Below are 57671 nucleotides of genomic sequence, written 5' to 3' on the forward strand. Positions count from 1 at the left end.
TCTGCGGCAGTACACGGCACGCCCACCGCAGGACCATGATCCACTACAGCAGCGCCAGGGGACCCATCGACCCAGCCCCGAATTAACCACCAAGATCCCTGTGGGGCTCGAAAAGTCATCGGCGCAGGTCAAGCGGCGTACCGGTACTCGTTGATAGCGCCGGCGACCGGGTGTGGACCCTGAGCGCCGGCTCCCTCCTGAGTGCCCTGGACACCAAGCGCACCCTGAAGGAGCTCCGCTGTTACCTTGCACAGGCGTCCTCGCAGCCGCTGCCGCAAACCGTCGTCACCCTGCTGGACGACACCGAACGCCGCCTCGGCAAGGTCCGCGACACCGGCCCGGTCCACCTCATCGAGTGCGCCGATGAAGCCCTGGCTGCTCTCCTTGCGGGCGACCGCCGCCTGCGCGCCCTCTATACCCGCCTCGGTGAGCGGCAGCTGGCCGTCCCCGCTGAAAAGCTCCCCGCGTTCCGCAAAGCCCTGCTCGCCCAGGGCTACCCACTGGGGCTACCCACTGGCCTGACCCGGACGGATCCGCTCCGGCTCAGGGCAAGGGGGAGCGCCAGAACCTGATCGGGGCGCGGCGGACGCCACGGCCAGACCCGGTGCGACAGCTTTGGAACCTCACAGACCGTTCATGGGTTGTGGAACCCCGCACGTTGGTGCTGCTGGGGTCAGGTGCTGGATGCCTCGAAGGTCTCGATCGTGCAGCGTGCTGCTCCGCTGCGTTCGATCCTGGCGTCGCTGGTGATCAGCGGAACACCGAAGCTCTCGGCGAGGGCTACGTAATGCGCGTCGTAGACGGAGAGGTTGTTCGACAGCTCGCGTACGCGCTGCCACAGGACCAGCGTTGGGTGCAGGTCGAGAGCGAGGGCCTGGTAGTCGGTGATCGCCTTCAGCGCCTCCTTTTCCGTGATCTTGGGCTTGCCCCCTCGCCGGCCGCGGGCCAACCCGAAGGCGGCCGAGGTGATTTCGTAGTCCAGCAGGCCCGGCGCTGCGAGAGTATCGGCGCGGCCCACCCGCTCACGGATCGCGGTTCCGGTCTTGCCGTGGTCGAGGAGGAAGTGGACAAGGCTGGAGCAGTCAATGACGATCAACGTCGGTCCCGCCCGTCCTCGATGGCGTCGAGGATGTCGGTCGTATCGAGCTCGGTGCGGGTTTCACGCTCCAGACGTGTGGCCATCTCCGCGAGGGTGGGCTTAACAGCTTCCCGGGAGAGAAGCTCCAGGGCGTATGCCTGGAGCGACTTGCCCGCCTGTGCGGCGCGGACCTTCAGGGCGTTGAGTGTGTCGTCCGGGACATCCCGGATCGTGATCGCGGTCATGCCTTCATTTTAGCAGCAACGCAGGCGATATGCAGTCATCGGGATTCTGTCCGGGACCGGCTACGTCGAAGAGGCTTCGTGAGAAGCCATTCTCTAGGAGTCGACGACCACTCGCAGGAGGGTCTGTTGGAGACCAACAACCCTGATGAGTTAGCCTTCTGACGCTCCCGGTGGCCAGCCGGTGGCCGGACGCCTTTGGACGACGTAATACGAGGCAGTACAGGTCAACCAGTCGCATGTGCTCTGATCAGGCAGAACAGCACAGGAGGGCACCAGTGGGCACCACGCAACGCGAACACTCACGGTCTCGTAATGCGTAGGTCTCGGGTTCGGATCCCGAAGGCGGCTCCCCAAAGGCCCAGGTCAAACCCCAGTTGACCTGCTGGCAAGATCATTGTCTGGTCCGGGATGCTGGGCGCCTGTCGCCGAAGGCCCAGGAAGCTCTGCAGATGCGGGCCACGGCAGCACTTCGCGCCGGCCGGGACCGGCTCAACTCAAGAAGAAAGAAACGCACCCGATTTCCTATTCGGCGCTGATTTCGTACCCCTGTGAGGGGCGGCTTACAGGCGCACGATGACGAGTGCTGTGTCGTCGCGGCCTCCGATGCTGAGTCCGAGGCGGGCGAGCAGGCTGTCGGCGAGTTGCTCCGGATCCGGCTCGGTCAGAGACGCCAGGGTGCTGGTGAGGCGGGCCAAGCCGGTGTCGATGTCCTCGCCTCGGCGCTCGATCAGCCCGTCGGTGTAGAGGATGAGGGTGTCACCCGGGGTGTAGGGCAGGGCCGCCTGGGGGCCCGGTACGGGGTCGGGGCGGACGCCCAGGGGTGGGTCGGTGGCCTGGTCGAGGAGGTCGAAGCTGCCGTCGGGATGTAGGAGGACGGGTGGCGGGTGGCCGGCGCTGCTGTAGACGATCAGACGGCTGCGGGTGTCGACCAGCACGTTGGCAGCCGTGGTAGACAGTGCTCCGTCGACGGAGCGGGCGTACAGCCCGAGGATGTCCATTCCCTCGGCGGGGCCGTGAGCGATGCGGTTGACGGCGTTGAGGGCGGTGCGCAAGGTGCCCATGACGACGGCGGCCTCCAGCCCGTGGCCGACCACGTCGCCGACGGAGACCGCGAACCGGTCCGGGTGCACATTGACGACGTCGTACCAGTCGCCGCACACGTTCAGCGATCCGACGGCGGGCAGGTAGCGCACCGCGATATTGGGATGCCGTGCCAGGTCGGGAGAGGTCAGGAGGCCTTTCTGAAGCGTGACGGCCACCTGGCGCTCACGGGCGTGAGCCTTCCGCAACTGCGCGTTCACATACTGCACCTGCTGCGCGCGGGCATACAGTTCGCCCTGCAGCGGCTCCTCGCACGTGCAGGGCACCCCGTTCGCTGCTTCCCCCTCGCCATGGGAGCGGACGAACTGGGTCACGTCCTCGTAGCGGACCATGATCCATGCCACGGCCCCGTCCGGCCCGAGGACTGGGATGATCAGCGGCGACCACCAGCGCTCGTCGAAGACGCCCGGCTGAGCAAAGGGAGCGATGTCGTAGCGCACCAGCGCGAGAGCTTCCGCCTTTCCGGTCTCCAAAACTCGTTTCAGCGCGGTGAGGAGATCCCCACCCCTGCTGGCTGCCGGAGCGGCCAGGTTCTCCGGGAAGGCGTCGAGGAAGGACCACCCGACAAGATCGTGACGGGGGCGTCCCACGACCTCCACAGCCGCCGGATTGGCATCCGCGATCATCAGATCGGGATCGAGCACCACGTACGGTGGCGCGGCAGCGAACAACGCAGCGTAATCGATCGCCCGTATCAATGCCCTACTTCTCCCTCGTACGTAAAGTGAAAGACTCAATCAAACTAGTGGAATCGCCCCAATAAGGGAACATTTGTGAGATTTTCACGCTGCCTACTTTGGCGGCGTAGGCATGAACCAGCGAGGACCTTGCGTTCGACACTGCTGGCGACGACGGAGGTTTCCGAGACCCCGGCACGTGATCGGACGATGCGCGTGTCCAGCCCATCAGGGTCTGTCGGCGACGGCTCAATTTGGGTTCTGGCACACTTTCCGTGCTGGCGCAACGGAGCGTTACCACCCGCCATCTGGAGCAGATGTCACACGGCGGGAATGCGAGGTTCTGTGCGTATGATGCCCGCTGATGATCATGGAGCCCGTGACGCTCTGTGCCCTGGCACGGAAAGTGTGCCAGAACCTCAATTTGGGGCCGGCCTGGACGGTTCAATCGTGAGCCATCGTGCGCTCTTGTTGGTTGGCGTCAACCGTTGACAGAGTCTCAGGAAGATCAGGTAGAGCGTGCGCAACGCCATGCAGCCCGAGACTGCCATGATCGCCCGGAACTGCAAAGTGCCTGATCAGAGGCTACACGTGAGTTCTGGCACCCTACAGGGGCGACGGCGACGGGCATCCCGGGTCGCAGGAGTTCAGCTTCGCTCGATCGTGAGGTCGAGGAAGTGGGCGGAGCAGGAGATGCAGGGGTCGTAGTTGCGGATGGCCCTTTCGCAAAGGTCGGCCAGCCGGCCATCGGTGGCCTCCCCGGTGCTCAGCCGCTCCTGAACGATGCGCCGCAGGTCTTCTTCGATCGCGCCCTGGTTCTGCGCCGTCGGCGGGACGAGGCTCGCGTCGGTAAGTGTCCCGTTCGGGTCATGGTGTAGCGGTGGTAGAGCAGGCCGTGGTGCCTCGGTGGCTCCGTGACCGGTACCGGGGCGTGGGGGCACGTCGAGGTAGGGGCGGGAGGGCGGCTGGTAGGCGTCGATGATGCGCAGCGCTTCGTCGACGGCGTAGAGCACCTCGACGGCGCGGACGACGATGCTGCGGTACGGGTTGCGGCACCACGCGCCCGCCCCCGGGTCGCCGAGTCCGGCGTCCCGGGCGGCTTGCAGGGCGATCGGGGACAGCCATCGTCCGCTGATCGCGTAACGGGCGAGCGAGCCGGTCAGGTGACGGCGCCCGTCCAGGAGGGAGTGCAGCGCGGTGGAGTGCGGCACTTGAGTCTCGATGACATGGGCATCGAACTCCCGGACGCCGAAGGTGCGGGTGGGCAGTGGCCGGTCGCTGTCGGCGGGCAATCCGGCTGCGCTAGGGACTGTCCGGCCGATCTAGCTAGGGAGTGGGCAGCGCCGCCCCTCGCCACCCCGCTCGACGGCTATCCCGTGAACAGGCGGGCCAGTACGGAGGGTGGCAGAGCGAGGCTCCGGTGTCGGTGATCATGCTCGCTCGAACATGCGAGGCCATCGCGGGCACGCCGATGGGCGGGCGGGGTCGGCTGCTCGACACCCTGTTCCTATATCGTGCGCCGATATCGGAATCCGTAATGGCTGCGGGCCGTGGTCGAGGAGCGAGCGATGGGTGCGTCGGCGGCATCTGCCGAAGCGGGAGAGCTGAAGCGGCACCTGGGCGTGTTCGACGCCGTGGTGATCGGGCTCGGGTCGATGATCGGCGCGGGGATCTTCGCCGCGCTCGCCCCGGCCGCCGGCGCGGCGGGGTCGGGGCTGCTGCTGGGCCTGGCGCTGGCCGCGGTGGTGGCCTACTGCAACGCCACCTCCTCCGCCCGCCTGGCCACGCGCTACCCGCAGTCCGGCGGCACGTACGTCTACGGCCGCGAGCGACTGGGCGACTTCTGGGGCTACCTGGCCGGCTGGGGCTTCGTGGTCGGCAAGACCGCCTCCTGCGCGGCGATGGCCCTCACCGTGGGCTCGTACGTGTGGCCCGGCCAGGCGCACGCCGTGGCGGTCGCCGCGGTGGTGGCGCTGACCGCGGTGAACTACGTCGGCGTGCAGAAGTCCGCATGGCTGACACGCGGGATCGTCGCGGTCGTCCTGGCAGTGCTCGCCGCCGTGGTCACCGCCTGCCTGACCGGCGGCACGGCGCAGGCCGCGCGGCTGGACGTCGGGACGGACGCCACCTTCGGCGGCGTGCTCCAGGCGGCCGGGCTGCTGTTCTTCGCGTTCGCCGGCTACGCCCGCATCGCCACCCTCGGCGAGGAGGTCCGCGACCCGAAGCGGACCATCCCCCGCGCGATCCCCCTCGCGCTCGGCATCACGCTGGTCGTCTACGCGGCCGTCGCCGTCGCCGTGCTCGCGGTGCTCGGGCCGGACCGGCTCGCCCACACCGCGGCCCCGCTCGCCGAGGCCGTGCGCGCCGCCGGTGTCCCGGGCCTGGCGCCAGTGGTGCGCATCGGGGCGGCCGTCGCAGCGATCGGGTCACTGCTTGCCCTGATCCTCGGGGTCTCGCGCACCACCCTCGCGATGGCCCGCGACCGGCACCTGCCGCACGCGCTGGCCGCCGTCCACCCGCGGTTCCAGGTGCCGCACCGCGCCGAACTCGCGGTCGGCGTGGTGGTCGCCGTCCTGGCCGCCACCACAGACGTGCGCGGCGCGATCGGCTTCTCCTCTTTCGGCGTGCTCGCCTACTACGCCATTGCCAACGCCTCCGCCTGGACTCTCACCCCCGCCGAGGGCCGCCCCGCACGGATCGTGCCGGTCGTCGGCACGGCCGGCTGCCTGGCCCTGGCCTTCGCCCTGCCGCTGGCCTCGGTCCTGTGGGGGGCCGCGGTGATTGTGGCCGGTGCCGCCGCCTACGGCTTGCGCAGGACTCTCACTCGCGCCTGACCGGGGCGGACTCTCCCGCTACGGGCGGCGCTGGCCGGGGACCGGCGGGCAGCAGTTTGCGGGCCAGTGCCCACCGGTCCCCGGTCGGCGCCGCCTGCCCGCCTCGGTCGCCCGGTCCGCGCGGCGTCGACTACCGGCTCGCCCCAACCCCTCCGGCGTGTACGGGAGGCCTGCACGGCGGCAGCACCTCACCCGTGCGTGTGAACAACCCGGCTCGGCGCTGTTCCAAGCCACAGCGACGCCGGAGGATATCGGCATCCGATAACCATCCCAGCGAGGCCCCCGGCATGACACCGTCCCGCAGCTGGCTGTCCCGAGCGATCCACACCGGCGCACCGGGTGCGGTGATGTGGATTCGCTTCTACGTGGGGGCGGTCTTCCTGTGCGAGGGCATCTTGAAGTTCCTGCGCCCCGTCGCGCTGGGGACCGGCCGGTTCGGCAAGGCAGGCATTCCCGCGCCCGACTTCTTCGCCACTCTCGACGGGATCTTCGAGATCGGCTGCGGGGTCCTGATCTTGGTGGGCCTGTTCACCCGACTGGCCGCACTGCTCATGGTGGTCGACATGATCGGTGCCCTGGCGATCACCAAACTGCCGATCCTGTGGGGCCACGCACCGTTGTTCAAGGGCGAGAGCGGCTGGTGGGACTTCGCCCACGAGTCCCGCCTCGACCTCGCCCAGCTCTGCGGCAGCGTCTTCCTACTGCTGGTGGGCGCAGGCCACTACTCCGTGGACGCCCGCCTGCAGCGCACCATCGCCGCCGACGCCGCACCCCGCTGACCCGCCGCGCTACCGCCCGGCCCACCGATGGCCTCCTCGGTCCCCCGGGGGAGCGCCCCCGGAGCGCTCGTGCTACCCACAAAAGCGAACGGACCTCACCGGCCACTGCCGGTGCCGGGCGATCTCCAGGAGGCCCCCGATGGCCGACCGCACCCTTCCGCGCCGGCGGCGCACCGCTCTGGCCGCCGCCACCCTCGCCACGAGCATTCCCCTCACTCTCGGCACGACGCCGACACGGGCTCCCGCACCGGCCACGGCGTCCACTCCCGCGCCGGGCATCGACTGGAACGCCGTGGGTCGCGCCATCGGCCGGCCGCTGAAAACCGAGGCCAGCGGCGTGCACACCGCCGAGTGGCTGCGCACGGACCTGCATGTGGTCAACGCCGGGGTCACCGAGAACCCCGGCATGGAGCTGAACGCCGAGGCGTCCTTCCACCAGACCATCAACGGCCGAGCGGTCATGATCGGCGAGGTCACCCTCACCGATACCGAAGTGGACAAGGTCGCCGACCGCCTACAGCAAGGCGGCGTGGAGATCACCGCGCTCCACAAGCACATCCAGGCCGAGACCCCGCGCCTGTGGTGGATGCACTACTGGGCCCTGGGCGACCCCGTCTCCATCGCGCGCACCGTGTACGCCGCCCTCGCCCAGACCCGCATCCCCCTCAACCAGAAGCAGGAGAAGGAACCGCCGATCGCGCTGCCTACGGGCGCGCTGAACCGCATCATCGGCGCCCAGGGCGACAACGAGAACGGCGTGCTGCAGTACCACATCCCCGTCTCCCAGCACGTCACCGACACCCGCGCCCACCTCATGCTGCCGTACCTGATGGAGGCGTCCACCCTGCTGATGTTCCAGCCGCTCGGCGGCGGACGCGCCGCGATCAACGGGGACTTCACCATGACCGCCGACCAGGTCAACCCGGTGATCAAGGCCCTGCGCTCGCACGGCCTGACCATCATCGAGCTGCACAACCACATGCTCTACGAACACCCCCGCCTGTTCTACCTGCACTTCTGGAAGACCGGGCAGGCCACCGCACTGGCCCGCGCCCTGCGCGCCGGCCTGGACCAAGTCCACGCCCCGCGGCACTGAAGCCCCCTGCCGACCCTCCGTCAGACCTGTCGGCCAAGAACCTCACGGGCCAGCTCCGCGGGCGCCCGCCGGTCCTCGGCCAGCGCCGCCCTCCCGGCCTCGGTGGCCCGATACGCCCGACGGGTGCGGCCGCTGGGCGTCGAGACGACCGGCACCGGCGCCTCCGGGCATCTGGACGTATCCGAACGACGGCGGGGCTGGTGGGTCTGACGAGCGCCATCGGTCCGGGGGCGACCGATTCGTACGCGGCGTCGGGTGTGGCGCTGCCGATCGCGCACTTCGCGCCCATGGTGGTGGATGCGGCCCAGAAACGGTCGCAGTCATCAATGAGTGGCTGCACTCGGCACTGACAAATCAGGATGCTTCCTGCAACGACCAGCGGTTCGGCAACAGCCGCTTGCGAGCCGGACCTGCGGTGCCCGTTGCGGCCTCCAAGCCTGAAGTTTAAGGCGGTCGGCCATGCCGCCTCCTACGCCATGCATGCGGGGGGCTGGATTTGGCGCGGCATCGTCCCCTGGCGGAAAGTCATCTCCCGACCTGCAAGGACGGGTTGGCCGAGAGTGCGAATACGTGCTGCGGCGCAGCCACGGCGAGCCCTGCCGCCACGCCCCACCGTCTGCCTCCCCCGTCCGCTCGGTGTCCGCGAGCTTTACGGCATGACCAGATCCGTCAAGCCGAGCGCTCCCCCGGCGCACGGCAGGTGGCCGAAGGTGCGCGGCAGGCCGCCGCGCTCGGCGGGCCGCTCCACGCGCGGCTGGGGCGGGACAAAAGCCGCAGGTCGTCACATAGCGGTGGGTGCGGGCCAACAGGCCCTGGGACTTCGTACGTTGGCGCGCACCGGCGCGCCCTGGTCGTCGGCACCCGGGCGTCCGAAGGACCGTGGAGAAACCTTTGCGCAATGACACCTGGACAGCCCGTGCAAGCAGTTAAACACTCAATGACTACATCATCCTGTATGCAATTTGGTGATCTCTGACATGGGATCTGGCCGGATCTCTCAACGCCGACGCATGACGCCTCACTGGGCGCAAGCCTCGGCGTAGGGACCTGACACACGGCGCCGCCTGCCAACCCACGACAACAGGCGACGCAGGAACGGAAAGAATCGCGAGGAGCACGTCGATATGGCACAAACAACGCCAAGGACGACACAACTGGGCTACCAGGAGATCGTCAACGACACCGGGCGGGTCTTCCGCGTCGGAGAGACCGACAAGCAGCTCCTGGGATACCCGAGGTGGGTTGTCATCATGGCGGCCTGGGTGGTCATGTGTCTGTCCGGACTGGTGGAGTACACGTGGGGCGCACTGAACGGTTCGCTCGCCTCGGCACACCACTGGGGAACAGCGCCGGTCTTCTGGCTCTTCTCCTTCTTCGTGGCCTTCGAATCGGTCGTCCAGATCGGATCGGGCTTCCTGCGTAACAACGGCTACCTCCCGGTGAGGTGGGCGGTGATCGTCGGCGGCGTGATCTGCGGAATCCTCGCCTACGGAATCACCGCCTACTCGACGAGCATCTGGGAGGCGTATCTGGGCTACGCCGTCTTCGGCGGCATCGGCTCCGGGATGTGCTACTCGAGCGCTATCAACATCGTCGCCAAGTGGTACCCGGACAAGAAGGGCTGGCGGACCGGGTTCGTCAACGGCGGCTGGGCCTATGGTTCGGTCCCCTTCATCCTCGCCATCGGCGGCTTTGCCAGCGCCGGCGGAGGCAGCTCCCTCTCCTCGACGGCTACCAGGAACTTCATCCTGGCGCAGGGTGTCATCATGACCGTCGGGATCTTCCTCACTGGTCTGCTCATGAAAGACCCGCCGAAGAACTGGTGGCCTTCGGACGTCAATCCGCTCGAGTGGACGAAGAACAAGCGCACTGCCCGCGATCTGCACAGCAACCCGCCTGCGTTCAGCCACTACACGCTGCGTCAGATGTGGTACACGCCCCAGGCCAAGTGGCTCGGCGTCCAGTACGCCCTCTACATCGGCTGCTCATTGTTCGGTGTGGCGTATTACTACGAATTCGCTCAGCAGATGCAGCTGGGCGCGGTCGCGGCGGTGGGGGGCGCAGCCGGATTCGCGCTGGCCGACGGCGCGGCCCGGCCTTTCTACGGGCTGCTGTCGGAGTACATCGGGCGAAGGCGCACCATGGCCTACGCCTACTCGGGCAACGTGGTTTTCCAGTTGCTGACCCTGTGGGCGGGTCTCGCGCACCAGCCTGTTCTCTTCGCGATATGCGCGGTCATCTCCGGAGGCCTGGCGGGCGCGAACTTCCCGATGACCGCGGCCGCTGTCGCGGACTACTACGGGGAGAACAACAACGCCGTCAACTACGGCTCGATCTACGCCTGGAAGACGCTAGGCGGAAGCTTTGCCGGCGGCCTGGCGGCGCTCGTCATGACCGGCACGCTCTACGGCAATGCGCAGTTCCACTGGGAACGAGGCTTCTTCTTCGGAGCGACTCTCGGGGCGCTCGGGGCACTCGTCGTCTATTTCAAGTGCAAACCGCCGACGCGCGAGCAGTGGCAGACGGCCCTTGCCAAGGCGGAAGCGGCAGAAGCGCGCAACGTTCCGATCGGGTCGGCCGTGGTGTAAACGCGCCGTTCCGATCGGGAGGCCCTGTGTGACACGTCGGTCGCGAGCCCTGTAGCCGACGGGCGGCGGGTTCCGCCACCCAGTGGAAGCCGCGGACCGACTCGGGCAGGAGGGACGTCCCGGAGCGCCTTTTTCGGAGCGTCGCCCTGCAACGTATGGCCGATCCCAGCGGCGTCGACCTCGACGCGACGATCACCACCGCGAGAGCCATGGTCCGCGCGGCTGCTCCCTGCCCCCTGAGCAATCGCGCGGACCACGGGGGCGCCGAATCAGTGGCGCCCGCCTTCCTTCGCCCCCTGCCCCCTGCCCCTGCTCCCCCTTGCGCAGCGCAGCGGGGCAGGGGGCGAAGCGATCGGGCACAAACGAGATCCTTGAAAATGATCATCTTCATGACCTTGCTCGTGCCGCCGTAGAGGCCACCCGGAACATGGCCCGGCGTGCAGACGCACGATCGGATCCCCCGCATGGATCCGCAAGCGCCGCAGCAGCTCGCGGCGACCGTAGCAGCACTCCGCTCGGCGACGCTGGGCATGTCACCGGCCGCGGCACGCAGATTCGCGGTCGGCTACGTCTCGGTGCTGGTTGTCCAGCTCTCGATTACCCACCCGGAGCTGGCGCAACTGGTCTCGGACAACACCGGTTTCAACGCCCTGATGTGCGCCGCCGCGGCGGGAAAGGCGACCGGGAAGGTCTGGGACCGGCTGCAGACCACCGGCGACACAGACCCGCCCGAGCAGTGAACAAGCTCAAGCGGCTGCCAGCGCACACCCGCGACATGAGCCCGCATCTCCAACCCGCCGGACCGGCCGGATCAGCGGCAGCCCCCGTCGTCTACCGGCGCGGTAACAGCGGACCCGCGAGCCGGCCTGCGGCAGTCACAGCGGAAAGAACGCGACCCGCACCGGCCCGCTGTGACGGCGGGCCGGGTAGCCGACGCATCGCGGGCGGTCGGCGCGACTACGGGCGGCACCGAGCTTGAGCCCGTCCTTCTGCTTGCGCCCGCTCTGGGAGAGTACCGTGACCTCGCTGGGAGGACTATGCGGGAAAGGCGGTGCTCCGGCTTGTCCGCTCCCAGGCGTCCAGCTCCGAGCGCAGGTCCTGCTCGACGCTGCGGAAGCCGTCGACGGCGTCGTCCCCGAGTAGCAGCATGAACGGCGGTTCGGGCGTTTCGACGGCCTCAATGATGACCTGGGCCGCCTTCGCGGGGTCACCCGGCTGGGTGCCGTGAGTGGCGTCGTTCTCCTTGCGGCGCTTCCCGGCAGTCTCGGCGTAGTCGGCGATCGTGTCCGGTGACTGCTGGAGCGAGCGCCCGGCGAAGTCGGTACGGAAGCCGCCGGGCTCCACGACCATCGCTGTGATGCCCAGCGGGGCGACCTCCTTGCGCAGCGACGCGGACAGCGCCTCAAGTGCCGCCTTCGTGGCGGAGTAGTACCCGGACCCGGGCGGGGAGATGCGGGCACCGATCGAGGAGATGCTGACGATGACGCCGCTCTGCCGGGCGCGCATGCCGGGAAGTACGGCCTTGATCATGTCAACGGCGCCGAAGAAGTTGGTGGCGAACAACTGCTGCACGTCCGCCTCCCGGCCTTCCTCGACGGCGGCGCGGTAACCGTAGCCGGCGTTGTTCACCAACACGTCGACCGAGCCGAAACGCTCCTCGGCCCGCTTGACCGTCCCGGTGACCTGCTCGGGGTCGGCCACGTCGAGCGGGAGAGCGAGCGCGGTGGCGGGGTAGGCATCCGCGAGGTCCTGGACGTGCGCGGCGTCCCGGGCGGTGATCACGGCGTGGTGGCCGCGTTCGAGTACGACCTGCGCGAGGGCGCGGCCGAGGCCGGTCGAGCAGCCGGTGATGAGCCAGGTGGACATGGTGGTGGAACCTTTCTTGGGGGTACATGGGCAGCCGGGGAGGAGATGGATCCGATGGAGGGTGCGGTTCAGCCGTGGCCCGGCAGGGGACGGCCGGCGGCAGGCTTCTGCTCCTCCTGGGAGGTGAGCAGGTCGAGCAGGACCATCGCGTCGTGGTCGGGGGAGCCGGGTTCTGCGTAGTAGGCGAGGAGGCGGTGACCGGGGGTGCCGTCGAGCTGCATCGACTGGTAGCCGAGGGTCAGGTCGCCGACGTCGGGGTGGTGGAAGGACTTGGTGTCGCTCCGGTGCCCTTTGACGTCGTAGCGCTCCCACATGCGGGCGAAGTCCGGGCTCTTGAGCAGCAGTTCGCCGACGAGCTGGGCCAGGTCGGGGGCGTCTGGGTCGGTGCCGGCCAGTGCCCGCAGCCGGGCGACGCAGCCGCGGATCTGGTTTTCCCAGTTGCCGAACACGTCGCGGGCGGCGGGGTGGAGGAAGAGGAATCGGGCGAGGTTGCGCTGCCGGGCAGGCCAGCTCTCGATGCCTGCGTACAGGCGCAGTCCGCCGGGGTTGGCGGCGAGCAGGTCGAAGGTGCGGCTGACGACATACGCGGGGGTGGGCCGCAGGCTGTCCAGCAGTAGTTTGACGCCAGGCCGCACGGTGCGGCTGGGCGCGGGGGGTGGTTCGGGGGCGTGCCGTGCGGCGAGCGTGGCGAGTTGCCGCAGGTGCTCGTGCTCGTCTGCTTCCAGCAGCAGGGCGCAGGCGAGGGAATCGACGACGGCCGAGCTGGGGCGGGTCTCCTTGCCGCGTTCCAGGCGAGCGTAGTAGTCGATGCTGACCCCGGCGAGGGTGGCCAGCTCCTCGCGGCGCAGCCCAGGTGTCCGTCGCAGCCCCGGGCCGGTGGTGAGGCCGACCTGCTCGGGGGTGACCTCGGCGCGGCGGGCCCGCAGGAACCGCCCCAGTTCGGTGCCGCCGCTGGCGCTGTGCTGCTCACTGGTCATCCTCTCAGTGTCACAAACTCCCTGACCTGGGCGGGAGACGTTTGGGGGGCCCTGTTACTCCCTGGAACGCCGCTGCCTGGCAGAACCCGCCCTGGCACCAGAGGCCTCCAGCGGAGACGGTGAGAGGTACCGGGGACGTGCCCTGAACCTCTCCTCGGTGTGCAGGGAGGTGGTCTCGGCTGAACGGCCGGTCGGAGAATCGGTAGGTTCACGACAATAATCGCGTCCATCGGTTAGATCGGGAACACCCTGCGTGAGCGGGGGTCCCTGAAAGCACGGCCCCCGCAGCCCGTCCTCACTCACGCGGAAGGATCCTGGTGACCCCGCCTCCCGGCCCGTCCCCACTCGTGTTCGGTACCGAGGCGACGAAGCACTCGCAGCCCGGAAATGCTCGACTTCTGCGCCGAACACGGCATCGGCGCGACCATCGAGACCATCCGGGCCGACCAGATCAACGAAGCCTACGAACGCGTCCACGCCTTCGACGTCCACTACCGTTTCGTCATCGACAAATCCACGCTGACCTGACCCCGTCCGACATGGACAGCCAGCACCGCGGCCCCACCGCTCCACGGGGCCACCGAGAGAGGAACGACCACCACATGCGCACCACCACACTGGGCACCAAAGGACCCGAGGTCGGTGTCATCGGCCTGGGCTGCATGGGCATGACCTTCGCCTACGACACCGCTACCCCCCGCGACGAGGCCACCTCGATCTCCGTCATCCACCAGGCCCTTGACCACGGTTCGACGCTGATCGACACAGCCGACGTCTACGGCCCGTTCACCAACGAGGAACTGGTCGGCCGGGCCCTGGTCGGCAGCCACCGGGACCGCGCGGTACTGGCCACCAAGGTCGGCCTCTACGTATCCGACCCCACCGGCGGCCCCCAGAGCTCCCCGCTCATCGCCAACAACGGCCGCCCCGACCACGTCCGCGCCGCCATCGATGACAGCCTGCGCCGCCTGGGCACCGACCACGTCGACCTCTACCAGCTCCACCGCGTCGACCCCGAGGTCCCCATTGAGGAGACCTTCGGCGCGATGGCCGAAGCTGTCACCGCCGGAAAAGCCCGGCACCTGGGCCTGTCCGAGGTCACCGTCGAGCAGATCAAGCGCGCTCAAGCCGTGCACCCGGTGACCTCCGTCCAGTCCGAGTTCTCCCTATGGACCCGCGACGTCCAGGCCGAGGTCCTGCCCTACTGCCAGGACCAAGGCATCGCCCTCCTGCCGTTCTCCCCGCTGGGACGCGGCTTCCTCGCCGGCCGTTTCTCCTCTTTCGACGACCTCCCCCAGGACGACTTCCGTCGACGCAACCCTCGCTTCCAGCAGGACGCCCTGCGCGTCAACCTCGCCATCGTCGACCGCGTCCGCGCCGTCGCCGAACGAGCCGCTGTCACCCCGGCACAGGTCGCCCTGGCCTGGGTCGTCGCCCAAGGCCCGTGGGTCGTACCCATCCCCGGGACCAAGACCCCGAAGTACCTGCTCGACAACGCCGGCGCGGGCGACGTGCAGCTCAGCGAGCAGGACCTGACCGACCTCGACGCCCTGCCCGCGCCGGAGGGCGGACGCTACTGAGTCCACTGCGGCCCGCCGATCGGCAGTTCCGGCAAGTTCCGCAGGCTGGCGACATAGCGGACGGGGCAGAACATCTGTAGATTCGCCGCCCCTGGGTGCACAGCATCTGGATGCTGTCGGTTGGCAACCCGCCCCGCCGGGCACGGGGCCCAAGAGGCGCTGCGTGTGAGCGGGGACAGTGAGAGGCACGGCATCCGCCCCTACTGGATTTGGCTGCGACCGGACGTTCTGAAAGAGCAGGGGAGCGCAAGGGGAGCGCGGACTCCTTTGGACTTGCCGACACGACGCAATACGAACGAGCATTACTCATGCCCTCTGGTGTCGGGTTGACCATCAGGCGAGCACCGCCTCTACGGCGGGGCGGATGACGGAGAGAGCGCCCAGCTCGCGGGCAGTGTACTGGAGTTCGCTGACCCAGCCGCGTCCGTCGCGGCGCAGGTAGCGGCCGAGTGCGGACAGTGCGAGGGTTTCACCGGGTCCTCCGCAGTCCGGCTGACCCGCCGCCGCCCCTTCTCCACGCTCACCGACCGGACATACACTCCCGAACGAGCCCAGCTCTCCAAGGGCCGCCGTACCGCGCCGCGCACGAGGTGTGCGACGCGCCGGTCCTTATACATCGCGGGCGATGGCGATGAAGCGTTCGAGTTCGCCGGGGATGTCGGGACCGGTGGGCTGGTAGACGATTTCGGTGATGCCGTCTCGGGCGTAGGCACTGAGCTTGTCGCGGATGCGGTCGGGGGTGCCGGTGACGGTGGTGGAGGTGATCGCCTGCCAGCTTCCCGCGTTCCAGGCGACGTTGTCGGCCGCGTTGAGGCCGGTGAGGTGCTGGTCATGTACGGCCAAGTGGCGTTCGGAGCGGGGGTGGGCGGTGATGGCGCCGAGCCAGGCTTGTCCGCCGGGCAGGGTGGTGGGGTCGCCGCCGAATTCGTAGGCGGCGTGGTAGGCCAGAGCGTTGCCGGGGCCGGCGGCTGCTCGGACGCGGGGGGAGTCGAGTCGTTCGTCCTGGCCCAGGACGGTGGCGTGGATGCCCAGCGCGGCCCAGGGGAATTCGTGGGCGTGGGCGGTTTCGCCGTTGACACTGAAGAGGCCGTCAGCGATCTCGCGGGTCGCAGCGAGACCTTTGGGGCCGAGCGCGGATACCAGCACCGGAATGTCGATGGGTCGCTGCGGTGCGTTCGTGCCCGGATGCATCATGCGCATGGGGGCGCCGTCCCATTCCACGGTGTCGCCGCGCAGCAGACCGCGTACCGTCCGGACGTACGTGCTGAGGTAGGACCAGGTGGCCGGGGGTGCGCCGAGGGCGCGCGTGCCGTTGAAGCCGGTGCCGAAGGCGAGGGCCACTCGGCCGGGTGCGAGGGCGGCGAGGGTGGCGGCGCCGGAGGCGTTGACCATCGGATGGCGCAGTGTCGGGACGAGGACACCGGGGGCGAGGCCGATAGCGATGGGTGCGTTCGGCGGCCAGCGCCAGCATCGCCCAGACGTCGGGGCTTTGGGCGGGTGTGTCATGGAGCCAGGCGCGGTAGTAGCCCAACTGCTCAGCGACGGCGATGTGTTCGGGCGAGTGCAGGGATGTAGCGAATTGACAGGAGATGTCCATCGGTCAGGCTCCTTGGAAAGGAAGGAAATTCCACCTCCCAGGCTCATGCCTGGGGCTCTGAGCTGAGGGGGGTGATCAAGCGGCACGTGCAGCGTTAGCGGGTGGTGAGCACCAGCCGGAAGCAGCTCTATGCCCGCAGGTGGTCACGACGGGCCCGCGAACTAATCGACACTGTCAGATGCGCCGTTGCGGTATTAGACTTGCGCTCTGCCGCCATCAACGAACAGTTCGATTCCCGTGACGAAGCTGGAGTCATCTGAGGCCAGAAAAAGCGCCGCCTTGGCGACTTCATCGGGCTCCCCCATGCGGCCCATCGGAATGGTGGACGCAATCTTCGCGATGGCGTCTTGAGGTTGCGTCGCCACAAGTGGCGTTTCGACCGGGCCAGGGCTGAGGACGTTGGACCGGATACGGCGATCCTTCAGCTCTACCGTCCACCCTCGAACGAAATTTCGGATGGCAGCCTTGCTCGCGCCGTAGACCGAGAACCCGGGGGTTCCCTTGACGCTCGCAACGGAGCCCGTGAGAATGATGGAGGCGCCGTCATTCAGTAGCGGTAGAGCCTTTTGTACCGTGAAGAGCGTCCCCTTCACGTTGATGTTGAAAATTTTGTCGAAATGTTCTTCCGTGACGCCCTCCAGCGAAGCGAACTCGCCTAGACCGGCGTTGGCGAAAACGATATCGATTCTCCCCTTTGTCTTGACGGTCTCGTAGAGGCGGTCAAGGTCTGCCAGTTCGGCGACGTCACCCTGAATGCCGGATACGTTGCCGCCGATTGCCTTCACGGCTTCATCGAGTTCTTTCTGGCGGCGGCCCGTGATGAAGACATAGGCGCCCTCTCTGACGAAGAGCTTTGCTGTGGACAGCCCGATCCCAGTGGTGCCGCCGGTGATGACCGCTACTTTTCCCTGCAACTTGCCCATAGTCACTACTCCCGACATTGGCAAATACGGTTGGTTGGACGGCCCGGGTTCATCCCGGATGCCGCAAACATCTCAGTTCGGAAAGGTAAGGTCGAGCCGACATACCCACGCCCAATGGCGAATTAAATCGCCAAGCGGCGGTCCTGTTCCTTCAGGCCCACGTCACGACCCGTATGCCGTCGCTCCACCGCTGCGGGTAGGGGTCGGACCGGGGCGCGGTTCTTAGAGGCCGCGCGAATAGGTGGGGCGGCGTCGCGTGCCGATGGGCGGCGCCTGGCGGCGTTGTCGTCGGTCGATGACGTCCCCCAGCCTGGCGGCTGGGTGGGGGTCCTCCCCCTGGCTTCGCCGGGGGCACCCCCACCGGCCGAAGGCTGGTGGGGGTCCTCCCCCAGCCTGGCGGCTGGGAGGTGCCCCCACCGGACGGAGTCTGGGGGAGAGTGCCCCCACCGCCTTGCCAGACTTGCCCCTCGCCCCGCTCCTTCACCCACCCCACCTATTCGCGCGGCCTCTTACTTGGTTGCCAGTCCGTTTCCCCGGCCCGCCCTCCGAGTGAAGTCGCTCCTACCCGCACTCCGTACTCCCGCCCGAGATCGCCGCCATCGAGCAAGAGCGGTGCGGGCCGTACCGCGACGCCGGCCTGTGCGCCAGCTGCGGACTGCGCGGCCGCGTCCAGCACCGCTGCGCCGCCGCACCAAGCCCAGCCTCGTCGCCGACCAGCGTGAAGCTCGACCACCCCGCCCAGCCCAAGATCCCGCCCCACCCCGGCGCCGCCCCTTCTCCCGTCGCACGGCAGCGGTGGAGGCCGCCGCGGGTCAGGACGTCTGGTGGTGGGCGAGCATGGCGTGCGGGTCCTCTTCGCCGATGCGGGTCGGGTCGGGGTGGATCAGCGCGGCGGTCAGGCGTGGGACGGCGTGCAGCAGGGCGTGCTCGGCGTCCACGGCGACCTGGTGGGCGGCCCACAGGCTTAGCGAGCCGTCGACGGTGATGGTGGCCTCGGCCCGCAGCTGGTGCCCGATCCACCGCATCCGCACCTCACCGACCCGCTTCACGCCGTTCACGTTGCGTAGCGTCGTTTCGGCGGTGTCGATCAGGGCGGGGTCGACGGAGTCCATCAGGCGCCGGAAGACCTCCTTGGCCGCGTCCTTGAGGACCAGGAGGATCGCGAAGGTGATCAGCAGTCCGACAATCGGGTCCGCGAGTTTCCAACCCAGGGCGGCCCCGCCCGCGCCCAGCAGGACCGCGAGCGAGGTGAAGCCGTCGGTGCGGGCGTGCACGCCGTCGGCGACCAGCGCTGCCGAACCGATCTTCCGGCCGGTGCGGATACGGTAGCGGGCCACCCACTCGTTGCCGATGAACCCGATGACCGCGGCCGCCGCGACCCAGGGCAGGTGGGTGATCGTCTGCGGGTTCAGCAGCCGGTCGATCGCGGTGTACGCGGCGAGCGCCGAGGACGCGGTGATGGTGATCAGGATCGCAATACCGGCCAGGTCTTCGGCGCGTCCGAAGCCGTAGGTGAACCGGCGGGTCGCCGCCCGCCGCCCGAGGACGAAGGCGATCCCCAGCGGCACGGCGGTCAGCGCGTCCGCGCCGTTGTGGATCGTGTCGCCCAGCAGCGCCACCGACCCCGACAGGGCGAAAACCAGGGCCTGGAGCACGGTCGTGACGCCGAGGATGGCCAGCGAGATCCACAGCGTGCGCATGCCCTCGGCCGAGGCTTCCATCGTGGTGTCGACCTTGTCCGCCGCCTCATGACTGTGCGGCTTGACCAGGTGCGCCACCTGGTGCTTCATGCGCGCCCACCGGCCCGGCCCATGCGCGTGATCGTGATGCTCGTGGTCATGGCCGTGCCCGTGGTCGTGCTGGTGATCGCCTTGGGTGTGATCCCTGTGCGCGCGGCCTGCAGGATCGTGCCGGTGGGCCCCCCTCCCCGTGGCCGTGTCCGGCGTGCTCGCCGTGCTGGTGGGGGTGCTCTGATCGCTCACGACAGGTCACACCTTCCGGAACGGGGGCCTTGGGCAGCGGGCCGGGTGGACACCGCCCGTTCATTGAACCATTATGTGCGTATGAGCGCACGCATGCACCTATCAGGTGCGCAGAGTACGCAACAGCGAGATGATGGCGAACGCCTCGCCGTGGCCGCGGAGGTCCTCGGGCTGCTCGCCGACCGCACCCGCCTGGCCCTCCTGCAACGCCTCGCCGAGGGCGAGGCGGACGTGACCACCCTCACCGAGGCGTGCGGCGCGGCCCGCCCGTCGGTCAGCCAGCACCTCAGCCGGCTGCGCCTGGCCGGACTGGTCACGACCCACAAGGAAGGCCGCCGGGTGGTCTACGCCCTGCGCCACGGACACCTGCGCCGGCTCGTCGAGGAAGCCCTCAGCGTCGCCGACCACCAGCTCGGCATGCTGCCGCCCCACGACTGACACTTTTCGCTTCTGCTGTCCGCGCAGGGCATACCCGTCGCGAAGATCGCCGAGGTGACGCTCAGCAGCGCGGACCGAGTCCGGGACGTGATCCACGGCTTCAACGCCGACGGCTTCGAGTCGCTCTACCCGAAGTATCAGGGCGGACGGCCGAGGACCTTCACTCTGCCCGAGCGGCGCGAGATCAAGAAGATCGCCAAATCCAAGCCGTGGATAGCCTGTTCGCCCAACGCCCGGCGTACGCGTGCCACGAGATCCATGAACGTAGAACGCCTCGGCCCCCTCCTTCTTGACCACGGCGTACCTCCCGCCCACATCGCGGCCAACGCCTCTCGGTTCGACTCTTGGTGGGGAGAGGACTCCGCCAGACATCAGCACCTCATCGACTACTTCGCCACCTTCTCAACCCGCGTTCCCGCCCTCGCCTCGGTCGCCACCGCGGGTAGGGCTCAGCAGGAGGAGCTACTTTGGGAGGCAGAACTTAAGGAGCGCGCTGCGCGGGTGCGGGGGCAGCAAGCGAGGCTGGCAGATGATCGCAGCCCTCTGGTCCGGAACTAAGCAGAGTGGCTGGAGTCATGTTCGGTAGCCGCGTGTTCCCGAGCTGGCATGGCCATGGGCGCCGGGGCTGCGCGCTGTTCGACCACGGCCCAACTGGTCCACGCTAGTGCCCCGCGTCAGACATCTCATCGGAGGAGGCGGGGAAGGCCGGCATTCTCATCGGTCGGCACTGCCGGGCGGTACGACCCATTCGGTGGGCTGGCCCGTCAGGGAGCCGATCATGTCGAAGTCGCCGTCGTAGTGGAGGACCGTCCGCCGGTGTAGCTCTGCCGTGGCGGCAATCAGCAGGTCGGGAAGAGACAGGGCGCGGTGGAAGCCTGCGTTGAGTGCGTGGCGCTGGATCTCGAGAGCGCGGGTGAAGGTGTCATCGTCGGTGCGGAGGTAGTCGAAGGCGTGGAGCCAGGTGCTGATCCGTGTTGCCTCGGAGCTGTCCCGTGCGGACTGGATCATCTCGTACTCGGTGGGTTGGCACACGGCGAGGAGATAGCGCTCGTGGAGGGGCTTGAGCACTTCCTTGACGCTCGGTTTCGTCCACCGGGCGAGGGCAGACTTGTCGATCAGGTAGTGGTCCTGCATCAGGCGGCCCGGCCTCCGTTGCGGTCGCCGTCGTGCTTGAGGGAGCCGTCGGCGTTGCGGGGGCCGGTGTTCTCGACGATCTCGCTGAAGTCGAGTTCGCCGGCATCCATGGCGTCGAAGAACTCCTGCCGCAGGTGCCTCTTGACGGCGTCTTCCATGGCGAGGCGCACAGCCTTGGCCTTCGTTTTGGTGCCGAAAATGCGCATGGCCTCGGCAACCATGTCCTCGTCGAGATCGATGACGGTTCTGGCCATGTGGATGGTCCCTTCGCGGATACTCCTGTCAGTAAAACGATACCATTTGTCAGCCAGAGTCGATATCGTTTCGAGGGTGGAGTCTCGTCGTGGATGGAGGCTGGGGAGTCCAGTGGTAAAGGGTCGCGCGGTCGTTCCTTGTGGGAACTGGACAGCCGTCCTCATCCCGGGCTCCGCCCCTACCAAGGGCCACCAACCAGCTCACCACCATCCGGTGACGCTGCGGTGACCAGGTCGGCAGGTCGACCTTCTTGCAGAGCCGCTCGACATGGTCGGAAAAGCATGCGCGGGTGGTGGACGGTGCCGTCGTGAGCACCGCAACGCGAACGGATCACCGCAACGGGAATTCGCGTGGGACCGCTGCCGCCGCGGTCCGGCGTTTCGGCGGTATGATGACTGGTATGGCAACGAAGAAGTACACGGTGACGCTGCCCGAGGAGCTGGCGGAGGAGATCCGCGCGGAGGTGGGTTCTGGAGGCTTTAGCCGGTACGTCACGCAGGCCATAGAGCGCCAGCGCGAGCGGGATCACCTGCATGAGTTCGTCGGGTGGTGGGAGGCCGAGCATGGGGAGGTCACTGACGAGGAACTGGCGCGCGCGGAGGCGGAGCGCCTGTCGCTCCAGCGGCAGTACGCGGAACGCAAGGCCCGTTCCGTGTCGGACCGCAGGGCGAGTTGATGTCCGAGCTCGTCTATCTCCTCGACAGTGAGGGTCTCTCCCAGGCGGTCCTCGGCCACCGTGCGATGGGTGCGCGTCTCAAGGACGCGGATCGCTCGGGGGTTCGGGTGGTGACCACGTCTATGACACTCATCGAGGCCTATCACAAGCGCGTCAAGCAGGCCGCGTGGAAGTGGACCCTCTCCAAGATCGCCGTCGAGCCGGTCACCCAGGAGGTTGCGGGCGAGGCGATCAGCCTGCTGGAGACCGCCGGGTTGCACGGACACAAGTATGCGATCGACGCCGCACTCGCCGCTGTAGCCCTGCGTCAGCGCGGCGATGTCACGGTCTTCACCTCCGACGCGGAGGACATGAGGCTGCTCTGTGGAGACCGTGTCGTCATCCAGGGCATCTGAGGGACAGGCGTCGATCAGGAGACCGGATCGCCCCGGACCTCGCTGTGCGAACCGTCCATGGACGACGGTGGGTGGCGGTACTGTCACGGGCTGGGCATCGCTCGGGCGCGCCGGTGATCGGGTGTCTGGACCTGGGACCGGGCGAGGTGCACCTCGTGCTCGCTGTCCCCCTCGATCCGACGGCCGTGGACTGAACTGATGCAGGCCGAGCCGATCCGCCCGAGCCGCGGAGCGATGCGTGAGCGGACCAGTCCCGCACGGCCTACCGGGTCGGAACCCCTTGAGGGACTCGGACCATCAGCTTTGCCTCCCGGCCGGCGGCCGGGAACGGCGATGCCCCGCCGACCACGGTGGTCGGCGGGGCATCGCCGTTGTGGCGTCGGTATGCGTCAGCTGATGTAGCCGGCCACGTCCGCGATCACGTTGGTGGTGCTGCTGGTGTAGAAGTCGACCTTGCCGTCGGAGCCGACCGGCACGATCACCTGGTTGGAGATGGTCTTGCCCTTCACCCAATTCAGGTTGGAGGCCGTCGGACGGCTGCCGCCGTCGGCCCAGGCGGTGAGGTAGCCACTGCCAGTGGTGCCGGTGACGGTGACGGTCAGTACGACTGCCTTGACGCCGGTCGGAATGCCGTCGGCACCGGAGATCTGCAGAGCCAGCGTCTTGCCCGAGCCCAGCGCGGCCGTCTTACGGGTGTCCAGCAGGCGCAGCGGGGTGACCGTGTCGAAGGTCGAGCCACTGGTGGAGAAGTAGCCGGAGACGTCGGCGATCACGTGGCTGGTGCCGTGGACGTAGATGCTGACGTTGCCGTCGCTGCCGATCGGTACGACCACCAGGTTGGGGATGGTGGTTCCGGTGGCCGACCAGTTGACGTTGGAGGCGGTCGGGCGGGTGGCGCCTTCGGGGTAGGCCTCCAGGTAGCCGCCGCCGACGGTCTGGGTTGCCGTCAGGTTGAGCACCACGGAGGTGGCGCCGGTCGGCACGCCTCCATGGCCGCGGACCTTGAGGCTGATCGTCGCGTTGGAGATCTTGGTGGTGGTGGAGATGCCGACCTTGGAACGGGTGTCCAGCAGGCGGGTCGGGGTTCGCGCCGTGTACTTGGACCCGGTGGTACCGCTGGTGTAGTAGCCCTGGACATCTGCGATCAGGTTGGTGGTGCTGCTCGTGTAGAGGTCCACCACGCCGTCGCCGGCCACCTTGACGGTCGCCGAGGCGGCGACGGTCTGGCTCGCGCCGGTCCAGTTGAGGTTGCTGGTTGACGGCTTACTGGTGCCGTCGGCCCAGGCAATCACCGAACCCGAGCCGGTGGTGCCGGTGGCCGTGAGGTTGAGCACGACACCAGTCACGCCGCTGCTGGGGATCCCCCCGACGCCCTCGACCTTGACCGGGGCGGTGCCGCCTGCGACCAGGGGTTTGGTGGACGGGATGGAGCTGAGGCCCCAGCCGGTGCCGTTACGGGTGTCCAGCAGGCGCTTGGGGCTGCTGAGCGGGTGGAAGGTGGAGGCGCCGGTGGCCGCTGTGCCCTTGGCTGCGCACAGCGCGGTGGTCAGGCCGGCCTCCTTGGGCGAGCCCAGGCCGGTGACCTCGTCGTAGCCGGCCGCCGCCGTGAAGCCGGTGGCGTACACGGAGTTGTTGCCGCTGGTGACGTCCCAGAAGTTCGTCGGGTAGCTGCTCCGCGCGGCCTTGTAGAGGGCGTTGTTGAGGAAGCCGACCTGGCCGTTGGCCTGGCAGGCCGTGCCGGCGTTGGCCTGGACGATGGCGGCGGCCCAGGTCGGGGCCGCACCGCTGGTGCCGCCGATGATGCCGGGGATGGGGCTGGAGGACAGGGTGTCGTCCAGGTAGTAGATCGGGAAGCCGGTGTTCGGGTCCGCCAGGGCGGAGACATCCGGCACGGCACGCTTGGTCGTAGTGGCGATGCCGCCCTGGTAGATGACGGGGGCCCAGCGCGAGGAGACGCCGCCACCGGTACCGGCGCCGGAGTTGTTCCACGTCTTCTGCGTCGTGGTGCTGCCCGAGGTGGTCATCGTGGTACCACCGACGCCGGTGACGTAGGGCTGGCTCGCGGGGTCGTCGACGGCCTTGGCAGTGGAGCCGTTCTGGTAGTAGCAGTCGCTGGAGCCGCTGTCGCCCGAGGCGGCGACCACGCTCTGGCCCTGCGCCGCGGCCTCCGCGAAGATGGTGTTCTCGGCGTTCGCGGTCGCGCTGCTCTCGACCGCCTCGCACTCACCCCAACTGGTGGAGAGAACCTGCGCCTGGTCGTCGGTGACCATCCGCTGGTAGACGTCGAGCACGTTCTGGTCGGTCGCGGACGGGGCGTCCACGCCCTGATAGTCGATGATGTTCGCGCCCGGTACCAGACCGATCAGATCCTCGATGTCGAGCGCCGATTCCACGCCGACGTTCCCGTCGTTTGCTGGGGCGCCGGCCCCTGGTGTCGTATCGACGTACACGTTGGAGACCGAGGTGTTGGTGCCCACGCAGGACTGGTACGCGGCGATGCTGGAGGCGTCGACGTTCTCCAGCTCGAACACGGCCACGGTCTGCCCCGCACCGGCGGTGGCGGAGCTGGTCATCCCGTAGGCGCCGGCCAGTTTGCCGGGGCTGTAGTAGTCGGTGCCGTCGGTGAGGCCCGAGTCGGTGAAGTCGGTGCAGAGCCCCGGGCTGTACGCGTGAGGGGCCACCGCGTGTGAGCTGCGTCCGGCGGCAGCGCTGGGCTTGCCCGCGCTACGCACCGCAGAGTGGTGGCTGGTGATGGTGTTGATGTCGCTCAGGCCGACGATCCCGGTCACCGACGACGCTATGTTCGCGGGCAGCGAGGGGGCCGAGGTGTTCAGGTAGTCGGTGGTGCCGTCCTTGAGCCGGACGTTCCGGAAGCCGGTGCCGAAGGCGTGGGACGCCTTCGCGGCGGTGGCGGTGACCGGGATGGACAGGCCGTCCGAGCTGACCTTGCCGGGGGTGAGGCCGGCCGTCTTCAGCGCCTGGGAGACCTCGGCGATGGTGGCCCGGGTCGGGCCGAAGACCGAGGCGAACTGCCCCTTGGCCAGGTAGTGGTGGTACAGGGAGGTGCCCGGGGTGGATACCGCGGTGACGAAGTCCGCCAGCGCCTGCGGGTCGCGCGGGGCGAGGTTCACGCTGAGATGCAGCGTGGTTCCCGAAGCGGTCGCGCCGGCCGCGGTCGCGCCGGCCGGGACACGCGGGGCCGTACCTATTCGCTTGGGCGCGTCCGATCCGGCGGTGCCCCCCTGGGCGACCGCGGAATTGGCGGTGGCGGTGACGATGGTGAGGGCGACGACGGCGGTGGACGCCACCATGATCACCCTGGCCCGTCTGCCGGTCTTGCCCGCCGCGGGTCCGGGACGTCCCGGCGCGGCGTGGACCTTTTTGGGCATGCAGAATCTCCTAGAAACTGACGCACCGTCATATTCATGGGTAGGACGGTGGTCGAAGCCTCACTCTGGCGGCGGGCGCGTCCGCGCAAGTATGTGCGCAGGCAGGAGCTATCCCCCTTAACCAGAAGTGTGTGCATTGCTTATCAGGAGCAGACAGGTGTTGTCGTCAGTCCATCGGGAACCGTGGGGGGATCTTTACGACACGCAGTGATCCGGGTGGTCAACAGCGCCGGACGTGTGTCCCCGGCACCGTACAGATCACGCGCTATGACGTCGATGATCCGGACGAGTAGAGGCAAGCAGATCGCGCGGCTCAGGCAGGGGTGTCTGCGTCTCGCCGTGGGGGAGCAGCCGGTCTGGAACGACCAGCGGGGAGGTAGGAGTGCGAGCCGATGCCGCCCGCGATACGGGCTCGGGCATGGCGCGGCTGACCTGATCCAGGGGGTTTGTTTGCCGTTTCCTTGCCGAGTGGAAGGCAGGCTTCTGCTGGTGTGTTTGAGGCTGTCGTTGGGCGGGGGTGGTTGTGGTGGCGATCGAGCTGCCCGCTGAGGTCGTGTCGTTACTGCAGTTCATCGGGATCAACTGGCCGAATGTGAACGAGGACAGCGTCCGGGAGTTCGCGTCGCACGTGCGGGATTTCGGGTCGAATGTGGACCAGACGCACCAGGATTCGACGGCGACGGTGAAGAAGCTGGCGGATGTGTATCAGGGCGCTTCGTATGAGGCGTTGCTGGTGAAGTGGGAGCAGGTGTCGTCCAGTCACATGTCGGAGCTGGTGACGGCTTGCCACACGGTGGCGACCGCGCTGGATGTGGCGGCGGATGTGATCGTGGGGATGAAGGCGGCGGCGATCGCGGAACTGGTCGCGCTGGCGGTGTCGTTCGTGGCGGACCAGGCGGCGGCTGTGTTGACCTTCGGGCTGGCGGAGGCGGCGGAGGCGCTGATCATTGCGGCGGCGGAGAAGGCCGTGAATTACCTGGAACAGCAGTTGGAGCAGTACATCATCGGTGAGGTCATCGAGGCGGCCGTCAACCCGTTGGTGGAGGTGGTGGGCCGGGCGGTGAGCGGTATGGCGTTCCAGGCGGCGGAGTCCGCGCTCGGGGTGTCGGCCGATGCGGGGGCGGGCGGGGTGGGGACGGGGTTCTCGATCCACCCGGAGCAATTGACGTCCCGGGCACAGTTGTTGCACGACCACGCGGAGACGGTGGCCTCGCATGCCGAGGAGTTCAAGACCAGGGTGGCCGGGGTGAGCTTCGAGTGACGAACAAGATCACCCAGGCGCTGGAGGACGGCGCCCGGAAGCTGGGTAAGACCCTGGGCGACGATGCCGGCAAGGCGGTCAAGGACCTTTACCACGGCACCGGGAACCGGCTGAAGAAGGTCGCGGAGAACCACGCCGAGAACGACGCCAAGCACGCCTCGGAGATGGAGAAGATCCTCAAGGGCGGCGGCAAGGACGAGATGCCCCGCGATCCGCACGCCACAGCGGGAGGCGGCGGCCGCGGCGGGAACCATGGCGGCGGGGGCGGCCAGCCCAAGGGCGGCGCCCGCGACCAGCTCGATGATCTGCACCCGAACAGCAACACCCGGCCGCCGCAGTCCGTAAACTCCGGGGGAAGCGACCCGGTCGACATGGCCAGCGGCCGGATGTTCCTGCCGCAGACCGACCTCGTGCTGCCCGGCGCGCTTCCGCTGGTGTTCGCCCGCCGGGTGGAGTCCGGGTACCGGGTGGGCCGCTGGTTCGGGCCGTCGTGGTCGTCCACGGCCGACCAGCGGCTGGAGTTGGACGAGCGGGGCGTGGTGCTGGTCACCGAGGACGGCCTGCTGCTGTCCTACCCGCACCCGGAGCCGGGCGGCGAGCCGGTGCTGCCGGCCAGCGGGCCGCGTAGGCCGCTGACCCGTAACGCCAAGGGCGACTGGGCGGTCCAGGACCCCGACACCGGCCACACCCGGCACTTCACCGCCGCCGTCCACGACGCGGGTCTGGCACTGCTGGACGAGATATCCGACCGCAACGGCAACTGGATCACCTTCGACCACGACGCCGACACCGGCGCCCCCACCGCCATCCGCCACCACGCCGGCCACCACCTCACCCTCACCACCGAGGACGGCCGGATCACCGCCCTCCACCTGGGCGGCCAGGAGATCCGGCGGTACGCCTACACCGACGGCAACCTCACCGCCGTCACCGATCCCTCCGGCGGCTCGCTGCGCCTGACCTACGACGAGCGGGCCCGGGTCACGTCCTGGACCGACAGCAACGACCGGCGGTACGAGTACGCGTACGACGCCCTCGGCCGCTGCGTGTCGGAGGGCGGCGAGGCCGGCCACATCACGCTGCGCTTCACCTACGACGACATCGACGCCGCCACCGGGCACCGGGTCACCACCGTCACCAACGCCGCCGGGCACAGCACCCGTTACCTGATCAACGACCGGCTCCAGGTCGTGGCCGAGACCGACCCCCTCGGCAACACCACCCGCACCCCGCACGACGAGCACGACCGGCTCACCGCCGTCATCGAGCCCCTCGGCCGCACCACCTCGTTCGCGTACGACGACCAGGGCCGCATCACCGCCGTCACCCGCCCGGACGGCCTGCGCGCCACAGCCACGTACAACGACCTCGGCCTGCCCGCCACCGTCACCGACCCGGACGGCACCACCTGGCACCAGCAGTACGACGCCCGGGGCAACCGCATCGCGCTGACCGGCCCCGGCGGCGCGGTCACCCGGTACGGCTACGACGACCGGGGCCGTCCGGTCTCCGTCACCGACGCGCTCGGCCGGACCTCCGGGATCCGCTGTGACGAGGCCGGCCTCCCGATCGCCTTCACTGACGCGCTCGGCGCCGTCACGACGCTGGAGCGCGACGCCTTCGGCGAGGTCGTCGCCGTGACCGACCCCCTCGGCGCCACGACCCGCGTCGTCCGGGACGGCGAAGGAAGGGTCACCGCACGGATCGACCCGGACGGCGCGCAGCGGTTCTGGACGTACGACGGCGAGGGCAACTGCCTCACGCACACCGACGCCATGGGCGGCGTGACCACCTTCGAGTACGGGCACTTCGACGTGCTGTGCGCCCGCACCACCCCCGACGGCGTACGCCACGAGTTCGAGCACGACGCGCAGCTGCGCCTCACCCGCGTCACCGACCCGTCCGGCCTGACCTGGGACTACGCGTACGACCCGCTCGGCCGTCTCACCACCGAGACCGACTTCGACGGCCGCACCCTCACCTACACCCACGACGCCACCGGGCAGCTGACGACCCGTACCGACGTCCAGGGTCAGGTCATCCGCCTCACGTACGACGTCCTCGGCAACGTGGTGGAGCGGGACGCGGAAGGCCAGGTCACCACCTACGCCTACGACGCGGGGTGCCGCCTGGTGCGGGCCGCCAACGCCGATGCGGTCCTGGAGTACGCCCGGGACGAGACGGGGCGGCTCCTTTCCGAGACCCACAACGGCCGGACCCTGAGCTTCACCCACGACATCCTGGACCGCAGGACCAGCCGCACCACCCCCTCCGGCGCGGTCACCACCTGGGAGTACGACGCCGCCGGGCAGATCGAGCGGATGACCACCTCCGGCCGGGCCTTCCGCTTCACCCGGGACGCCGGCGGCCGGGAGACGGCCCGTTCCCTGGGTGGCGGCTGCGAGATCACCCAGAGTTGGGACGCCCTCGGCCGACTGACCGCCCAGCGGCTGACCGGTCCGGGCGCCCGGCTGCTCCAACAGCGGGAGTACACCTACCGCCCCGACGGCCACCTCACCGGAGTCGATGATCCCGCCCACGGGCCCCTGCGCCACACCCTCGACGCCATGGGCCGCGTCACGGCCGTCAACGCCCGTGACTGGCACGAGAGTTACGTCTACGACGCCGCGGGCAACCAGTCCGAGGCCCAGTGGCCCGACGGCCTCCCCATGACGGAGTCCCGGGGCGAGCGCCGCTACACCGGCACCCGGATATCCACCGCCGGCAACGTCCGTTACGAGCACGACGCGCTCGGCCGGATGACCCTGCGGCAGCGCAAACGGCTCTCCAAGGCCCCGGAGACCTGGACGTTCCAGTGGGACGTCGACGACCGGCTCACCCGGCTCACCACCCCCGACGGGGAGACCTGGACCTACCTCTACGACCCCCTCGGGCGCCGGATCGCCAAGCGCCGTCTGACCGCCGATGGCGGGATCGCCGAGGAGACCACCTTCACCTGGGACGGCGCCACCCTCGCCGAACAGACCACCACCCGCGCCGACGGCGCCCCGGCCGTCTCCATCGCCTGGGACTACAACGGCCTGCGCCCGATCGCCCAGACCGAGTACAAGGCCGACCAGGACCAGGAGGAGATCGACCGGCGCTTCTTCGCCATCGTCACCGATCTCGTCGGCGCCCCCACCGAACTCGTCGACGATTCCGGTGAGATCTCCTGGCGCGCCCGCACCACCCTCTGGGGCACCACCACCTGGAACGTCGACTCCACCGCGTACACCCCGCTGCGCTTCCCCGGCCAGTACTTCGATGCGGAGAGCGGCCTCCACTACAACTTCCACCGCTACTACGACCCCGGAACCGGCCGCTACCTGAGCCCGGACCCGCTGGGCCTCAGCCCGGCGCCCAACCCGGTCACGTACGTCGACAACCCGCACCGCATGACCGACCCGCTCGGCCTGGCCCCGTACGTGAACCTCTACCACGGCACGAACAAGGCCGGCGCCGACGCGATCATCAAGAACGGCATCGATCCGACCTACAGCAAGCGGAACATGGACTTCGGCACCGGCGGGTTCTACACCACCAACAACCGAACCCAGGCGGAGAAGTGGGCGAAGCGCATCGCAGGAAAGGACGGCGAGCCCGCCGTCCTGCACTACCGCGTCGACCAGGCGGAACTGGACAAGCTGAACAACAAGAAGTTCGATGCGAACAGTGGCGAGGCCCTGGACGACTGGCTGTACAAGAGCCGTAAGGGCGAGAACAAGAACCACGGCTACGACACCGTCGAGGGCCCCATGCTGCTGAACCTCAAGGACTTCATGAACTGGAAGCCCTCGGTGCTCGGCGGCCACCAGATCGCCATCTACACTCCCAAGGCGGCAAGCGTCTTCAACAGCGGACTCCAGGGGGTCATCTGACGTGCCCGGACCCAGATACCTCATGCACCCCGTGCCGGCGGAGGTCGAGAAGTACCTCGACGACATCGCCGACGACATGGTGAGCCGGTTCGGCATCCCGCTCCGCGAAGCCGTGGCCCGGATCAACCAGCACTGGGAGGGGGAGTCCTTCGACGAGGAGGACGACCTGATCTTCCACGAGCTGCCCGACTTCTGGGCGGACCTCATCTACTACGGGACCGGGGTCCCGTACGGGGAGCCCGACGCCGACCGGTCGCAGTGGAAACCCCTTCCGGCCCCTCCGGCCGATTCGCCCGCCTGGACGCTCTGAAGGAGTTCCCCCTCGTGACCGTGTGTTTCGATCCGCCCCGCAGACAGTGAACAGGCCCGGCGCTGGTGCGCCGGGCCTGTCTGCTTCGGGTCGGCAGAGGGGCTAGCTGTGGGAGACGGTCAGGGAGTAGAAGGCGAGGGGCGGGTCAGCCGGCGTACTGGGTGATGATCTTGGTGAAGTCGTAGGGGTTCTGGGCGACGCTGCTGCAAGCGCCGTCGGCCCAGTTGTGGACCGTGTTGGGGTCGCAGGCGCGGTCGCGGTTGATGTCCCAGTAGGAGAACTGGGCGACGTGCTTGCTCTTTGCGAAGGCGAGCAGGTCGCTGAAGGTGCTCTGGGTGAACAGCTCGCTGGGCTGGTCGGTGTGGCCGTTCATCAGCTGGATGGAGGTGTGCGCCCAAGCGGTGGCGGCGTCCCAGCCGTAGAGCGACTGCAGTTGCGTGTTGACAGCGTTGGCGACGGTCTCGGCGGCCTGGGTCATGGTGCCGCTGGTGAGCCCGAAGTCGAAGTCCATGATGTTGACGACATCGATCCGGGCACCCGCGCTGATGGCCTGCCGTATCTCGTCCTTGCCGGTGTCGGGCAGGCCTACGGTGGTCATCGGGATGGTGAGGGTGACCTTCAGGCCGGGGTTGTTCTGCTCGAGGGTCTTGATGGCGCCCCAGCGAACCGCCATGTTGGCGTCGAGGTCGTCGCCCTCCCAGTCGAGGTCGATCCGGGTGAGCTTGTACTTGTCGATCACCTTTTGGTAGGCGGCGGCCAGCGCCGAGGAGCTGCCGCAGGTGGCGCCCAGTTCGGTGCCGTTGTAGCCGCCGAAGGAGACGCTGACGTCGCCGCCGGCCGCGCGGAGGGCTGTGACGTCGGCCTGGACGGTGGTGTCGGAGGCGACGGTGTGCGTGCTTGAGCCGTCCCAGGCGGGGGTGCAGTTGCCGGAGTCGAGCACGAAGGCGAACAGGAGTTCGTTCTCTCCGGAGTTGCTGACGATGTCGGAGATCGACTGTGGGGTGTTGTCCAGCGGCATGAAGTACGCGGGGTGCCGGAAGCCGGTGTCGGCCGGCACGGTGACGGTCGGAGTCGGAGTGGGCGTGGGTGTCGGGGTGGGGGTGGGTGTCGGGGTGGGGGTCGTCGTCGGGGTGGCCGTGGGGGTGGGAGAACCCGAGGGGCCGGTGAGCGACAGGTCGTCGGCTCCGAAGGTGCCCTGGGCGTACCAGCCGTGCACCCACACCGTGACGGACTTTGTCGAGGCGCCGGTGGTGAAGGTGGTGGACAGGCCGGTCCATCCGGTCGAGGAGGTCCAGGTGCTGGTGTCCGTGGTCCCGGTGCCGGAATCGCCCAGGTAGACGTACGAGCCCTGGACCTTGCCGGTGAGGGTGTAGGTCGAGTTGGGCTGGACGCTCACGGTCTGGGCGCACTGGGCGTAGTCGCTGCCGGTGGTGGTGCCCGCGAGGGCGTACGAGCCGGTGGAGACCGGGCTGGTCACCACCTTGTCGCCCGACGAGCAGTTCCAGCCGGTCAGGTTGCCGGTCTCGAAGCCGGGATTCTGTAGCAGCTGTACGGAGTCGGCCGAGGCGGCGGTCGCGGTGGCTGCCAGACCTGCGGCGGCTATGACGGCTGCTGCGGAGAGTATGGCGAGGAGCGGTCTTGCGGTGGTGGGCATGGCTGTCTCCTGACGGTGGGGCGTCACAGAAGTCACGGGAGTGGCGTCGGGCTGTTGAGGTAGGACTGCGTGCGGGTGGCCCAGTAGCCGAAGTCGCCCGGCCCGGTCTGGTACGTGCCGACCATCTCGGGCACGCCGTAGGTGCCGGTCCCGGTGCCGGCACCGAAGAGGATCGCCACGACACCGGCCGCCGCGGCGTCCGGGATGTGCGAGCCCCAGGTGACGGTGGAGCTGTTCACGGAGATCTTCGGGTCGGCCCCCGGATTGCTGCCGTAGAAGGACAGGTTGTTGCCGCTCGAGGTGAAGGAGTCGCCGTAGAAGAACGTGGACGCGGAATCCTCGCTCCGCTCGGACGTGTTGTCGAGGTCCGGGAACACCCCTGAGGAGTTCCAGTACGTCGGGCTGGGTGTGCGGGTGGAGTTGAGGTGCCCGACGGGGATCTGCCACAGGACCGCGGGCAGGGCGAGGGACTGCCGGATCGTCTGGACGTAGAGCAGGTAGTTGCTCCAGTGCGACGCGTTGAGGTAGCGGATGTCACTCGCGGGGTTCGGGTCGCGCAGGATGCCGAAGTCCTGGCCCCACTGGTCGAACGCCGTGAAGTCGGCGTGGTAGCCGATGTCGGCCGTCTTCACGAAGTTGGCGACCTGCGTGGCCACGCTGGTGACCGACTGGCGTCCGGCGCTCCAGCCCATGGTGTCGGTGTCCTTGAGTGCGTCGCGCACGGCCCAGGTGTTGACCTGCCAGCCGATGAAGGCCGCCGGGTCGTACTTCTTGATCGTGTAGTTGATCGCCTCGGTCAGTCCCCGGAGGTTGTTGCCGAAGGCCGGGTCGCTGCCGCTGGTCAGTACGCCGGAGGAGTACGCGGCGCTGGTGGCGGCCGGCATCCTGCTCGCGTCGTTGCCGTAGTTCGCCGCGTAGTTCTGCTGCAGGTAGCCGAGCATGTCTGGTTCGATCACCCAGCCGACCGGCTTTCCGGGCGCCGCGGTGTTGGCGGCTGCGGCGGCGTTCTTCAGGGACTGGAAGTAGGTGGTCAGCCATCCGGCGCTCTGCATGTTGGTGAAGTCGACGCTTGAGCCGTCGACGTTGCCGTTCATGCCGTAGTCGACGAGTACGGGTGTCATCCCGATCTGCTGGGCGTGGCTGACCAGTGTGGTGGTCGTGGCCGCCCAGTTGGAGAAGTCGCCGCCGATCAGGTACTGGTACCCGTAGTTCGGGACCGGGCCGTGCGACTTGAGGGTGCTGAAGAAGCTGTCGACCGTGGTGCCCGGCGTGTAGACGGTCCCGATCGACAGGTACGAGGGGTGCCACGCGGACGTGGAGCCGCCGCCGGTGCCCGCGGACTGGGTGGTGGCGGTGACGGACGCCGACTTGGCGGATTCACCGCCGCTGTTGGTGGCGGTGACCGAGTACGCGTAGGACGTGCTCGCCGCGAGGCCGGTGACCGTGGCGGTGGTCGCCGTCACCGACGCCACCTTGGCCGAGCCCTGGTAGACGTTGTAGCCGGTCGCTCCAGTCGACGCGTTCCACGACAGCGACGCGGAACTGCTGGTCGTCCCGGAGACCGCCAGGCCGGTCGGGGCGGCCGGTATCGTCACCGTGCCGGAGGGGCCGGTCAGCGATATGTCGTCGGCGCGGTAGGTGCCCTGGGCGTACCAGCCGTGCAGGTAGATCTTGACCGAGGTGGTGGTCGCCCCGGTGGTGAAGGTCGTGGACAGCTGCTGCCAACTGGTCGCGGACGGCGTCCAGGTGGAGTTGTAGCCGTCGGCACCCAGGTAGACGTAGGTGCCCTCGACGTACGCCGACAAGGTGTAGGCCGAGCCGGGTTGTACCGAGATGGTCTGCGTGCACTGGGCGGTGTCGGAAGCGGTCGTGGTTCCGGCCAGGGAGTGGGTTCCCCCGTGCACGGGTGTGGTGACCACGCTCGCGGTGGCCGTACCGCACGACCAGCCGGACAGATCCCCTGTTTCAAAACCTGAGTTGACGGCCAGATTCGAGCCGTCGGCAACGGCAGCGGTGGCCAGTGAAACGGAACCGAACACCATGAGGACGGCCGCGATGAACGCGACCCATGATCTGCGGGCCATGGACTCCTCCTCGTCTCGCACGGGCAGGAAACGGGAGGGGGCGCCGCACCTCCAGCAAGGAGAATGGTCTAGACTTTTGCTCTTCGTCAACCCCGTCTGCCAACTGGGGACTTCGCCGACGAACTCTTACGGCCCTGTGGCCGCAGTGCCCGCTCCGGGGGTGATCAGCCCGGTTTCGTAGGCCACGACGACGGCTTGGGCGCGGTCGCGCAGGCGGAGTTTGGCCAGGATCCGGGCGACGTGGGTTTTCACCGTCGCCTCGCTCAAACGGAATCGCGCGGCGAGTTCGGCGTTGCTCAGGCCTCTGGCAAGCGACTGGAGGACTTCGAGTTCCCGGGGGGTGAGGGCTGCCAGGTCGCGGTGCAGGGTGGCGGCCTGGGTGCCGCGGGAGGCGAAGCGTTCGACGAGGCGCCGGGTGATGGCCGGGGCGAGCAGCGCGTCACCGGAGCGGACGAGTCGGACGGCGGCGACCAGGTGTTCCGGCGTGACGTCCTTGAGGAGGAAGCCGCTGGCCCCGGCGGTCAGGGCGGCGTAGACGTAACGGTCGAGGTCGAAAGTCGTCAGGATGATGACCCGGGGCGGATCGGTCACCGCGCCGGAGAGGATGCGACGGGTGGCTTCCAGGCCGTCGATGCCGGGCATCCGGATGTCCATGAGCACCAGGTCGGGGCGGGTGCGGCGGACCGCCTCGAGGGCCTGTTCACCGTCGGCGGCCTCGGCGACGACCTCGATTCCGTCGGCGGCCAGGATCATGCCGAAGCCGGTACGGACCAGAGCCTGGTCGTCGGCGATCACCACGCGCGGCGGCTCGGTCACGACTGCTCCTCGACCGGTATGACGGCGCGAACCCGGTAGCCGCCGGTGGGGCGCCTGCCGGCCTGGAGGGTGCCTCCGTAGACGGCGAGGCGTTCGCGCAGGCCGATCAGTCCGCGGCCGTCGCCGGAGCCGGCCGGCGCTCCCGGGGTGCCGCCGGTGTCGGCCACCTCGACGTGCACCGCGTCGGGCGTGTAGTCGAGGCTGACCTGCACGCGGGCCCCGGCGGCGTGCTTGACGGTGTTGGTCAGTGCCTCCTGCACCACGCGGTACGCGGCCAGGTCGACGCCGGCCGGAAGGGGTGCCGGGGCGCCGGTGACGGTCAGCTCGACGGGGACGCCGGTGTCGCGTACGCGGTCGGTGAGGGCCACCAGTTGGGCGAGGCCGGGTTGTGGGGCGAGATCGGCGGTGGCGGCCGGGTCGGGGCAGCCGTCCCCGTCCATGCCGCTAACGCTGTCCATGGTGAGAAGACCCATGACATGGCGTAGTTCGGCCATCGCGGTCCGCCCGCCGGCCTCGACGGCCAGCAGTGCCTCGCGGGCCCGGTCGGGCGCGGCGTCCATCACCTTGCGGGCCGCGCCCGCCTGGATCACCATCACGCTGACATTGTGGGTGACGACGTCGTGCAGTTCGCGCGCGATGCGGGCGCGTTCGCGCTCGACCGCCAGGCGGGTGGCGGCCTCGTGCTTCTCCTCCAGGGCGCGCACGCGCTGCTTCCAGGTGTGGATCGTGTTGGCCGCGAGCCCGACCCCGAGCAGCGCGAGGAACGGGACGAACCCGGGCGTGATGTCCGGGACATTCGCGTCGTGAAACGCCGCGACCAGGCCGGCGCCCGCCACCAGGCTCGCTATCGCGCGCAGCCGGTACGGGCTGTACACGGCGGCGCTGTACGCGGCGACCACGCACGACAGGAAGGTGTACACGGCCGTGTCGCCGCCCCCGGCGCCGCGATGGAAGAGCAGCGTCGTGCCGATCACGGCCCAGAAGGCGGCCAGCGGGTAGCGCCGGCGTACTACCAGGGGCAGCGCGGTCAGGGCGGCCAGGACGAACTGCCAGGGCTGGAGGGCTCCCAGCTCCTGCGCGATGCCCATCGGCAGGGGCGGACCGGGCGGAGCCGGCGCCCCCGCCGGGAACGGCAGCACCAGACCGGGCCCTCGGCCCTGCCTCAGCGCGGTGCCCGCCGTACACGCGGCCAGGACGAAGGCGAGGATCGCGTCGGCGGTCCAGGCCCACCGGGACGGGCGCGGCGGCGGCCCGGGGGCCCGCAGCAGCTCCGCGATGCCGGTCCTCCACCGCTCCACGATCTCTGCCCCGCCGCCCATGGGGCCAGTGTGGCAAGCCGTCGGCCCCGGCCACATCCCTCCCGGTGAGGACGGGCCGTACATCGTCCGCGTACATCGCAGGGATGACGCGCTCGGAGGTCGTTCCGGAACGGTAGCCAAGCTCGCCACTGCGGGCGACGCCCCGGGCACGGCCCCGCGCCTAGCGTCGGGCCGAATCGTCAATCCCCGGCCTGTGGAGGCACCGTGACAGCGAGCGCGCCCGTCATCGACATCCGCGATGTGAGCAGGACATACGGGGAAGGGCCTCCGGCTCTCGCCGACGTGACGCTGAGCGTGCGCGCCGGGGAGGCGCTGGCTGTGCTGGGGCCGTCCGGCAGCGGCAAGTCGACGCTGCTCAATCTGATCGCCGGGCTGGACCGGCCGAGCACTGGCAGCGTCATGGTCGACGGACTGCACGTGGACGAGTTGGGCGAGGCCGCATCGGCGAAGTACCGGCGGGCGAAGATCGGCATGGTCTTCCAGTTCTTCAACCTCCTGGACGACCTGACCGTCACCGACAATGTGCTGCTGCCGGCCCAGTTGGCCGGAATGCCCCGGGCCGAGGCCCGTACGCGCGCGGGAGACCTGCTGGAGTCCCTCGGCATCGACCGCCACGCCCGCGCCTACCCCGGCCGGCTGTCCGGCGGGGAGCGCCAGCGGGTCGCGGTCGCCCGGGCGCTGATGAACCGTCCGGCGCTGCTGCTGGCCGATGAGCCGACGGGCGCGCTGGACACCGCCTCCGGCGAGGACGTCAGGGAACTGCTGGCCGAACTCAACGCGGACGGCCAGACGATCGTGCTGGTCACCCACGACCTGGGCCTTGCCGAGTCCTGCGCGACGCGCACCATCGAGCTGGTCGACGGCCGGATCGTCCGGGACGTGGCCACGCTGACGGTGAACCGATGAGCGCCCTGGGCCGGGTGGTCCGCGCGGGAGTCGGGCGGCGGCGCGTGCAGACCGCGGTGATGATCCTGACCACGCTCATGGCCGTCACCGCGTCGGTCCTGGCGGCCGGACTGCTCGTGGCCTCCCAGGCGCCCTTCGACCACGCCTTCGCCCAGCAGCACGGCGCCCACCTGACCGGGCAGTTCGACGGTACGAAGGTCACGGCGCCGCAGCTCGCGGCCACCGCGCACGCGTCCGGTGTGACGGCCGCGGCCGGCCCCTTCCGGACCCTGTCGCTGCGCCCGCGTACGACCTCGGGCTCCGACCCCCTCCCGGCCGGGGCCGATCTGCCGCCGATGACCGTGGTGGGCCGGGCAAGCGCCGGCGGCCCGGTCGACGACACCGTCCTCGTCGACGGTACGTGGGCCACCCGCCCCGGCCAGATCGTGCTGGCCTACGGCGGCCTGCCCCTGCGGCCGGGCGCGCAGCTGACCTTCCCCGACCTGCCGGGCAGCCCGACGCTGACGGTGGTCGGGGTGGCCCGGTCCGTGACCGACACCGCCGAGGCCTGGGTGGCCCCGGCGCAGGCCGAGGCACTGACCGCGCAGGGCAGCACGGCCACGTACGAGATGCTCTACCGCTTCCGCCACGCGGGCACGGACGCCCAGGTGGCCGCCGACCGCGCCGCCATCACTGCGGCTCTGCCGAGGGGTGCGATGACCGGATCGCAGTCCTATCTGACCGTGAAGCTGCAGGCGGTCGCCAACACGATGGCGTTCGTGCCCTTCGTGGCCGCCTTCGGGGTGCTGGGGCTGTTGTTGTCGGTCCTGATCATCGGCATCGTGGTCAGCGGCGCGGTCGGCGCCGCGACCCGGCGGATCGGCATCCTCAAGTCCCTCGGCTTCACTCCGGCGCAGGTCGTCCGGGCGTACGTCGCGCAGGCGCTGATCCCTGCGGCGATCGGCTGCGTTCTGGGGGTGGTCTGCGGCGACCTGCTGGCCGTGCCGGTACTCGGCGATGCCGGGAGCGCTTACGGCGCCGGGTCGTTGACGGTCCCCCTGTGGGTCGATGTCGCGGTGCCCGCCGCCGCTCTCGCGCTGGTCGCCTGCGCCGCCCTGGCGCCCGCGCTGCGTGCCGGGCGGCTGCGCACCGTCGAGGCGATCACCGTCGGGCGTACGCCCGGTGCCGGGCGTGGACGCCTGGTACGGCGGCTGACGGGACGGCTGCCGGTGCCGCGCGCGGTCAGCCTCGGCCTGGCGAACCCCTTTGCCCATCCGGCGCGTTCGGCGACGATGGCCGCCGCGGTCGCCTTCGGCGCGGTCACCGTCACCTTCGGGGTCGGGCTGGCCCTGACGCTCGGGGCCGTCCAGTCGGGCCGGATGCTCAATTCGGCGGGCTCGGTCGTGGTGGCCACCGGCGGCGGTCAGCAGGGGCCGCCCGGTGCCCAGGTGGTCCATGTCGGGGGTGAGCCGGACGCGCCGAAGGCCGACCCGGCCGAGGTCACCGCCGCACTCCGTACGCAGAAGGGGACCCGCGGCTTCTACGGCACCACCCAGGCGCAGGTGAGCGCGTCCGGGGTCACCGGGGCGACAACCGTGGTGGCGTACCAGGGCGATTCGTCGTGGGGCGCCCCCGAGATGGTCTCGGGCGCCTGGCTCACAGGCCCCGGCCAGGCGGTCGTCTCCACCCGTTTCCTGCGGGCCGCCGGGATCCAGGTCGGGGACACCGTCACGCTGACCGAGCGCGGCCGGCACGTCTCCGTACGGATCGTCGGTGAGGCGTTCTTCACCGTGGGCGAGGGCATGGAACTCCTCACCCCGACCTCCACCCTCGCCGCCCTCGGACTGGACTCGCAGCCGAGCCGCTTCAACGTGGAGACCGAGCCCGGCACGGACCTGGCGGGCTACCTGGCCTCGCTCAACGCCTCGCTGGACCCAACCGGTGCCGTCGCCTTCGCCAACACCAGTGGTACGTCCGACCTGATCGCCACCATGGACGCGCTGGTCGGGATGCTCACCCTGATGCTCGTCGCGGTCGCCGGCCTGGGGGTCCTCAACACGGTCGTCCTGGACACCCGGGACCGCGTCCACGACCTCGGCGTCCTCAAGGCCCTGGGCATGACCCCCCGGCACACCGTCGCCATGGTCCTCACCTCGGTCGCCGCCATCGGCCTGCTCGCCGGAGCGGCCGGGGTTCCGATCGGCGTCGCCCTGCACGCCCACGTCACGCCCCTCATGGGCGACGCCGCCGGCATAACCCTGCCCCCCTCGGCCATCTCCGTCTACCACCTGCCCGACCTCGCCCTGCTGGCCCTGGGCGGCCTGGTCATCGCACTGGCCGGCGCGCTGCTCCCAGCCGGCTGGGCCGCCAGGACCGGCACCGCGACAGCGCTGCGCACCGAGTGAGCCGGCGAGCCGGGCGTCACATGTCCCCGCGCGCCGAGTTGCACGGCCCAGGGACCGCCGCGTTAATGAATGAGTGACCTGTCCGGGCCACCGCCCGCGCACCCCATCGACAGGCGGAGGTCCGGATGGACATGATCCATGTCCGAGCGGTGTGCCCACCGGACCTCACGGAACGCACCATGGCCATGCTGGGTGCGGAGCCGTTCGTCCTGAACCTGCTCCTGCAGCCCGGCAGCGTACGAAATCCGGACGGCGACGCCATCGAGTGCGACATCCTTTCCGGAGCCGCCAACGAGGTCCTGCGCGAGCCTGCGGGACCTCGGACTCGAACGCCGGGGCTCCATCGTCCTCGACCCGGTGGACACGGTGTTCTCGGAGCGCGCGGCCAGGGCCGGTGCCGATGGACTCGGGGCCCGGCTGCGTGCGCCGGTGTGGAAGCAGGCGGAGGCCCGGATGGTCGGGACCGGCACGCTCAAGTGCCAGCGGGCGATCTGGCGGCGGGTGAGCGAACGCCGGCACGAGCGCGCGGTCAGGCGCTCGTGATCGGGCCGCTCAGGCTGCCGGGCAGCTGGGCGACGTTCAGACGCCGACGAAGGAGAAGCTCCGCCACGCCGGGTGGCCCGGCACAATGCTGTCCGAGAACAGCGTCGCGACATAGACGGTCTCGGCGCCCTGCGGCTGCCGGCAGTTGGCGCCCTCGTAGAGCACGATGTCATTGAGCGTGTTGTTGGTCACGGCCTTGGCACCGACGGGTCCCAGGCTGTGGCATCCCCGGGTGACGGGGTTCTCGATGAGCACCGCCTCGTCGGTCGGGGTGGTGTAGAGGAGCGTGCCCACCGCGGAGTGGGTCATTTGGGAGCATCCCGTGACGGCGAGCATCAGAAGCAGGGCTCCGGCACGGATACCGGCCAGGTGACGGTTGGGCATGGGGAAGTGTCCTCGTCTGTGCTGGAGGGATTCGAGCCTTCCTCTCCAGACAACCCTGCCGCGTCCCCGCCTCCGCGTCATCTGAAGGACGGCCAGTCGGCGTACACGCCGGCATGTTCGGTCAGCGTGACGCTGGTTTCCCCTCGTGTCCCGCGAACGGCCCAATGCCTAGTCGGTGCGGGCTTCTCGGCCGGTTCCGACGCACAGCGCCCAGATGACAAAGGCATCGACGGCGATCAGCACGATGGCCCAGACGGGGTAGTACGGCAGCCACATGAAGTTGGCGATCATCGACAGACCTGCCAGGACGATTCCGGTCACGCGTGCCCACATCGCTCCACTGAACAGGGCAGCGCCCGCCAGAACGACCAGAACCCCGAGGACGAGGTGGATCCAGCCCCAACTGGTCAGGTTGAAGGTGTAGGCGTAGTTGGCGATGGTGACGAAGACGTCGTCCTTGGCGATGGCGGAGATTCCTTCGAATATCGCCATCGCTCCGCCGAAGATCATCATGACCCCGGCGAAGGCGATCCAGCTGGACGCCCACACGCTTCCGCTGCTGCTTTCGGTTCCGTGCCCGCGCATTCCAGTCGTGGCCATTTTGGGCTCCTCCCACGTAGGCCTCGCCACTGGTCGGTGACCGGCCAGTGGCCGCATTTCAGCTTGCCACGAGAATCGCCGACCGGCAGACCCAACGTAGATGTGCGACGAATTCGTACGGTGCTCCAATGGAAGTGTCCGGTGCGCCGAGGATTGCACGCCGGTCGGGAATTTTTTTGTTTATTTCTGCCGCGCCGGGTCGTGCGTTCAGGGCCGAATTGTCATCACCGCCCCTGCCGCACTGTGGCCGGGATGATCCGGTAGTCCCGCTGGAAGACGAGGTTGTGCACGTCGGCGGCGGCGATCTCGCGGAGGGTCGCCAGTTTCGCGGTGGCCTGTTCCTCGGTGAAGACGTTGAGCGGCCAGTCGCCCACGGTGACGCCGCGCAGGTGCGGGTGGTGGAACCCGGCACCGTAGAAGGCGTGCAGCGTGACCGGGCTGATGCCCGCGTCCCTTTGCTCGGGCCAGGTCAGGGCCCAGACGGCATCGATGCCGTGCTTGGTGGAGCGCACGCCGGTGGACCGGATCTCTCCGGTGCGGAGGAGCAGGTCGTCGTTGATCTCGGTGAGCGCCTGGCGTGCGTAGGGGTCGAGGAGGGGGACCGCCTTGGCGAAGAGTTGTTCCTTGTCCTGACGGGAGACGGCGTTTCCGTGCACGCCGTCCCGGAGGTCGGCGAAGTGCCGCAGAAGTTCTGCCGTGTAGCCGGGTCGGGACTCGTCCATGGGCTCCGCCTCACTCGGTGTCGCTGCCGCTGTCTTCATCCCAGCATCTGACGGGGCGACGGCGTCCGCTCCCCGGGGCCTAACCGATGGTCTAGACCTTGACAGGTACAGACCAGTGGGGTTCAGTGCTGTCACCCCCCACAGCGGCCGCCACTCCTTCAGCGCGGCCGCGCAAAAGGAGTGATCACATGCCACGGCGTATCGCGGCACTGCTCACCACCGTCGCCACGATTCTCGGCATCCTTCTGGTCCTGCCCGCGTCCTCCGCCTCGGCGGCCGACTGCGCCTCCGCCTGGAGTTCGTCGGCCGTCTACACCGGCGGAATGACCGCCTCGTACAACAGCCACAACTGGCTTGCGAAGTGGTGGACCCAGAACGAGAGGCCCGGCAGCGCCGACGTCTGGTCCGACCAGGGCGCCTGCGGCAGCGGAGGCGGCGGCTCGACACCGGCTCCCTCGGGATTCGTGGTCAGCGAAGCCCAGTTCAACCAGATGTTCCCCAGCCGGAACTCCTTCTATACGTACAGCGGTCTGACCGCCGCCCTCAGTGCCTACCCGGCCTTCGCCACCACCGGAAGCGACACGGTGAAGAAGCAGGAGGCCGCCGCCTTCCTGGCCAACGTCAGCCACGAGACGGGCGGTCTGGTCTACATCGTGGAGCAGAACACGGCCAACTACTCGCACTACTGCGACTGGAGCCAGTGGTACGGCTGCCCGGCCGGCCAGTCCGCGTACTACGGCCGAGGCCCGATCCAGCTCAGCTGGAACTTCAACTACAAGGCGGCCGGTGACGCGCTCGGCATCGACCTGCTCAACAACCCGTGGCTGGTGCAGAACGACGCCGCCGTGGCGTGGAAGACCGGCCTCTGGTACTGGATGACCCAGTCCGGCCCCGGCACGATGACCCCCCACAACGCCATGGTCAACGGCGCCGGCTTCGGCGAGACCATCCGCAGCATCAACGGCTCGATCGAGTGCAACGGCGGTAACCCGGCGCAGGTGCAGAGCCGGATCGACCGGTACAACGCCTTCGTCCAGATCCTGGGGACGACTCCGGGCAACAACCTGAGCTGCTGACGCGGTCACCGCGACGAGCCCAACTGCTCCTCTCCACCCGTCCGTCCCACGGCTGTTACTGGCCCGAGGGCGGGCGGGTGGCGCGCTACAGTGCTGCGCATGGGGGAATCGCGGCCGAACTCGGCGTTCCATTCGGACAACATCAAGGGCTCGAACACAGACCTGCTGGTCGGCGCGCTGGACGTCCAGGCGGCGAGCGCCGGGGTGCGGCGGCTGCGGGAGTGGGCGCACCGGGGCATGGCCGCGCGGTCCGGCGAGCGGGCGCTGGACATCGGGGCCGGCACGGGGTCGGAGACGCAGGTGCTGGCAGCGGCGGTCGGGCCGGCCGGTGACGCACTCGGGGTGGAACCGAACCCCGGGGTGCGGTCGGTTGCCGAGCGGCGTGCGGCCGAGGCCGGCAGCCGGGCCCGGTTCGTGGACGGCGACGCGCTGGCGCTGCCGGTCGGCGATGCCGACGTCGACGCGGTGTGGTGCGAGCGGGTCTTCCAGCATCTGGCCGAGCCGGAGAAGGCAGCCACGGAGATCGCGCGGGTGCTGCGGCCGGGCGGCCGGGTCGCGCTCCTGGACACCGACTGGGCGACCACGATCCTGCACCCCGGCGAGGCCGACGTGGTGGCGGTCCTGACCGGCGGCGCCCTCACGGCAGCCGCCAATCCGTACGCCGGCCGGAAGCTGGTCGGCCAGCTGGCCGCAGCGGGGCTCGAGATCCACGACGTCGGCTCCCAGGCCCTCATTCAGGACCACCAGAAGGTCAGTTGGCCGATCATACGGATGCTCGGCGAAGGTGCCGTACGCCGCGACCTGATCACCGAAGGCCAGCGCGACCGGCTCTACGCCGACCTCACGGCAGCCGCCGGGCGCGGCGCCCTGCACATGTCGGTGACCATGTTCGGCGTCATCGCCCGCCGCCCGGCCTGACCGCCGTCCGGTATTCCGGCGCCACATAGAGGCCGCGCGAATAGGTGGGGCGGCGTCGCGTGCCGATGGCTCTCGCCTGGCGGCGTTGTCGTCGGTCGACGACGTCCCCCAGCCTGGCGGCTGGGTGGGGGTCCCCCGGCCGAAGGCTGGTGGGGGTCCTCCCCCAGCCTGGCGGCTGGGAGGTGCCCCCACCGGACGGAGTCTGGGGGAGAGTGCCCCCACCGCGTCGCCTCTCTCTCCCCCAGCCCTGGCGGCTGGTGGGGGTCCCCCCGGCCGAAAGCTGGTGGGGGTCCCCCCGGACGGAGTCTGGGGGAGAGTGCCCCCACTGCCTTGCCAGACTCGGCCCTCGACACGCTCCTTCCTCCGCCCCACCTATTTGCGCGGCCTCATAATTCGGTTGCCCCGCGGGGTGGCCGCCTGCTGTACTCCCGGCACCAGCAGAGTCGAGCAGGGAGACGGAAATGCGCGAAGCGTTCATGTCCAACCAGAAGGGAATTGCAACCTACCCAGAGGACATGACGCGGCGTGAGTACGTTGAACTTGGGAATTCTGGCGCATGTAGACGCCGGTAAGACGAGCCTGACCGAGCGGCTGCTCTTCGCCGCCGGTGTCATCGACGAGATCGGCAGTGTCGATGACGGCAGTACGCAGACCGATTCCCTGGCACTGGAACGGCAGCGCGGTATCACGATCAAGTCCGCTGTTGTGTCGTTCGCCTTGGATGACATCACGGTCAATCTGATCGACACACCCGGCCACCCGGATTTCATCGCGGAGGTGGAGCGGGTGTTGAGCGTGCTCGACGGCGCGGTGCTGGTGGTCTCGGCCGTCGAGGGTGTGCAGGCGCAGACGCGCGTGTTGATGCGGACGCTGCGCCGGTTGCGCATCCCCACCCTCATCTTCGTGAACAAGATCGACTGCCTTGGCGCGCAGTACGAGCGCGTGCTGCACGGCATCGCCGACAAGCTGGCGCCGGCGATCGTCCCCATGGGGTCGGCGCGCGGCCTCGGCACGCGCACGCCCGACTTCCGGCCTTACGGCGCGGACGACGCGGAGTTCACAGCCGGGCTGGCCGAGGTGCTGGCCGACCAGGACGACGCGGTCCTGGCCGCGTATGTGGACGACGGGACAGCGCTGTCGTACGGGCGGCTGCGGCGGGAGCTCGCGGGGCAGGTCGGGCGGGGGCTGGTGCATCCGGTGTTCTTCGGGTCGGCGGTCGGCGGGGCGGGTGTGGCGGAGCTGAGTGCCGGGATCAGGGAGTTGCTGCCGGTGGCCGAGGGGGACGAGGACGGGCCGGTCTCGGGCACGGTGTTCAAGGTCGAGCGCGGACCGGCGAGGGAGAAGATCGCGTACGCACGGGTGTTCTCGGGGACGGTACGAGTACGGGACCGGCTGCCCTTCGGCGAGGGCGGCGAGGCCCGCGAGGGCAAGGTCACCGCGATCGGCGTGTTCGATCGGGGGGCGGCCGCGCAGCGCGGGGAGGTGGGAGCGGGGCGGATCGGGAAGCTCTGGGGGCTGGGGGACATCCGGATCGGCGACACGCTCGGCGTATCGCGGACGGCGTCGGCGGCCCGTCACTTCGCCCCGCCGACGCTGGAGACGGTGGTGGCGCCGTGCCGTGCGGCCGACAGGGGCGCGCTGCGCGTCGCGCTCGTACAGCTCGCCGAGCAGGATCCGCTGATCAACCTGCGGCAGGACGAGGTCCGTCAGGAACTCCTCGTGTCGCTCTACGGGGAGGTGCAGAAGGAGGTCATTCAGGCGACGCTGGCAAACGAGTTCGGCCTCGACGTGGAGTTCAGCGAGACCACGACGATCTGCATCGAAAGGCTCGTCGGGACCGGTGCTGCCGCCGAGTTCATCGCCAAGGAGCCCAATCCGTTCCTCGCGACGGTGGGGCTGCGGATTGATCCGGCCCCCCTCGACTCCGGTGTGCGGTACCGGCTGGAGATCGAGCCCGGCGCGCTGCCGCTGGCGTTCCGTAAAGCAGTGGAGGAGACGGTACGGGAAACGCTGCGGCAAGGAGTCCACGGTTGGCAGGTCACCGACTGCACGGTCACCATGACGCATTCCGGCTATTGGCCGCGGCAGAGCCACTCCCACGGCGTATTCGACAAGAGCATGTCGAGCACGGCCGGGGACTTCCGCAACCTGACGCCGCTGGTCCTGATGAGCGCCCTGAAGCAGGCCGGCACCCGGGTGTACGAGCCGGTGCACCGCTTCCGCCTGGAGTTGCCGGCCGACGCCTTCGGGCCGATCCTGCCGGTGCTGGCCCGGCTCGGGGCCGTACCGGGGACCCCCGAGCAGCTGGGGTCGTCGTGCCTGCTGGAGGGGGAGATTCCGGCGGCACGGGTACACGAGCTGGAGCAGCAGCTACCGGGGCTGACGCACGGCGAAGGGGTGCTGGAGTGCGTCTTCGAGCGCTACGAACCGGTACGGGGCACGGTCCCGGAGCGATCGCGGGCGGACCACAATCCGCTCGACCGCCGGGAGTACCTGCTGCGCGTCGTACGGCGGGTCGCGGGCGGCCGGGCGGGCGCGTGATCAGCGCCCGGCCGGCCCGAAGGTGGAGGTGCTGACCACGGAGCCGTCGGCGCTGAGGAGGCGGACGCCGGTGACGGGGGAGATGCGGGCCGGGTAGGGGCCGCCCCAGCTGGCGTAGCCGTCCTCGAGACGGAAGGTGCCGACGGTGGCGATGGAGCCGTCGGCACGGATGATCTGGCAGCGGACGGTGGCGTTGTCGGCGACCACCTTGTCGGCGTCGACCGACATGTAGAGCCACGGGGAGGGCCCGGTGTAGGCGAAGGCCTCGCCGATCGGCCGGCCCTGCGCGGTAAGGCCGGCCGTGTGCAGGGCGGAGTGGACCGCTGCTGCGGGGGCGGCGGCTCGGCGCGGGCGTCGACGAGGGGGTCGCCGCATTCGGCGACGGGTATGCGGCGAGGGCCCTGGCCGTCGAGGTGGCCGTCAGGGTCGGCGTCCGCGACTGAGCCCACCCCGGGGTTGTGATACAGTTCAAACAGCACCCGAGTACGCCCTGACAAGTGGCGCCGGTGCTGGTTCCCTCTCGTACCGCTGATGGGCCGTCCTTTTCTTGGGATCGGCGAGCCGGTGGTGCGGTCATCACTTTTCTTCCCTCGATGCGTTGCGTCTCGTTTTCCGATTACGCCGTGTCCGTGAAAGGACCCCCCATGCTCGGCACTACCGAACCAATCGAACAAACATCCGGTGTCCTTGACATCGTGAACGGCGGCAACGGCTTCCTGCGGAAGGCGGGCTACCTGCCCGGGCCGCACGACGTGACCGTGCCGGCCGCCCGCATCCGCCAGTACGGCCTGCGCAAGGGCGACTTCGTCGAAGGCGCGCCCGGCCTCACCCACCTCGACCGGGTCAACGGCCGCCCCCCGGAGGCGGCGGCGCTGCGCGCCCGGCCGCACTTCGCCGAACTCACGCCGCTGCACCCCCGGGAGCGGCTGCGCCTCGAAACGTCGTCCGCCGGCCTGGCCACCCGGCTCGTGGACCTCGTCGCCCCCGTCGGCAAGGGCCAGCGCGGCCTGATCGTCGCACCGCCGAAGACCGGCAAGACGGTCCTCCTCAAGGCCCTCGCGCACGCGGTCGCCGACAACCACCCCGACTGCCACCTCATGATGGTGCTCCTCGACGAACGCCCCGAGGAAGTCACCGACATGCGTCGCTCCGTACGCGGCGAGGTGCTGGCCTCCACCTTCGACCGCCCCGCCAAGGAGCACATCGCCCTGGCCGAACTCGCCATCGAGCGCGCCAAGCGGCTTGTGGAGCTGGGCCAGGACGTCGTCATCCTCCTGGACTCCATCACCCGCCTCTGCCGGGCCTACAACAACGCCGCCGCCAAGAACAGCCGTACCCTCACCGGCGGCGTCGACGCCGCGGCCCTCCTCGGCCCCAAAAAGCTCTTCGGCACCGCCCGCCTCGCCGAAGAAGGCGGCTCCCTCACCATCCTCGCCACCGCCCTCGTCGACACCGGCTCCCGCGCCGACGACTACTACTTCGAGGAGCTCAAAAGCACCGGGAACATGGAACTCCGCCTCGACCGCACCCTCGCCGACCAGCGCATCTTCCCCGCCGTCGACGTCACCCCCTCCGGCACCCGTCGCGAGGAACTTCTTCTCCCGCCGGCCGAACTGATCGCTGTGCGTGGCCTGCGGCGCCTTCTCCAGGAGCGTGATTCGCGGGCGACCCTTGAGGTCCTTCTGGAGCGGATCAAGCAGACGCCGAGCAATGCGGCGTTCGTTCGGCAGCTGCATCAAACGGTGCCGGGGGCTTGAGCCGGACGGAGTCCGGCGCAGCCGTCCCGAAGCGCGGGAGGCGCGCCAGCGCCGAGCGCTGCGAGGGCGGCAGGGGGAGGTTCAGCCCAGCGCATCTTCCCCGCCGTCGACGTCACATCCCGGACCCGCCGCAAGGTGCATCAGACGGGCCCGGGGGCTTGAGCGGCCAGAGCGGACGGCGCGGGGAGGTCCTGTTCGGCCCAGATGAGTTTGCCGGTGGGGGTGTGGCGGGAGCCCCAGCGGCGGGTTAGTTGGGCTACGAGGAAGAGGCCGCGGCCGCCTTCGTCGGTGGTCCGGGGGTGGCGGAGGCGGGGGGAGGTGCTGCTGGTGTCGGAGACCTCGCAGATGAGGACGGATTGGCGGATGAGGCGGAGGCGGATGGGCCCGGTGGCGTGGCGGATGGCGTTGGTGACGAGTTCGCTGACGACGAGTTCGGTGGTCATGGCGAGGTTGTCGAGGCCCCATTCCGCGAGTTGACGGACCGCCAGGGCGCGTGCGCCGGACACGACGGCCGGGTCGGAGGGCAGGTCCCAGGCGGCGACCTGGGTGGCGGAGAGGGCGTGGGCGCGGGCGATGAGGAGGGCGATGTCGTCGGAGGGCGGGCCGGTGACGAGGCCGGCGATGGCCTTCGCGCAAAGGCCCTCCAGGGTGAGTCCGGGCTGGGCGAGGATCTCGCCCAGGCGGTCGAGGCCGGTGTCGAGGTCGTCGCCGGAGTTCTCGATGAGGCCGTCCGTGTAGAGGGCGATGAGACTGCCCTCGGGGAGTTCGAGCTCGGCGGATTCGAAGGGCAGGCCGCCCAGGCCGAGCGGGGGCCCGTCCGGCAGGTCGGGGAAGCTGACCTGGCCGTCCGGGGTGACGAGGGCGGGCGGCGGATGGCCGGCGCGGGCCATGGTGACGCTCCGGGCGACGGGGTCGTAGATGGCGTAGAGGCAGCTCGCTCCCAGAACGGTGGCCGAGGCGGCCTCGTCGTCCCCGCCGCTGTCATCGCCGTCGACGAGGCTGTCCTCCTCCGCCAGCCGGAGGACGAGGTCGTCCAGGTGGGCCAGCAGCTCGTCGGGCGGCAGGTCCATGTCGGCGAGGGTGTGCACGGCCGTACGCAGCCGGCCCATGGTCGCGGCGGCGTGGATGCCGTGGCCGACCACATCGCCGACGACGAGGGCGATCCGGGCGCCGGAGAGCGGGATGACGTCGAACCAGTCGCCGCCGATGCCGTCCCGGACGTTGGCCGGGACGTAGCGGGAGGCGACGTCGAGCGCGCCGCCGCCGGTGACGCCGGGCGGCAGGAGGGCGCGCTGGAGGGCGACGGCGGAGTGGTGCTCGCGGGTGAAGCGGCGGGCGTTGTCGACGCAGAGCGCGGCGCGGGCGCAGATCTCCTCGGCCAGCAGCAGATCGTCCTCCTCGAAGGGCTCGGGGTGCCGGGACCGTACGTCCGGATGCCGGGTCCGTACGAAGGTGGCCACCCCCAGCACCGTGCCGCGCGCTCGCAGCGGCACCCACATGACCGACCGCATCCCGTACTCGCGGATCCGGGCCGCCCGCAGGGTGTCCTCGGCGATCCAGGGCGTGTTCTCGACGTCCAGGACGACATCCAGCCTGGCCTTGCCGTCCACTACGCAGCGATCGTACGGGGACGACTCGGGCGCGCCGATGGGCTCGCCCGGCGCGACGGCCGACTCGGGGGTGCCCTCGCGGAGCGACCGCATGGCGGTGCGGCGCAGCGACGCGCCGGTGGCGGCGGCGATCCCGGGCCCGGAGCCGGGTTCGTCGCCGTGCAGCACCGCGTCGAGGAGGTCGACGGTGACGAAGTCGCAGAGTCGGGGCACGGCGAAGTCGGTCAGCTCCTGGGCGGTGCGGACGATGTCCAGGGTGCTGCCGACGACCGCGCCGGCCTCGTCGAGCAGGGCCAGGCGCTCGCGGGCCCGCCAGCGGTCGGTGACGTCCATGACCATGTAGCAGACGCCGAGCACGGTGCCTGCGGCGTCGGCGAGCCGGAAGTAGGACGTCGAGTACGCGCGCTCCCGGTACGGCTCGGCCAGGGTCCAGCCCCGGTACTCGTAGTCGATGATGGGGGTGCCGGTCCGCAGGACCTGCCGCATCCGTTCCTCGATGGCGTCGGTGTCCAGGCCGGGCAGGGTCTCCTTCAGGCCGCGGCCGATGCGCTGCTCGCGCGAGACGCCGCCCCTGTTCACCAGGGCGTCGTTGATCCATACGTAGCGCAGATCCGGGTCGACGATGCCCATGCCGATGGGGGCGCCGGTCAGCATGCTCTCCAGGAGGGGACCGCTGACCGCCAGGGACGGGTTCTCGGACATGTCGACGGCGGAGACCACCCACTGGTCCGGGTTCTCGCCCTCACCTGGGGCGGTGTGCACCGGGGACACCCGCAGGCCCACCTGGATCCGCCGCCCGTCGCGGTGGCGCAGGCCCACGAACCCGGCCCAGCTCTCCTCCGTACGGCAGTGCTCCACGACGGCCGCCGCCCGCGAGGCGTCCTCGGGGGCAGCCAGCAGGGCGGCGGCGGACCGGTGCAGCACATCCGCCGGCCGGTGGCCGAGCAGCCGCTCGGCGGCCCGGGTCCAGCCGATCACGGTGCCGGTGGCGTCCAGGACCGCCGTCGCGGCATCGCCCGTGTCGAACGGCATATATCCATGCTATGCCCCCGAAGCGGGCGGATTCGTCCGGTTTCGCGCTTATAGGAGCCGCCGCCATTCCCTTTCCCGCCCGGCCTTACCGCCGGTAGGGCCGGCGCAAGGGGTGGCGCGAATGAAGGTCCGAACTGTCGTTCCTAGAAAGCACATTGGGGACAGAGGCATATGCTTGGTGCGGCTTCCCGGGCCCCCGGAACGGGCTATGCTACTTGCGGCTCAGCGTGTTGTCGCAATTACGCCAGGTCAACCCTGCGTGCTCGTTCCCGCTGGGGCCGACCCCCGTTCGTCGTTCCGTAATCCCGCGATCGTTTGAGGATGCTGATGGTTCGTGCAGGCTCGCCACCCGGAGACCGGCGACCCACCCCTGTTCTTGCGTGGTTACTACCCACCGTCGTGACCGTGGGAGCCGCTGCCGTCGCCGTCGCGCTCGCCCCCTCCGGCGCGCGCATGCCGGTCGCCTGGTGCGGGGCGGTGGCGGCACTCGCGGTCGCCGTCGTCGCCGCGGAGGCGGCCCGCCGGGGCCGCGCCCTACGGGCGCTGCGCGAGCAGGCGGCACGCCAGGTCGCGGAGCTGCGCCACAGTCTGGCCCGGCAGGAAGAGGAGACCATACGGCTCGCGCGGCAGCAGCTGCCGCACGCGGTGAGCCGGCTCCAGCAGGGCGAGTTCGTCGATGACGTACTCGCCGGCGTCGAGCACTTCGACGAAGGTCTCACCCCCGAGTTCCAGGCCGCCCGCGTCGCGTTGCTGCGCTCCGCGCTCGAAGCGTTCTCCGCCGAGGAGGACATCCGTGAGTCCTCGCAGCGCGCGTTCGTCAACGTCGCCCGCCGTGTTCAGGCCATCGCCAACCAGCAGGCCTCCGACCTGCGCAGGATGGAGGACCGGCACGGCGGTTCGCCCGCCGTCTTCGGTGACCTGCTGAAGCTCGACCACGGCACCGCCCTCATCGGCCGGCTCGCGGACAGCATCTCGGTGCTGGGCGGCGCGCGGCCCGGCCGCCAGTGGAGCAAGGTCGTCGCGCTTTTCAGCGTGATGCGCGGCGCCATGTCCCGTATCACCGACTACCAGCGGGTCGATCTGCACTCCATCGCCCAGGTCGGCATCGTCGGCCCCGGCGTCGAGCCGCTGATCCACGCGATCGCCGAGGTGCTGGACAACGCGACCCGCTACTCCCCGCCGCAGACCAGGGTGCATGTGTCTGCCGTCGAGGTGCAGACCGGTATCGCCATCGAGATCGAGGACGGCGGCGTCGGCCTGAGTCCCGATGCCCGCGACCGGGCCGAGCAGGCCATCGCCGAGGCGCAGGCCGGTATCGACCTCAAGGACCTGGGTGAGACCCCGCGGCTCGGTTTCGCGGTGGTCGGCCGTCTGTGCCGGGCGTACGGCTTCCAGATCTCGCTGCGCTCGTCCGCGTACGGCGGTGTGCGTGCCGTGCTGATCGTGCCGTCGGAGCTCATCACCAGCGCCCCCGCGACCGGCATCGCGCACGGCATCGGTGCCACGTCCAACTCGCAGTCGAGCGTCAAGGCCGACCGGAGCCGGATGCCGGTGGACATCAAGCCGGTGGGACCATTGATCCCCGGCCCGAAGGCCTCGCCGCCGGCGGTTTCCATGACGGATGACGACGACATCCCCGTGGTGACCGAGCGGACCCCGAACGGGCTTCCGCAGCGGCGTCGCCGTACCTCGTACGCGGACTCCGGAGCTGTCCCCGCGGCCAAGGCGCAGCATTCGGCCGCCACTGTTACTTCCTCCGAGCCGGCGCAGTCCGAACCGGTGCAGCCGGGCCTGTGGTTGGCCGCTTTCACTAGCGGAGTCAACGGCGACACCCCGCCGGCCACGCCTGCGAGCAAGAACAGTGACGAGACGTCGTTAGATGAGAGTGAGAAGCCGTGATTCAGCAGCGGGCCAACATGGACTGGATGCTCAAGGATCTCGCGGAGGGCGTTCCGGGAACGCTGCATGTGATTGTGCTGTCCTCCGACGGCCTGCGCATGGCCCAGCACGGCGGCGACCCGGACGCCGCTGACCGCCTGGCGGCGGCCTGCGCCGGGCTGCAGAGTCTCGCGGCGGCCGTGGGCACGGAATTCCCGCGCGGCGACGGGCGGATGCGGCTGGTCGTCATCGAGATGTCGGGAGGCTTCTTCTACATGATGGCGGCCGGCCCCGGTGCCTACCTCGCCGTCCTCGCCGACGAGGAGGTGGACGCCGGCCTGATGGGGCAGCAGATGCGTGACCTCGTCGCGCGCATCGGCGCGCATTTGACCAGCCCGCCCCGCAACGACGGCCTGACCGCATGAGCGAAGGGGACCACGAGCCCGGGGTCGACGAGAACGAGTACGACCCCGGGCGAATGTACGTGGTCACGGGCGGACGTACCGGGACCGGCAAGGCCGCTCTCGACCTGGTCACGCTGATCGTGGCCACGTCGGAGCCACAGCCGACGATCCAGCCGGAGGCTGCGGGGATTCTCCGCCTCTGCGAGTCCCCTCTCTCCGTGGCCGAGATCTCCGCATACACGGATCTGCCGATCAGCCTGGTCATGGTCATCCTGGCCGACCTCCTGAAGGACGAGCACGTCGAGGCACGTGCTCCGGTCCCCAAGGCACTTCTTCCCGAACGCGCACTTATCGAGGCGGTGATGCATGGACTTCAAAAGCTCTGACGCGGTTGTGGGGCCGCGGAGCGAGGACATATTGCCGTCATCGGTCTCCACCGCCGTCAAAGTAGTGATCGTGGGCGGCTTCGGGGTCGGCAAGACGACCCTGGTCGGATCGGTGAGCGAGATCCGCCCGCTGACCACCGAAGAGACCATGACCCAGGCGGGGGTCGGGGTCGACGACAACACCGGGGTCGAGCGCAAGTCCGAGACCACGGTCGCCATGGACTTCGGCCGGATCAGCATCAACGACGAACTGGTGCTGTATCTGTTCGGCACGCCCGGGCAGCAACGTTTCTGGTTCCTTTGGAACGGCCTGTTCGAGGGCGCCCTCGGTGCGGTGGTGCTGGTCGACACGCGCCGGCTGGAAGTCAGCTTCGATGTGATCGGACGGCTGGAGGAGCGCGGAGTGCCCTTCGTCGTCGCCATAAACACCTTTGCGGGTGCCCCCGGTTATCCCGTGGAGGAGCTGCGGGCCGCCCTGGACCTGCCCGACAACGTACCGATCGTCGACTGCGATGCCCGCAAGCGCGATTCCAGCCGGGACGTCCTGATGGCCCTCATGCGCTACCTGTACTCCCTCGCCGTGAAAACGGAGGCATCATGACCACCCCTCCCCCCGAGTGCCCCGCCCATAGTTCGGGTGGCGCCGCCCCCGGTGGCCTGACCCGGCTCTACGGTCCCGAGGTCGACGCCGACCCCGAGGGCCTGTACGAGAAGCTGCGCGCCGAGTACGGGCCGGTGGCACCGGTCCTGTTGCTCGGCGAGCAGCCCGCCTGGCTGGTCGTTGGCCACAACGAGAACCTCGAAGTGCTGCGCAATCCCTCGCGGTTCTCCCGGGACTCGCGGATCTGGAACCAGCTCAAGGATGGCAAGGTCCCGATGGACTGGCCGCTGCTGCCGGTGGTCGCCTGGCAGCCGGTGTGCGTCTTCGCCGACGGAGTCGAGCACGACCGGCTGCGTGGAGCCGTCACCAACAGCCTCGGGCGCCTCAACCGCCGTGGCATCCGCCAGTACATCACCCGCTTCGCCAACCAACTGGTCGACGAGATCTGCCAGTCCGGGCGGGCCGACCTTGTGTCGCAGTTCGCCGAGCAGTTGCCTATGCTCGTCATGACCCAGCTGTTGGGCATGCCGGAGGAGGAAGGCCCCAGGCTGGTCAAGGCCCTCCGCGACATGCTGATGGGCACCGAGACGGCCATCGCGAGCAACGAGTACGTCATGCGGCTGTGCACCCAGTTGGCCGTCCGCAAGCGAGCGGACCCCGGTGGGGATCTCGCGTCCCTGCTGGGCCGGGACGACGCAGGCCTGACCGACGAGGAGATCGCGGAGCATCTGCGGCTCGTCCTGGTCGCCGCCAACGAGACCACGGTCAACCTGATTGCCAGCGGTCTGAAGATGGTGCTGACCGATCCGCGCTTCCGCGCGCACCTGAATGGTGGTCAAATGACCCTCCCGGATGCCCTGGAGCAGGTGCTGTGGGATGAACCGCCCATGGCGGCGGTGCTGGGGCGGTGGGCCACCGGTGACACCGTGCTGGCCGGCCAGCAGATCAAGGCGGGCGACATGCTCATGCTCGGCCTGGCGGCCGGCAACGTGGACCCGCGGGTCCGCCCCGACCTGAACGCCTCGTTGTACGGCAACCGTTCCCACCTGGCCTTCAGCAGCGGTCCGCACGAGTGCCCCGGCCAGGACATCGGACGGGCCATCGCGGACACCGGGATCGACACCCTTTTGATGCGCCTGCCCGACCTGCACCTGGCCGTGGAGGAGGGGGAATTGCGCTCCCGGGCCGCGTTCCTCTCACGTCACATGGTCGATCTCCCGGTGAAGTTCAGCCCGCGCAAGCCCATGGGAGAGCAGCTCCCGACACCGCGTACTCCGCAGGCCCAGCCTCCGGCAGCCGAGATGCCGCCCGCCCAGCCTGAGCCCATTGCCGCGGCCGCACCCGTCGGGGCTCCGGTGCCACGGCAGCGGCGCTCCCGGTGGAGCGCGCTGACCTCGTGGTTCCGCGGGAGGTAGCCGCCGAGTTATCTTCGTCTCATTCTGCGACCAGCGCGGTTAGGGCGCACGGGCCAGTGCGCCCGTGCGCCCCGTATTGCGCCGGGGGCCGCTGCCTAGGCATGACGCCCTGCTCAGTCCGGGGTCATGCGCCGGGCGCACACGGGGCGCACGCTCGGCGCAATGGGGGTGCATGCCAACTGGTGTTCGCATGATGAGATTTGGCGCCTTGACGGACAGTGCCATATGCCGGAGTAATGGTCGCTGTAAATGATCCACTCACTTATGCGGCCCGGCATGCGCCTGGCCGCCACGTGAGTGGTCAGCGTGGAAACAACTGAGAGGTGATCGTCCGTGGGGCCTGAGCTGACAGTGCCACCGATCTACTCTCCACTCCGATCAGCCATCCACCCTCGCCATGTGGCCATAGACGCCCATACCGCCGCGTGGGCCGATGAGTTCAGCATCGGATCCCACGAGCTGCGAAGCCGGCTGGTGAAGCATGACATCGGCACCTTCGCCGCGCGGATCTTTCCCGAAGGACGCGAAGAGGTCATCACCATCGCCGCGGACTTCATACTCTGGCTCTTCGGGGTCGATGACGGCTACTGCGAGGAAGGGGAGATCGGCACTCAGCCAGGCGAGCTCATCGGCGCGCTCTCGCGGCTCATACGTGTCGCCCAGAATCCGGAAGCTCCCATGCTGGTCGATGATCCGCTGGCCCTGGGCCTGCGGGATCTCCGCTACCGGATGGACCGTTACGGCACGTCCGTACAGGTTACCCGCTGGATCGACGCCCTGCGGGAGTACTTTTCGTCGGTGGTCTGGGAGGCGTCTTTCCGCAGCCGCGGTACGGTTCCCGACCTCAACGACTACACCCTGATGCGTATCTACGACGGGGCGACGTCGGTGATTCTGCCCCTCCTGGAGATGGGGCACGGCTACGAACTCCAGCCCAACGAGCGTGACCACACCTGGGTGCGTGCCGCCGGAGAGATGGCGCACTTCATCATCGGCTGGGACAACGACATCCTCTCCCACCACAAGGAGCACCGCGCCGGCGGCTACTACCTCAACGCCGTACGCGTGCTGGGGCAGGAGTACGGCATCGGCCCCGGACACGCGCTGCTCACCGCTATCGCTTATCGCGACCGCGTCATGAACCTCTTCCTCCGTATGTCCGCGCACCTCAAGGCCACCGGCAGCCCGCAGCTGCGGCAGTACGTCGACAGCCTGGGGCACTTCATACGCGGGGCCCAGGACTGGGAGATCACGTCGATTCGCTACACCACACCCGACGATCCGGCAGACCTCCCCTCGACCTTCCGCGACACCCCGACCGACGACAGTCCGGAGCCGCTGGACATTCCGGTGATCTCCTGGTGGTGGGATCTCCTCCCAGAGCTTCAGGACGCCTCCACGTCACACGGGACCGCCTATGGCTCAGCCGTATCAGTGCACTCCTTCCTACACCCGATGACACAGCACACGGCATAGGTTCCGGGAAAGAAAAGGGGTTTTCGGAGTGAAAGCAGTGTTGCAGTCGGTGCCACGCGCTCCCGGCGCACTTCCGCTCCTCGGTCACGTATGGCCACTCTGGCGA

47 protein-coding genes and 3 pseudogenes (1 of these 50 running past the window's edge) are annotated in these 57671 nt (G+C 69.2%); 29 read left to right on the plus strand and 21 right to left on the minus strand.

Annotation, left to right across the window (positions count from 1 at the left end; translation table 11 throughout):
- Window positions 1–170: 170 nt before the first annotated feature.
- A complete protein-coding gene (locus EFK10_RS33065; RefSeq protein ID WP_240677629.1) occupies window positions 171–572 on the plus strand; it encodes a helicase-associated domain-containing protein in 402 nt (133 codons plus the stop codon).
- Window positions 573–673: 101 nt separating this feature from the next.
- Here the strand turns inward: EFK10_RS33065 and EFK10_RS33070 are convergent, their stop codons facing one another.
- The 4 genes and pseudogenes from EFK10_RS33070 to EFK10_RS33085 all read right to left on the minus strand — a co-directional run.
- Window positions 674–1096: a type II toxin-antitoxin system VapC family toxin gene (locus EFK10_RS33070; RefSeq protein ID WP_127359343.1), complete on the minus strand. Its 423-nt coding sequence runs from the start codon at window positions 1094–1096 to the stop codon at window positions 674–676.
- Window positions 1093–1323, minus strand: a complete 231-nt coding sequence (locus tag EFK10_RS33075) for a FitA-like ribbon-helix-helix domain-containing protein (protein ID WP_127359344.1) — start codon at window positions 1321–1323, stop codon at window positions 1093–1095. Before EFK10_RS33075 ends, EFK10_RS33070 begins: the two co-directional genes overlap by 4 nt.
- Before the next feature lie 560 nt (window positions 1324–1883).
- Window positions 1884–3122 (minus strand): PP2C family protein-serine/threonine phosphatase, encoded by a 1239-nt coding sequence (locus tag EFK10_RS33080; protein WP_127359345.1) that lies wholly within the window; start codon window positions 3120–3122, stop codon window positions 1884–1886.
- Window positions 3123–3748: 626 nt separating this feature from the next.
- Window positions 3749–4378: pseudogene (locus EFK10_RS33085) on the minus strand (Ni/Fe hydrogenase subunit alpha); the annotation flags it as partial.
- A 291-nt stretch (window positions 4379–4669) separates the two neighbouring features.
- Here EFK10_RS33085 and EFK10_RS33090 point away from each other — a divergent pair.
- The 5 genes from EFK10_RS33090 (at window position 4670) to EFK10_RS33115 (ending at window position 11138) form a co-directional block, all read left to right on the plus strand.
- Window positions 4670–5935, plus strand: coding sequence for an APC family permease (locus EFK10_RS33090; protein ID WP_127359346.1), 1266 nt, complete (start codon window positions 4670–4672; stop codon window positions 5933–5935).
- A 287-nt stretch (window positions 5936–6222) separates the two neighbouring features.
- Window positions 6223–6714: a DoxX family protein gene (locus EFK10_RS33095; RefSeq protein ID WP_127359347.1), complete on the plus strand. Its 492-nt coding sequence runs from the start codon at window positions 6223–6225 to the stop codon at window positions 6712–6714.
- Window positions 6715–6853: 139 nt separating this feature from the next.
- A complete protein-coding gene (locus EFK10_RS33100) occupies window positions 6854–7810 on the plus strand; it encodes an LppY/LpqO family protein (RefSeq protein WP_127359348.1) in 957 nt (318 codons plus the stop codon).
- Between the two features lie 1124 nt (window positions 7811–8934).
- Window positions 8935–10398 carry an MFS transporter gene (locus EFK10_RS33110; protein ID WP_127359349.1) on the plus strand — a complete coding sequence of 488 codons (1464 nt, stop codon included), beginning with the start codon at window positions 8935–8937 and terminating at the stop codon, window positions 10396–10398.
- A gap of 464 nt (window positions 10399–10862) precedes the next feature.
- Window positions 10863–11138 (plus strand): hypothetical protein, encoded by a 276-nt coding sequence (locus tag EFK10_RS33115; RefSeq protein ID WP_127359350.1) that lies wholly within the window; start codon window positions 10863–10865, stop codon window positions 11136–11138.
- A 295-nt stretch (window positions 11139–11433) separates the two neighbouring features.
- On the opposite strand, the gene EFK10_RS33120 is transcribed toward EFK10_RS33115, so the two are convergent.
- Both EFK10_RS33120 and EFK10_RS33125 read right to left on the minus strand, forming a co-directional pair.
- Window positions 11434–12264 carry an oxidoreductase gene (locus EFK10_RS33120; protein WP_127359351.1) on the minus strand — a complete coding sequence of 277 codons (831 nt, stop codon included), beginning with the start codon at window positions 12262–12264 and terminating at the stop codon, window positions 11434–11436.
- Between the two features lie 68 nt (window positions 12265–12332).
- Window positions 12333–13241 (minus strand): helix-turn-helix transcriptional regulator, encoded by a 909-nt coding sequence (locus tag EFK10_RS33125; protein ID WP_127359352.1) that lies wholly within the window; start codon window positions 13239–13241, stop codon window positions 12333–12335.
- Window positions 13242–13625: 384 nt separating this feature from the next.
- Between EFK10_RS33125 and EFK10_RS33130 the strand changes: the two are divergent.
- Together EFK10_RS33130 and EFK10_RS33135 are read left to right on the plus strand one after the other, a co-directional pair.
- Window positions 13626–13769: pseudogene (locus EFK10_RS33130) on the plus strand (alcohol dehydrogenase); the annotation flags it as partial.
- A 74-nt stretch (window positions 13770–13843) separates the two neighbouring features.
- Window positions 13844–14821 (plus strand): aldo/keto reductase, encoded by a 978-nt coding sequence (locus EFK10_RS33135; protein ID WP_127359353.1) that lies wholly within the window; start codon window positions 13844–13846, stop codon window positions 14819–14821.
- Between the two features lie 609 nt (window positions 14822–15430).
- Here EFK10_RS33135 and EFK10_RS33140 read toward each other — a convergent pair.
- The 3 genes from EFK10_RS33140 to EFK10_RS33150 form a co-directional block, all read right to left on the minus strand.
- On the minus strand, window positions 15431–16213 hold the full coding sequence (locus tag EFK10_RS33140) for an LLM class flavin-dependent oxidoreductase (protein ID WP_240677630.1): 783 nt from the start codon (window positions 16211–16213) through the stop codon (window positions 15431–15433).
- Between the two features lie 399 nt (window positions 16214–16612).
- Window positions 16613–17341 (minus strand): SDR family NAD(P)-dependent oxidoreductase, encoded by a 729-nt coding sequence (locus EFK10_RS33145; RefSeq protein ID WP_127359354.1) that lies wholly within the window; start codon window positions 17339–17341, stop codon window positions 16613–16615.
- Between the two features lie 812 nt (window positions 17342–18153).
- On the minus strand, window positions 18154–19131 hold the full coding sequence (locus EFK10_RS33150; protein ID WP_127359355.1) for a cation diffusion facilitator family transporter: 978 nt from the start codon (window positions 19129–19131) through the stop codon (window positions 18154–18156).
- Window positions 19132–19404: 273 nt separating this feature from the next.
- On the opposite strand from EFK10_RS33150, the gene EFK10_RS33155 reads away from it, so the two are divergent.
- Window positions 19405–19761 (plus strand): ArsR/SmtB family transcription factor, encoded by a 357-nt coding sequence (locus EFK10_RS33155; RefSeq protein WP_127359356.1) that lies wholly within the window; start codon window positions 19405–19407, stop codon window positions 19759–19761.
- Window positions 19762–19770: 9 nt separating this feature from the next.
- A pseudogene (locus EFK10_RS52870) lies at window positions 19771–19971 on the plus strand (helix-turn-helix domain-containing protein); the annotation flags it as partial.
- Window positions 19972–20475: 504 nt separating this feature from the next.
- Here EFK10_RS52870 and EFK10_RS33165 read toward each other — a convergent pair.
- Together EFK10_RS33165 and EFK10_RS33170 are read right to left on the minus strand one after the other, a co-directional pair.
- Entirely contained in the window at window positions 20476–20895 is a 420-nt protein-coding gene (locus tag EFK10_RS33165) for a PIN domain nuclease (RefSeq protein ID WP_127359357.1), read from the minus strand.
- Window positions 20895–21149 (minus strand): type II toxin-antitoxin system VapB family antitoxin, encoded by a 255-nt coding sequence (locus EFK10_RS33170; RefSeq protein WP_127359358.1) that lies wholly within the window; start codon window positions 21147–21149, stop codon window positions 20895–20897. Before EFK10_RS33170 ends, EFK10_RS33165 begins: the two co-directional genes overlap by 1 nt.
- A gap of 401 nt (window positions 21150–21550) precedes the next feature.
- Between EFK10_RS33170 and EFK10_RS33175 the strand changes: the two genes are divergently transcribed.
- Complete coding sequence (locus EFK10_RS33175) at window positions 21551–21826, plus strand: hypothetical protein (protein WP_127359359.1); 276 nt, start codon at window positions 21551–21553, stop codon at window positions 21824–21826.
- Window positions 21826–22221, plus strand: coding sequence for a hypothetical protein (locus tag EFK10_RS33180; RefSeq protein WP_127359360.1), 396 nt, complete (start codon window positions 21826–21828; stop codon window positions 22219–22221). The genes EFK10_RS33175 and EFK10_RS33180 overlap by 1 nt, the downstream gene beginning before the upstream one ends.
- Before the next feature lie 389 nt (window positions 22222–22610).
- Here EFK10_RS33180 and EFK10_RS33185 read toward each other — a convergent pair whose 3' ends face one another.
- Window positions 22611–25610: a S53 family peptidase gene (locus EFK10_RS33185; RefSeq protein ID WP_127359361.1), complete on the minus strand. Its 3000-nt coding sequence runs from the start codon at window positions 25608–25610 to the stop codon at window positions 22611–22613.
- A 526-nt stretch (window positions 25611–26136) separates the two neighbouring features.
- Here EFK10_RS33185 and EFK10_RS48960 point away from each other — a divergent pair.
- The 3 genes from EFK10_RS48960 to EFK10_RS33205 are packed head-to-tail and all read left to right on the plus strand — an operon-like array spanning window position 26137 to window position 31059.
- The gene (locus tag EFK10_RS48960) at window positions 26137–26871 is read left to right on the plus strand and encodes a WXG100-like domain-containing protein (RefSeq protein WP_206305686.1); all 735 of its coding nucleotides are present in this window, start codon (window positions 26137–26139) and stop codon (window positions 26869–26871) included.
- Entirely contained in the window at window positions 26868–30749 is a 3882-nt protein-coding gene (locus EFK10_RS33200; protein ID WP_206305687.1) for an RHS repeat-associated core domain-containing protein, read from the plus strand. Before EFK10_RS48960 ends, EFK10_RS33200 begins: the two co-directional genes overlap by 4 nt.
- Before the next feature lies 1 nt (window position 30750).
- Complete coding sequence (locus tag EFK10_RS33205; protein ID WP_127359363.1) at window positions 30751–31059, plus strand: hypothetical protein; 309 nt, start codon at window positions 30751–30753, stop codon at window positions 31057–31059.
- A gap of 145 nt (window positions 31060–31204) precedes the next feature.
- Here EFK10_RS33205 and EFK10_RS33210 read toward each other — a convergent pair whose 3' ends face one another.
- The 4 genes from EFK10_RS33210 to EFK10_RS33225 all read right to left on the minus strand — a co-directional run bounded on the left by EFK10_RS33210 (window position 31205) and on the right by EFK10_RS33225 (window position 36932).
- Window positions 31205–32713, minus strand: coding sequence for a carbohydrate binding domain-containing protein (locus EFK10_RS33210; protein WP_127359364.1), 1509 nt, complete (start codon window positions 32711–32713; stop codon window positions 31205–31207).
- 32 nt (window positions 32714–32745) lie between these two features.
- The gene (locus tag EFK10_RS48965; RefSeq protein ID WP_206305688.1) at window positions 32746–34797 is read right to left on the minus strand and encodes a carbohydrate binding domain-containing protein; all 2052 of its coding nucleotides are present in this window, start codon (window positions 34795–34797) and stop codon (window positions 32746–32748) included.
- A 126-nt stretch (window positions 34798–34923) separates the two neighbouring features.
- Window positions 34924–35613 carry a response regulator gene (locus EFK10_RS33220; protein WP_127359365.1) on the minus strand — a complete coding sequence of 230 codons (690 nt, stop codon included), beginning with the start codon at window positions 35611–35613 and terminating at the stop codon, window positions 34924–34926.
- On the minus strand, window positions 35610–36932 hold the full coding sequence (locus tag EFK10_RS33225; protein ID WP_127359366.1) for a sensor histidine kinase: 1323 nt from the start codon (window positions 36930–36932) through the stop codon (window positions 35610–35612). The genes EFK10_RS33220 and EFK10_RS33225 overlap by 4 nt, the downstream gene beginning before the upstream one ends.
- A 204-nt stretch (window positions 36933–37136) precedes the next feature.
- Here EFK10_RS33225 and EFK10_RS33230 point away from each other — a divergent pair, with 204 nt between their 5' ends.
- The 3 genes from EFK10_RS33230 to EFK10_RS33240 all read left to right on the plus strand — a co-directional run bounded on the left by EFK10_RS33230 (window position 37137) and on the right by EFK10_RS33240 (window position 40765).
- Window positions 37137–37838 carry an ABC transporter ATP-binding protein gene (locus EFK10_RS33230; protein ID WP_127359367.1) on the plus strand — a complete coding sequence of 234 codons (702 nt, stop codon included), beginning with the start codon at window positions 37137–37139 and terminating at the stop codon, window positions 37836–37838.
- Entirely contained in the window at window positions 37835–40222 is a 2388-nt protein-coding gene (locus tag EFK10_RS33235; RefSeq protein WP_127359368.1) for an ABC transporter permease, read from the plus strand. Before EFK10_RS33230 ends, EFK10_RS33235 begins: the two co-directional genes overlap by 4 nt.
- Window positions 40223–40579: 357 nt before the next feature.
- Window positions 40580–40765: a hypothetical protein gene (locus EFK10_RS33240; RefSeq protein ID WP_127359369.1), complete on the plus strand. Its 186-nt coding sequence runs from the start codon at window positions 40580–40582 to the stop codon at window positions 40763–40765.
- Window positions 40766–40801: 36 nt separating this feature from the next.
- Here the strand turns inward: EFK10_RS33240 and EFK10_RS33245 are convergent, their stop codons facing one another.
- The 3 genes from EFK10_RS33245 to EFK10_RS33255 form a co-directional block, all read right to left on the minus strand.
- Entirely contained in the window at window positions 40802–41149 is a 348-nt protein-coding gene (locus tag EFK10_RS33245; protein ID WP_127359370.1) for a hypothetical protein, read from the minus strand.
- Window positions 41150–41317: 168 nt separating this feature from the next.
- Complete coding sequence (locus EFK10_RS33250) at window positions 41318–41749, minus strand: DUF7144 family membrane protein (RefSeq protein WP_127359371.1); 432 nt, start codon at window positions 41747–41749, stop codon at window positions 41318–41320.
- A 224-nt stretch (window positions 41750–41973) separates the two neighbouring features.
- Complete coding sequence (locus EFK10_RS33255; RefSeq protein WP_127359372.1) at window positions 41974–42471, minus strand: hypothetical protein; 498 nt, start codon at window positions 42469–42471, stop codon at window positions 41974–41976.
- A 188-nt stretch (window positions 42472–42659) separates the two neighbouring features.
- Here EFK10_RS33255 and EFK10_RS33260 point away from each other — a divergent pair, with 188 nt between their 5' ends.
- The 3 genes from EFK10_RS33260 to EFK10_RS33270 all read left to right on the plus strand — a co-directional run bounded on the left by EFK10_RS33260 (window position 42660) and on the right by EFK10_RS33270 (window position 47006).
- Window positions 42660–43547 (plus strand): glycoside hydrolase family 19 protein, encoded by an 888-nt coding sequence (locus tag EFK10_RS33260; protein ID WP_127359373.1) that lies wholly within the window; start codon window positions 42660–42662, stop codon window positions 43545–43547.
- Between the two features lie 99 nt (window positions 43548–43646).
- On the plus strand, window positions 43647–44465 hold the full coding sequence (locus tag EFK10_RS33265; RefSeq protein WP_127359374.1) for a methyltransferase domain-containing protein: 819 nt from the start codon (window positions 43647–43649) through the stop codon (window positions 44463–44465).
- 525 nt (window positions 44466–44990) lie between these two features.
- On the plus strand, window positions 44991–47006 hold the full coding sequence (locus tag EFK10_RS33270) for an elongation factor G (protein WP_127359375.1): 2016 nt from the start codon (window positions 44991–44993) through the stop codon (window positions 47004–47006).
- Here the strand turns inward: EFK10_RS33270 and EFK10_RS33275 are convergent, their stop codons facing one another.
- Complete coding sequence (locus EFK10_RS33275) at window positions 47007–47381, minus strand: hypothetical protein (protein ID WP_127359376.1); 375 nt, start codon at window positions 47379–47381, stop codon at window positions 47007–47009. It lies immediately after the preceding gene.
- Window positions 47382–47650: 269 nt separating this feature from the next.
- Between EFK10_RS33275 and rho the strand changes: the two genes are divergently transcribed.
- Window positions 47651–48763, plus strand: a complete 1113-nt coding sequence (gene rho, locus EFK10_RS33280; protein WP_127359377.1) for a transcription termination factor Rho — start codon at window positions 47651–47653, stop codon at window positions 48761–48763.
- 140 nt (window positions 48764–48903) lie between these two features.
- Here the strand turns inward: rho and EFK10_RS33285 are convergent, their stop codons facing one another.
- The gene (locus tag EFK10_RS33285) at window positions 48904–51405 is read right to left on the minus strand and encodes a SpoIIE family protein phosphatase (protein WP_127359378.1); all 2502 of its coding nucleotides are present in this window, start codon (window positions 51403–51405) and stop codon (window positions 48904–48906) included.
- A 327-nt stretch (window positions 51406–51732) separates the two neighbouring features.
- On the opposite strand from EFK10_RS33285, the gene EFK10_RS33290 reads away from it, so the two are divergent.
- The 7 genes from EFK10_RS33290 to EFK10_RS33320 all read left to right on the plus strand — a co-directional run.
- The gene (locus tag EFK10_RS33290; RefSeq protein WP_407647202.1) at window positions 51733–53304 is read left to right on the plus strand and encodes a sensor histidine kinase; all 1572 of its coding nucleotides are present in this window, start codon (window positions 51733–51735) and stop codon (window positions 53302–53304) included.
- On the plus strand, window positions 53301–53708 hold the full coding sequence (locus tag EFK10_RS33295) for a roadblock/LC7 domain-containing protein (protein ID WP_127359380.1): 408 nt from the start codon (window positions 53301–53303) through the stop codon (window positions 53706–53708). The genes EFK10_RS33290 and EFK10_RS33295 overlap by 4 nt, the downstream gene beginning before the upstream one ends.
- A complete protein-coding gene (locus EFK10_RS33300; RefSeq protein WP_127359381.1) occupies window positions 53705–54073 on the plus strand; it encodes a DUF742 domain-containing protein in 369 nt (122 codons plus the stop codon). Before EFK10_RS33295 ends, EFK10_RS33300 begins: the two co-directional genes overlap by 4 nt.
- Window positions 54054–54674, plus strand: a complete 621-nt coding sequence (locus tag EFK10_RS33305) for a GTP-binding protein (RefSeq protein ID WP_127359382.1) — start codon at window positions 54054–54056, stop codon at window positions 54672–54674. The genes EFK10_RS33300 and EFK10_RS33305 overlap by 20 nt, the downstream gene beginning before the upstream one ends.
- Window positions 54671–56089 carry a cytochrome P450 gene (locus tag EFK10_RS33310; RefSeq protein ID WP_127359383.1) on the plus strand — a complete coding sequence of 473 codons (1419 nt, stop codon included), beginning with the start codon at window positions 54671–54673 and terminating at the stop codon, window positions 56087–56089. The genes EFK10_RS33305 and EFK10_RS33310 overlap by 4 nt, the downstream gene beginning before the upstream one ends.
- 333 nt (window positions 56090–56422) lie before the next feature.
- Window positions 56423–57565: a selina-4(15),7(11)-diene synthase gene (locus EFK10_RS33315; protein WP_127359384.1), complete on the plus strand. Its 1143-nt coding sequence runs from the start codon at window positions 56423–56425 to the stop codon at window positions 57563–57565.
- A 49-nt stretch (window positions 57566–57614) separates the two neighbouring features.
- Window positions 57615–57671, plus strand: partial view of a cytochrome P450 gene (locus EFK10_RS33320; RefSeq protein WP_240677632.1) — the 5' end (the start) only. The gene runs 1284 nt beyond the window's last position; the window shows 57 of its 1341 coding nt (coding positions 1–57); it begins with the start codon at window positions 57615–57617; its stop codon lies off the right edge, out of view.

Origin of the sequence: Streptomyces soli, assembly GCF_003999195.1 — a bacterium.
Lineage (GTDB): Bacteria > Actinomycetota > Actinomycetes > Streptomycetales > Streptomycetaceae > Actinacidiphila > Actinacidiphila soli.

Bases quoted from the DNA above. Each gene is read 5' to 3' on its own strand.
- EFK10_RS33075 (WP_127359344.1), bottom strand. From the start codon at position 1,323: ATGACCGCGATCACGATCCGGGATGTCCCGGACGACACACTCAACGCC.
- EFK10_RS33090 (WP_127359346.1), top strand. From the start codon at position 4,670: ATGGGTGCGTCGGCGGCATCTGCCGAAGCGGGAGAGCTGAAGCGGCAC.
- EFK10_RS33095 (WP_127359347.1), top strand. From the start codon at position 6,223: ATGACACCGTCCCGCAGCTGGCTGTCCCGAGCGATCCACACCGGCGCA.
- EFK10_RS33100 (WP_127359348.1), top strand. From the start codon at position 6,854: ATGGCCGACCGCACCCTTCCGCGCCGGCGGCGCACCGCTCTGGCCGCC.
- EFK10_RS33110 (WP_127359349.1), top strand. From the start codon at position 8,935: ATGGCACAAACAACGCCAAGGACGACACAACTGGGCTACCAGGAGATC.
- EFK10_RS33115 (WP_127359350.1), top strand. From the start codon at position 10,863: ATGGATCCGCAAGCGCCGCAGCAGCTCGCGGCGACCGTAGCAGCACTC.
- EFK10_RS33120 (WP_127359351.1), bottom strand. From the start codon at position 12,264: ATGTCCACCTGGCTCATCACCGGCTGCTCGACCGGCCTCGGCCGCGCC.
- EFK10_RS33125 (WP_127359352.1), bottom strand. From the start codon at position 13,241: ATGACCAGTGAGCAGCACAGCGCCAGCGGCGGCACCGAACTGGGGCGG.
- EFK10_RS33135 (WP_127359353.1), top strand. From the start codon at position 13,844: ATGCGCACCACCACACTGGGCACCAAAGGACCCGAGGTCGGTGTCATC.
- EFK10_RS33140 (WP_240677630.1), bottom strand. From the start codon at position 16,213: ATGGTCAACGCCTCCGGCGCCGCCACCCTCGCCGCCCTCGCACCCGGC.
- EFK10_RS33145 (WP_127359354.1), bottom strand. From the start codon at position 17,341: ATGGGCAAGTTGCAGGGAAAAGTAGCGGTCATCACCGGCGGCACCACT.
- EFK10_RS33150 (WP_127359355.1), bottom strand. From the start codon at position 19,131: ATGAAGCACCAGGTGGCGCACCTGGTCAAGCCGCACAGTCATGAGGCG.
- EFK10_RS33155 (WP_127359356.1), top strand. From the start codon at position 19,405: ATGAGCGCACGCATGCACCTATCAGGTGCGCAGAGTACGCAACAGCGA.
- EFK10_RS33165 (WP_127359357.1), bottom strand. From the start codon at position 20,895: ATGCAGGACCACTACCTGATCGACAAGTCTGCCCTCGCCCGGTGGACG.
- EFK10_RS33170 (WP_127359358.1), bottom strand. From the start codon at position 21,149: ATGGCCAGAACCGTCATCGATCTCGACGAGGACATGGTTGCCGAGGCC.
- EFK10_RS33175 (WP_127359359.1), top strand. From the start codon at position 21,551: ATGGCAACGAAGAAGTACACGGTGACGCTGCCCGAGGAGCTGGCGGAG.
- EFK10_RS33180 (WP_127359360.1), top strand. From the start codon at position 21,826: ATGTCCGAGCTCGTCTATCTCCTCGACAGTGAGGGTCTCTCCCAGGCG.
- EFK10_RS33185 (WP_127359361.1), bottom strand. From the start codon at position 25,610: ATGCCCAAAAAGGTCCACGCCGCGCCGGGACGTCCCGGACCCGCGGCG.
- EFK10_RS33210 (WP_127359364.1), bottom strand. From the start codon at position 32,713: ATGCCCACCACCGCAAGACCGCTCCTCGCCATACTCTCCGCAGCAGCC.
- EFK10_RS48965 (WP_206305688.1), bottom strand. From the start codon at position 34,797: ATGGCCCGCAGATCATGGGTCGCGTTCATCGCGGCCGTCCTCATGGTG.
- EFK10_RS33225 (WP_127359366.1), bottom strand. From the start codon at position 36,932: ATGGGCGGCGGGGCAGAGATCGTGGAGCGGTGGAGGACCGGCATCGCG.
- EFK10_RS33235 (WP_127359368.1), top strand. From the start codon at position 37,835: ATGAGCGCCCTGGGCCGGGTGGTCCGCGCGGGAGTCGGGCGGCGGCGC.
- EFK10_RS33245 (WP_127359370.1), bottom strand. From the start codon at position 41,149: ATGCCCAACCGTCACCTGGCCGGTATCCGTGCCGGAGCCCTGCTTCTG.
- EFK10_RS33250 (WP_127359371.1), bottom strand. From the start codon at position 41,749: ATGGCCACGACTGGAATGCGCGGGCACGGAACCGAAAGCAGCAGCGGA.
- EFK10_RS33255 (WP_127359372.1), bottom strand. From the start codon at position 42,471: ATGGACGAGTCCCGACCCGGCTACACGGCAGAACTTCTGCGGCACTTC.
- EFK10_RS33260 (WP_127359373.1), top strand. From the start codon at position 42,660: ATGCCACGGCGTATCGCGGCACTGCTCACCACCGTCGCCACGATTCTC.
- EFK10_RS33265 (WP_127359374.1), top strand. From the start codon at position 43,647: ATGGGGGAATCGCGGCCGAACTCGGCGTTCCATTCGGACAACATCAAG.
- EFK10_RS33275 (WP_127359376.1), bottom strand. From the start codon at position 47,381: ATGCGGCGACCCCCTCGTCGACGCCCGCGCCGAGCCGCCGCCCCCGCA.
- rho (WP_127359377.1), top strand. From the start codon at position 47,651: ATGCTCGGCACTACCGAACCAATCGAACAAACATCCGGTGTCCTTGAC.
- EFK10_RS33285 (WP_127359378.1), bottom strand. From the start codon at position 51,405: ATGCCGTTCGACACGGGCGATGCCGCGACGGCGGTCCTGGACGCCACC.
- EFK10_RS33290 (WP_407647202.1), top strand. From the start codon at position 51,733: ATGGTTCGTGCAGGCTCGCCACCCGGAGACCGGCGACCCACCCCTGTT.
- EFK10_RS33300 (WP_127359381.1), top strand. From the start codon at position 53,705: ATGAGCGAAGGGGACCACGAGCCCGGGGTCGACGAGAACGAGTACGAC.
- EFK10_RS33305 (WP_127359382.1), top strand. From the start codon at position 54,054: ATGGACTTCAAAAGCTCTGACGCGGTTGTGGGGCCGCGGAGCGAGGAC.
- EFK10_RS33310 (WP_127359383.1), top strand. From the start codon at position 54,671: ATGACCACCCCTCCCCCCGAGTGCCCCGCCCATAGTTCGGGTGGCGCC.